This is a genomic window from Yersinia sp. 2541 StPb PI (genome assembly GCF_052217145.1).
GTDB classification, from domain to species: Bacteria; Pseudomonadota; Gammaproteobacteria; order Enterobacterales; family Enterobacteriaceae; genus Yersinia; species Yersinia enterocolitica_E.
Genome location: NZ_JAZGQB010000001.1, coordinates 1,729,029 through 1,786,699 on the forward strand (window position 1 = coordinate 1,729,029; position 57,671 = coordinate 1,786,699).

Genomic DNA, 57,671 nt, shown 5'->3' on the forward strand with positions numbered 1-57,671 from the left:
GGCGCGGGCAACGGCAACACGTTGCGCCTGCCCAACGGAGAGACGTGCAGAATGGTCGCCGACTTCAGTATTCAGCCCTTGTGGCAAATCAGCCAGGAATTCATTGATATAGGCACGCTCCACCGCCTGTTGTAATTGGCTGTGTGACGCATCTGGCTGGCCCAGCAAAATGTTGGCCGCCAGCGTCTGTTCCGGCAAATGTGGGTTTTGGCCAACCCAGCTTAATTGTCTACGCCACGCTGGTGCTTCCAGTTCGCGTAATTCAACCCCGTTCACTTTCAGTGAGCCGCGATAGGGTAAAAAGCCCAGCAGCAGGTTGAGTAATGAACTTTTACCTGCGCCACTCAGACCAACAATGGCAACGCGTTTGCCTGCGGGTAATAAGAACGTTAACGGTCCGGCCAACCGGGTGCCATCAGGGGCCAGAATTTCCAGTTGGTCGGCTTCCAGGGTGATAGCTTGGTTACCTGTCAGCACTTGGTCACCTTGGCCAATCGCTTCGCCTTCACTACTCAAAAATGTGACCAGCGATTCTGCTGCGCCAACTGCCTGAGCTTTTGCGTGGTAAAACGTGCCTAAATCTCTCAGCGGTTGGAAGAATTCAGGGGCCAGGATCAATACCAGAAAACCCGCAAACAGGGTGACGCCAAAACCATAACTACCAAAATTCAGTTCACCCAAATAGGAAAAACCAAAGTAGACGGCAACCACGGCAATAGAGATGGCGGCGAAAAACTCTAATACGGCTGAAGATAAGAATGCCATACGCAGCACTTCCATGGTGCGGCGGCGGAAATCTTCTGAGGCATCACGAATTTGGTCGGTTTCTGCTTTAGCGCGGTTAAATAACCGTAACGTGTCTAATCCGCGTAAGCGATCAAGGAAGTTGCCACTCAACCGTGCCAGTGCGACAAAGTTACGCCGATTGGCGTCGGCGGCACCCATCCCGACCAGTGCCATAAACAGCGGGATCAATGGCGCGGTGACAAACAAGATCAAACCTGCCGCCCAGTTGATAGGGAAGACGGCAATCAGGATAAGCAATGGAATGAATACGGCCAGATACATCTGTGGTAGATAGCGGGAGTAGTAGTCCTGCATATCTTCAATTTGTTCCAGAATGATGGTTGCCCAACTGCCCGCGGGCTTACCTTTCACCCACGCAGGGCCGAGCTGTTCTAATCGGTCTAAAACGACATTACGGATCTGCTGGCGAACTTTCATTCCGCAGATAAATCCCACCCGTTCACGCAACCAACTGATCACGGCGCGCAATGCAAAGGTTCCGGCCAGTAGCCAAAAATCAGCAGTCAATGCCGATCGGGGGAGTTGGTCGATAATCAGAGATTGCAGCAGGGTGGCCAGTAACCATGCCTGAGCGATGATCAATAACCCGCTGAGGAGGCCAAGTAACATGGACAGGCGGAGCCAACGTTGCGCGGGGGCGCTTTGTTTTTTCAGCCAACGAATCAACTCATACTGTCTTGTTTTATTCATCAGGCAATTTATCTGCGCAGGGAGCTAGAAAATATCAAAAAGTGTCTGTCACCGTTGACGGTGGCAAACTCGCGAAAGGCAATATTACCTTGTCATGACGAGAGGTGAAACCATTAGGTTGTGATAGTCGCCGCATTCCACAACAGGAGTAATTTACTGTTTTTAATTGGGATGCGGGCGAGTGAAAATAAAAAACGGGTGGTTCACTTATCGTAAACCACCCGCCACATAGCGCTTGGATCCCCATGCGGAATCGTTACTTATCGTTTACTAGCCCATCCAGATAGCGTTCTGCATCCAGTGCCGCCATACAGCCGGTACCGGCGGAGGTAATTGCCTGGCGATAAATATGGTCCATAACATCGCCCGCAGCGAACACACCCGGAATGGAGGTTTGTGTGGCATTGCCTTGCAGACCTGACTGAACTTTGATGTAGCCGTTTTCCAGTGCCAACTGACCATCAAAGATGGCGGTATTTGGGCTGTGACCAATCGCAATGAAGACGCCAGCAACAGCAATCTCTTCTGTCTCACTGTTTTTGGTGGATTTAAGGCGGACACCGGTGACACCCATATCATCACCCAAAACTTCGTCCAAGGTGCGATCAGTGTGCAATACGATGTTGCCGTTTTTTACTTTTTCCATCAGGCGATCAATCAGGATTTTCTCTGAGCGGAAGCTATCACGACGATGAATTAAATGAACTTCAGCTGCGATATTCGCCAGATACAGCGCCTCTTCAACCGCAGTATTACCGCCACCGACTACCGCCACTTTCTGATTCCGATAGAAGAAACCATCACAAGTCGCGCAGGCAGAGACCCCTTTGCCTTTGAAGGCTTCTTCTGACGCCATTCCCAGATAGCGGGCAGAAGCCCCTGTAGCAATAATCAGCGCGTCACAGGTGTACTCAGCACCATCACCAAACAGGCGGAATGGGCGGTTTTGCAAATCAACGCAGTTGATATGATCGAATAGAATCTCTGTTTGGAATTTTTCTGCATGCTCATGCATCCGCTCCATCAGAGCAGGACCAGTCAAGCCTTCAGGATCACCAGGCCAGTTCTCCACGTCAGTAGTGGTGGTTAACTGACCGCCTTTCTCCATTCCGGTAATCAATACAGGTTTCAGGTTGGCGCGTGCAGCATAAACCGCCGCAGTGTAACCCGCAGGGCCAGAACCCAGAATAATCAATTTGCTATGTTTAGCCGTGCTCATGAATACCTCTTTCCCACAATGGCGGACAATGTTAGCGATTGTAGGGAAAATTGGGCATTAAAAAAAGCAGACAAAAATGTTGTTAGCGATTTGTTTGATAGGTGATGCCTATTTAATGAACTAAATGTATTAAGAATCGGCAGTTAGCGGTGAAGCGACGTCAGGCTGCGGGCAAATTGGACCCAAATTAATTTTTACGTTACGCGCCAATTCGCGCTGAAAAGCTTTGACCCTATAAAAAATGTGGCTTGCAAGCCGATTGAGCAAAAAATAGCCATGACACAAAACCACCTTTTTGCACCATTTTATAGCAAATTTAGGACGAAAAAATAGCTAAGGGAAACACTCTGGGATTTTAATTCTGGCACGTTCTACTGATTTAACTTCTTTTACTTTGACAATCGGCTGTGCATTTGCGAAAACATCATAGGAAGAAGAAATTATCTGCGCGCCATAAATTTCAGATTTGGTATCAGTGATGCCAAGCGAAAACCCTGGAACGTTTTCGATTAATGCTGGATGGCGTGTGAAGTAAGTTCTCGAACAACTGTAGGGGGGAGTTTCTACGGCGGTTCGTGATGTGCTATCTCTTCCTCAACGCTAATAATCATCGAGTACCTCGCATACAGTTGGACAGACAGGGTGTGAGATAACAACGTGTTGATATATTTGCATAAAACAGGCTGCGGGTCGTTGTCTGTAGCAGGCTCGAAGTATAAGCACGATGAGAGCATGTCACAGACTCAAGGAAATTAAGAGAGACTATAAGATGATAGATAATAAAAAACGCCCGGGGAAAGAGCTTGATCGTATAGATCGTAACATCCTGAATGAATTACAAAAGGATGGGCGTATCTCTAACGTTGAGCTTTCAAAACGAGTAGGATTATCACCAACACCATGTTTGGAACGAGTTCGCCGCTTAGAGCGTCAGGGTTTCATCCAAGGTTATACCGCACTGCTTAATCCACAGTATTTGGATGCATCGCTGCTGGTTATCGTTGAGATTACTCTGAATCGTGGCGCTCCGGATGTGTTTGAGCAATTTAATGCCGCTGTTAAAAATCTTGAGGAAATTCAAGAGTGTCACCTGGTTTCCGGCGATTTCGACTATTTGTTGAAAACCCGCGTACCTGATATGTCTGCTTACCGTACATTACTCGGTGAGACCTTGCTTCGCCTGCCGGGCGTCAATGACACTCGTACCTATGTGGTCATGGAAGAAGTGAAGCAGAGTAACCGCCTAGTCATTAAAACGCGGTAAACAGGCAGGTGCAAAACCTGAGTAATTTGGTTACACTCCTGTTTATTCATACAGTTTCAACGCCGGGAGGGTTCTCGGCGTTGTCACTCATACCAGTTAACAGGAACCTGGAGAGCCTTTCTTGAGCCAGGAATATACAGAAGATAAAGAAGTTACCCTGAAAAAACTCAGCAGCGGGCGTCGTTTACTTGAGGCGGTTTTGATTGTGGTAACAATTTTGGCAGCCTACCTGATGGCGGCGCTGCTCAGTTTTAATCCTTCGGACCCAAGCTGGTCCCAAACTGCATGGCATGAGCCTATCCACAATCTTGGTGGGGGTATTGGTGCCTGGATGGCCGATACACTGTTCTTCACCTTTGGTGTTTTGGCTTACGCAATCCCTGTGATTATGGTGATGTTGTGCTGGGCGGCTTTCCGTCAGCGCGATGCCAATGAACACGTTGATTACTTTGCTCTTTCTTTACGTCTGATTGGCACATTAGCCCTGATTTTAACGTCATGTGGCCTGGCTGCATTGAATGTTGACGATCTTTATTACTTTGCCTCTGGTGGGGTAATTGGCAGTTTGTTCAGTAATGCCATGTTGCCGTGGTTCAATGGTGTCGGTGCAACACTGACATTGCTCTGTATCTGGGCTGTTGGCCTGACGCTGTTTACCGGCTGGTCATGGTTGGTCATTGCTGAGAAAATTGGCGGAGTGGTCTTAGGCTCACTGACATTTATGACTAATCGCTCACGTCGTGAAGAACGCTATGACGATGAAGATGACGATTATCAGGTTGAAGATTCCGACGTTGCTGAACAAGAGCAGCGGGCGGCTTCAAATAAAGCGCTAGCAGTAGGCGCGGCTAGCGCCGCACTTGCGGCATCTGCGGCTCATGCTGATGACGACGTGCTATTCTCCGCGCCATCAGCAACCGACGCCATCGCCAATGCGCCTGAGCCGGCCTTATCCCCAGCGCCGGGGTCCAATGGCGACTATGATCCTCTATTAAGCAGCCTGCGGGCAACAGATGATGACTATCAACCTGCTCCTGAGGTGATAGCCGAGTCTGTTAGCAGCCATAGCACGGCACCGATGACGGCTAACTCGACAGCGACACCGCCGTTATATTCGTTTGAAATTCCGCAAGAGACGCCATCACCGGTTCAGACTCGCGTTGCCACGCCTGTTGAGCGACCAGAGCCACAAATGGGGGCATGGGATGTACCACCTGCACCTGTCAGCCATTCGCCGTTCGATTTCTCAACAGCACAGCGCCATAGTGATCAGGTCGATAGTGTTCCTAATGCGAACACTGGTTTTGGCCGTGCCCTTGATGGTTTGGCCGCAGTAAGTTCGGCCAGTGATCCACTGATTAGTGACCCATTGATCAATAGCAGCTTGTCAAATAACCCATTGTCTCATCACGGTTTGTCGGGAACAGCCATCGCCGCTGCGAGTGCAGCAGCGACGTTTATGCCAGCATTTACTGCTACTAGTGACACCGGTTCTCAGGTAAAACAGGGTATCGGTCCTGAGTTACCACGGCCTAACCCTGTGCGTATTCCAACGCGGCGTGAGTTGGCCTCTTACGGTATCAAGTTGCCTTCACAACGTATGGCGGAACAGGAACAACGCGAACAAGAAGCGCAAAATCCTCAGGTTACTGCAGCGTCGTTCGACAGCGAGCCTCTATCAGCAGATGATGATGCGTTGCAGCAGGCTATCTTGCGTAAAGCGTTTGCCGACCAGCAATCCGAGCGTTACGAGCAATCATCAGACGCAGGGGGTAATACGTTCACCGCCCCTGAGCCAGAAGATGAGCAAGCTTTAGAAGAAGCCGCATTACGGCAGGCATTCGCAGCACAACAACAGCATCGTTATGGGGCGGTTCAGCACCAAGACGTTGTTCATCACGAAGACTCTACTCATCACAAAAACAGTGTCGCAGAAGGAATGCAGCCTGTTGATATCCGCCGCGCCTATACATTCTCGCCGGTCGCAGATCTTGTTGATGATAGCCCTCGTGAGCCCTTGTTCACGCTTTCTCCCTATGTTGATGAAGGGGAACCCGCCGCTTCTCCAGACGCTATTTCGCCTGAGCAACCAGCGCAATATCAGCAGCCATCAGTGCATCAAACGCATTCAGGGCAAGTCACATCGGTGCCAGCACCCTATACGCAGTCTGCGGCAACGCCTACTTATGCACCGACAACAGCACATGCTCCGGCAATAGCCCCGTCTGCTGTTGAGCCAACAATACCGGTACCACCTGTCGCCCCCGTGCAACCAACGCCAGCAATGGACAGCTTGATTCACCCGTTCCTGATGCGTAATGATCAGCCGTTGATTAAACCGACCACACCACTGCCTACGCTTGATTTACTTTCTTCTCCGCCAGCGGAGGAAGAACCAGTTGATATGTTTGCTTTAGAGCAAACGGCTCGTCTGGTTGAAGCACGTTTAGGTGATTATCGGGTAAAAGCGGAAGTAGTGGGTATTTCTCCAGGGCCAGTCATTACTCGCTTTGAGTTGGATTTGGCTCCAGGTGTTAAAGCGTCGCGCATTTCCAATCTTTCCCGCGATTTGGCCCGTTCTCTATCAGCTATCGCTGTGCGTGTAGTAGAAGTTATTCCGGGCAAACCTTATGTCGGGCTTGAATTGCCGAATAAGCATCGTCAAACGGTCTACCTGAGGGAAGTGCTCGACTGTGCCAAATTCCGTGATAACCCTTCTCCGCTTGCTATTGTGCTTGGTAAAGATATTGCCGGGCAGCCGGTGGTGGCAGACTTAGCCAAAATGCCACACTTGCTGGTGGCCGGTACTACCGGTTCTGGTAAGTCGGTTGGGGTGAACGCGATGATCCTCAGTATCTTGTATAAAGCCACACCAGATGAGGTGCGCTTTATCATGATTGACCCGAAAATGCTGGAGTTATCGGTGTATGAAGGCATTCCTCATCTGCTAACCGAAGTGGTTACTGATATGAAGGATGCCGCAAATGCATTGCGCTGGTGTGTCGGCGAGATGGAACGGCGCTATAAATTGATGTCGGCGCTGGGCGTGCGTAATCTCGCAGGCTATAACGAGCGCGTAGCTCAGGCTGAAGCTATGGGGCGGCCAATCCCTGATCCATTCTGGAAGCCATCCGATAGCATGGACATCTCACCGCCGATGCTGGTGAAACTGCCTTATATCGTGGTGCTGGTGGATGAGTTTGCCGATTTAATGATGACAGTGGGCAAAAAAGTTGAAGAGTTGATAGCACGTCTGGCACAGAAAGCCCGTGCTGCCGGTATCCATCTGGTGCTGGCTACCCAGCGTCCATCGGTAGATGTCATCACCGGTTTGATAAAAGCTAACATTCCAACCCGTATCGCATTTACGGTTTCCAGTAAAATCGACTCACGGACTATCCTCGATCAGGGCGGCGCGGAATCACTGCTGGGGATGGGGGACATGCTGTATATGGCACCAAACTCTTCGATTCCGGTACGTGTGCACGGTGCCTTTGTCCGTGACCAAGAAGTGCATGCCGTGGTTAATGATTGGAAAGCCCGAGGTCGTCCTCAATACATTGAGAGCATTCTTAGTGGTAGTGAAGAAGGGGAAGGCGGTAGTCTTGGATTGGACAGTGATGAAGAGCTGGACCCACTGTTTGATCAGGCCGTGAGCTTTGTGTTAGAGAAACGCCGGGCGTCAATTTCTGGCGTGCAGCGCCAATTCCGTATTGGGTATAACCGTGCTGCACGTATTATCGAACAGATGGAAGCCCAGCAGATTGTGAGTACGCCGGGCCATAATGGTAATCGTGAAGTGTTGGCCCCGCCGCCACATGAGTAGTCATATTTTGCTCTGAGGAAGTTAACATATACCCAATAGATTTCGAGTTGCAGGTAGGCGGCAACGAAATGACCCCAAGGAGTTGAGATAACTCAATGAGTTGGGTGAGTGATGGCAGCTAACACCCCTGCATCTTGAAAGATGACGGGTATAGACAGGGCCGCTTTGCGGCCCTTATGCAAAGAAGCATAACCCCGTATTTATCAGAGAATTTTATAAGGTATTTAGAATAATGAAAAAACTGCTTGTTGCTTGCTGTCTGTTATCGGGTTTAATTTCAGCTTCAGTTCTGGCGGATGTAAGTACCGATTTGCAAGGTCGTCTGAGTAAGGTGAACAGTTTCCATGCTAATTTCTCGCAAAAAGTGACCAGCGCTGATGGCGCGACGGTGCAGGAAGGTGAAGGGGAGCTATGGGTGAAACGGCCAAATCTGTTTAACTGGCATATGACCTCACCGGATGAAAGCGTACTTATCTCAGACGGGGAAACCTTGTGGTTCTACAACCCCTTTGTTGAGCAGGCCACGGCAACCTGGTTGAAGAATGCAACCGGTAACACTCCGTTTATGCTGATTACCCGCAACAACCCGGATGACTGGAAACAGTACAATGTTAAGCAGAAAGGCGATGATTTTGAACTGACACCTAAAAGTGCCAGCGGTAATCTGAAGCAATTTGCCATTACGGTTACGCCGACGGGGACTATCAAGAGTTTTACTGCGGTTGAGCAAGATGGGCAGCGCAGTGCTTACACCCTGAAAGGCCAACAAAATAGCTCGGCTGACGCCAGCAAATTTAAATTTACCCTACCAAAAGGGGTGACGCTGGACGACCAGCGGCAGTGAGGTTTGCGTGAGTAATATGTCCCTCGACTTTTCCCAAAATGAGTTTCAACCACTGGCCGCGCGGATGCGGCCTTTGACGTTGGATCAATATATTGGTCAGCAACATTTGCTGGCACCGGGTAAACCGCTACCACGGGCAATCGTTGCGGGGCAGTTACACTCCATGATCCTCTGGGGGCCACCTGGGACGGGCAAAACCACATTGGCCGAAATTATTGGTCGTTACGGCCAAGCTGATGTGGAACGCATTTCTGCCGTGACCTCCGGTATTAAAGAGATTCGTGAGGCCATCGAACGCGCACGGCAAAACCGTGATGCTGGTCGGCGCACTATCTTGTTTGTTGACGAAGTCCATCGTTTCAATAAAAGCCAGCAGGATGCTTTTTTGCCGCATATTGAGGATGGCACTATTACCTTTATCGGTGCTACGACTGAAAACCCCTCGTTTGAACTGAATTCGGCATTGCTCTCCAGAGCGCGGGTTTATTTGCTTAAGGCATTAACCGCCGCAGATATCGAGAAAGTGATTGATCAAGCGATGTCAGACGGCAGCCGTGGTTACGGTGGGCAGAATATCAAACTGCCGGACGAGACCCGCCGCATGATGTCGGAGCTGGTTGGTGGTGATGCTCGTCGCGCGTTAAACAGCCTTGAGATGATGGCAGATATGGCAGAAATAGATGCCAACGGGGTGCGAGTATTAACCCCTGATTTGCTGAAAGAAGTGTCTGGCGAGCGGAGCGCCCGTTTTGATAACAAAGGTGATCGTTATTATGATCTGATCTCGGCGGTGCATAAATCCATTCGCGGCTCGGCCCCGGATGCGGCGCTATATTGGTATGCGCGTATTATCACTGCAGGGGGGGATCCCCTTTATGTCGCCCGCCGTTTATTGGCTATTGCCTCGGAAGATGTCGGTAATGCCGATCCTCGTGCCATGCAAGTGGCTATATCAGCGTGGGACTGTTTTACTCGAGTCGGTCCGGCAGAAGGTGAAAGGGCGATTGCTCAGGCCATTGTTTATCTAGCTTGTGCACCAAAAAGTAATGCGGTTTATTCCGCGTTTAAAGCAGCGATGCAGGACGCGCGTGATAAGCCTGACTTTGATGTGCCAGAACACCTACGTAATGCACCGACCAAACTGATGAAAGAGATGGGGCTTGGGGCGGAGTACCGATATGCCCATGATGAACAGCATGCTTATGCTGCAGGTGAGAACTATTTCCCGCCAGAAATGGCCGCGACTCGCTACTATTCACCCTCATCCCGTGGTCTGGAAGGTAAAATCGGTGAAAAGCTGGCATGGTTGGCTGAGCAGGATCAAAATAGCCCGATAAAACGCTACCGCTAGTCTTGCTGTTGCGGTAAGGTTAGCGCTATATGGTAAGTGGCTGTTTATACCGCTTATGTCATGAAATTCTCCTTTAATAACCATTATGCCCAAAATAGTTGAAGTGGCAGGTAGGCAGCAAGTAAGCGAGTCTCGATGAGTTTACTGAGGTAAGTGATTCGGGTGAGAGAACGCTGCTAATACCGCTGCAACTTCAAAGATGAAAGGCATTCTATAACTACAAGCACAGGACTAGCATGCTCGATCCCAATATGCTGCGCAATGAGCTAGACGCAGTCGCCGAAAAACTTGCTCGCAGAGGTTTTAAACTTGATGTTGAGATGTTGCGCCAACAAGAAGAGCGCCGCAAAGTTTTACAGGTTGAAACAGAAAGTCTGCAAGCAGAACGTAACTCCCGATCGAAATTGATTGGTGCGGCCAAGGCGCGTGGCGAAGATATCGAACCATTACGTCTGGAAGTGAATGCGCTGGGTGAGAAGCTGGATGCGGCTAAGGCTGAGCTGGACAAACTGCAAAACGAAATCCGCTTACTGGCGTTGTCTATTCCTAACCTGCCGGATGATTCTGTCCCTGTGGGGAGAGATGAGAAAGACAATCTTGAAGTCAGCCGTTGGGGTGAGCCGCGTAAGTATGATTTTGAAGTGAGAGATCACGTCTCGCTGGGCGAAATGGCCGGTGGTCTTGATTTTGCTGCTGCAGTGAAGCTGACTGGTGCGCGTTTTGTGGTGATGAAAGGGCAAATAGCCCGTATGCACCGTGCGTTATCCCAGTTTATGCTGGACCTGCATACCGAAAAACACGGTTATCAAGAAGCTTATGTTCCTTATCTGGTTAACCATGCCACTTTGTATGGTACTGGCCAGTTACCTAAGTTTGGTGAAGATTTATTCCACACCAAACCGCTGGAAGAAGAGTCAGATAGCAGTAACTATGCACTGATTCCGACCGCTGAAGTGCCGCTGACCAATCTGGTACGCGATGAGATTCTGGAAGAAGACACTCTGCCATTGAAAATGACGGCCCATACCCCATGCTTCCGTTCTGAAGCGGGTTCCTATGGTCGTGATACCCGTGGCTTGATTCGTATGCATCAGTTCGACAAAGTTGAGATGGTGCAGATTACTCGCCCGGAAGATTCGATGGCGGCACTGGAAGAGTTGACCGGTCATGCAGAGAAAGTTCTGCAATTACTGGGCCTGCCATACCGCAAAGTGCTGCTGTGTACTGGTGATATGGGCTTTGGTTCCAGCAAGACTTACGATTTGGAAGTATGGCTGCCAGCGCAGGATACTTACCGTGAAATCTCTTCCTGTTCTAACATGTGGGATTTCCAGGCGCGCCGTATGCAAGCTCGTTGCCGCAATAAAACCGATAGAAAAACCCGTTTAGTTCATACCCTGAATGGTTCTGGTTTGGCGGTTGGCCGCACCCTGGTTGCAGTGATTGAAAACTACCAGCAGGCAGATGGCCGAATTGAGGTTCCAGAAGTATTACGCCCATATATGGGTGGCCTGGACTTTATCGGTTAATAACATACGGATTAATCACTAATCCAATATGCAGAAAGCGCCCCAGGGCGCTTTTTCTTTTTGGCGTATAGCCAGAGTAAAGGCTGAAGGTTGCTCGTAGGTGCTTCCAACATATCGTGCTATCCCCTCCCGCGCAGTAATTGACTTTTATATCGCCGGTGGCATGATGCGCTCACTTTTATCGTCCCGACGGCTCCTGTCTTATTATGTCCGCATATTCTCGCCCGGTTCTGCTTCTGCTCTGTGGGCTTTTGCTGTTTACGATTTCTATCGCAGTGCTAAATACATTGGTTCCCTTATGGTTATCCCATCAACAATTGCCGACTTGGCAGGTGGGGATGGTTAGCTCGTCTTATTTTAGTGGGAATCTGGTTGGGACACTGATTGCGGGGCGCTTGATCCAGCAACTTGGATTTAATCGCAGCTACCATTACGCCTGTTTTTTATTTGCGTTGGCGACTTGCGGATTAATGCTATCAGTGGATTTCTGGAGTTGGCTGGGATGGCGCTTTTTGGCTGGCGTAGCCTGCGCTCTGATTTGGGTCATTGTTGAGAGTGCGTTACTGCGCAGTGGCACGTTAACCAACCGTGGGCAACTGCTGGCGGCTTATATGATGGTCTATTATCTGGGAACCGTCACCGGGCAATTATTATTAGGTGTCGTGTCAACGCAATTACTCAATGTTATCCCTTGGGTCAGTACATTGGTTATTACAGCTATGCTGCCGCTGCTGTTTGCCCACTTCTCGCATCAGGGTAGCAGTGAGTCCTCACACATTGCCATTTGGCCGATGCTTAAGCGCCGTAGCGCTCGCCTGGGTATTAATGGCTGCATTATCTCAGGGGTACTGTTAGGTTCGCTCTATGGCCTGTTGCCGCTCTATTTATCGCATCAGGGCATGAGTGATGCCAGCGTTGGATGGTGGATGGCTTTGCTGGTTAGCTCAGGCATTATCGGTCAATGGCCGATAGGCAAAATGGCGGACCGTTATGGTCGTTTACTGGTGCTGCGCATTCAAGTGTTTGTCGTCATCCTCGGCAGTGTAGCCATTTTAGGTAATTATGCCTTGGCCCCGGCATTATTTATTCTGGGGTGTGCCGGTTTTACCCTTTATCCGGTCGCCATGGCCTGGGCGTGTGAAAAGGCCAGCGCTGATGAATTAGTGGCAATGAATCAGGCATTACTGATGAGTTATACCCTCGGTAGTCTGACCGGCCCGACAATGACCTCGCTGCTGATGCAGCGCTATTCCGATAATTTACTGTTTATCATGATAGCCGCTGTCGCCTTAGTGTATTTGATGATGTTGCTGCGTAAGCCAGGTAAACAACAGACCCCTTACGCTGCCATATAACAACCAAAAAAATACCGCCAGTGGCATAACCCAATTTGGCGGTATCTATGGGGATGCGTTAATTAACTGACTACGCCCCCCTTCTTGTTTGAAGTTGCCGCACCATTAGCTGCTTGCAACGGTAATGACTTAATATATTACTTTGTGACCATAGCTTTCGAGAATGCCTTTCACCCGATCCATGATCTCTGTGGTAGGGGGCTTCACCCCATCCAGTTTGTATTCTTCGCCCATGGCGACCCATTTGTGCTTACCCAACTCATGGTAAGGCAGTAATTCGATTTTCTCGATATTGGTCATGTTCTGGGTAAACTCACCTAACATGTGCGCCGATTTATCATCATCTGACCAACCCGGCACCACCACATAGCGGATCCAGGTTTTCTGGTTACGTTTTGCCAAGTAACGGGCAAACTCCAGTGTTCGATGATTCGATACCCCCACCAGATTCTGATGCACACTGTCATCCATCTGTTTTAAATCCAGCATCACTAAATCTGTGGCATCAAGTAACTCATCGATGACCGGATCATAACGGCGTACAAAACCGTTGGTATCCAGACAGGTATGGATGCCTACTTCATGACACGCACGAAACCAATCGCGCACAAACTCGGCCTGCAAAATAGCTTCGCCACCTGATGCAGTCACACCGCCGCCAGAGGCATTCATAAAGTGGCGATAGGTGATGGCTTCTTTGACTAATTCTTCAACGGTAACTTCTTTACCGCCGTGGGTATCCCAAGTATCACGGTTATGGCAATACAGGCAACGCATCAAGCAGCCCTGGAAGAATACGATAAATCGGATACCCGGGCCGTCAACAGTGCCACAGGATTCGAATGAGTGAATACGACCAAGTACTGACATAGCAGGATTTCTCCAACGCTGGATGAATAAAGGCCCCACTAAAGTGGAGCCTTTAAGTTTATGCCATTTTACTGCGGCAGGGAATTATATCGACTGTGTAAAGGTACGAGTAATTACATCCTGCTGTTGTTCTTTGGTCAGCGAGTTGAAACGTACTGCGTAACCCGATACACGGATAGTCAACTGCGGATATTTTTCCGGGTTTTCCATCGCGTCTAACAGCATTTCACGGTTCATTACGTTCACGTTCAGGTGTTGACCACCTTCGATGGACGCTTCGTGATGGAAGTAACCATCCATCAGACCGGCTAGGTTAGCTTTACGTACTTCGTCGTCTTTGCCTAATGCGTTTGGCACGATAGAGAAGGTGTAAGAGATACCATCTTTCGCGTAAGCAAACGGCAGTTTAGCAACCGAAGTCAGAGAGGCAACAGCACCTTTCTGGTCACGGCCATGCATTGGGTTAGCACCTGGACCGAATGGCGCACCAGCACGGCGACCATCTGGGGTGTTACCGGTTTTCTTACCATAAACCACGTTAGAGGTGATGGTCAGCACGGACTGAGTTGCCACTGCACCACGGTAAGTACGCAGCTTCTGAATTTTCTTCATGAAGCGCTCAACCAGGTCACAAGCGATATCATCAACGCGTGAATCGTTGTTACCAAACTGTGGATATTCGCCTTCGATGTTGAAGTCGATAGCCAGGCCGTCAGCATCACGGATGGTGCTTACTTTGGCATACTTGATAGCAGACAGGGAGTCAGCCGCAACAGACAGACCTGCAATACCACATGCCATAGTACGGTAAACATCACGGTCATGCAGTGCCATTAGCGCAGCTTCATAGCTGTACTTGTCATGCATGTAATGGATGATGTTCAGCGCGGTAACGTATTGTTTAGCCAGCCAATCCATAAAGTGGTCCATGCGTTCCATGACTTTGTCATAGTCCAGCACGTCATCCATCATTGGCGCTTCTTTCGGGCCAACCTGGATCTTCATTTTTTCATCAACGCCGCCGTTGATTGCGTACAACATGGTTTTTGCCAGGTTGGCACGGGCACCAAAGAACTGCATTTGTTTACCGACAATCATCGGGCTAACACAACAAGCGATAGCATAGTCATCGTTGTTGAAGTCAGGGCGCATCAGATCATCATTTTCATATTGCACAGATGAAGTATCGATGGAGACTTTAGCAGCATACTTTTTAAAATTCAGTGGCAGCTTTTCAGACCACAGAATGGTCATGTTCGGCTCTGGAGACGGCCCCATAGTGTACAGGGTGTTCAGGAAGCGGAAGCTGGTTTTGGTCACTAGAGTACGGCCATCAACGCCCATACCGGCCAGAGACTCAGTTGCCCAGATTGGGTCACCAGAGAACAGTTCATCATACTCAGGGGTACGCAGGAAGCGAACCATACGCAGTTTCATAACCAAATGGTCAATCAATTCCTGCGCTTCAATTTCAGTCAGCTTACCTTCTTTCATGTCACGTTCGATGTACACGTCAAGGAAGGTAGATACACGACCGAAGGACATTGCCGCACCGTTTTGGGATTTAACCGCAGCTAAATAGCCGAAGTAGGTCCACTGTACTGCTTCACGGGCGTTAGTTGCCGGACCTGAGATATCACAGCCATATTTGGCCGCCATTTCTTTGATTTGAGCCAGAGCACGATGCTGTTCAGCAATTTCTTCGCGCAACTGGATAGTCATTTCCAGGTCTTTACCGTTTTCCAAATCATCTTGCAATGAATTGAACTGGGCCAGTTTGTCTTTCATCAGGAAGTCGATACCGTAAACGGCTACACGACGATAGTCACCGATGATACGGCCACGGCCATAGGCATCTGGCAAACCAGTCAGTACACCAGATTTACGGCAGTTCAGGATGTCTTTGGTATAAACGTCGAACACACCTTGGTTGTGTGTTTTACGGTAATCGGTGAAGACTTTTTTCAGTTGTGGGTCAAGTTCACGACCATAAACTTTGCAAGAGCCTTCTACCATTTTAATGCCACCGAATGGGATCAGTGCACGTTTCAATGGTTTTTCAGTCTGCAAGCCAACGATGGTTTCCAGATCTTTATTAATATAGCCAGCATCATGAGATGTGATGGTTGCAGCTACGTCGGTATCGAAATCAACTGGCGCATGGGTGCGGTTTTCCAGTTTGATGCCTTCCATAACCTGCGCCCACAGTTTGTCGGTCGCATCGGTAGGGCCGGCAAGGAAGGACTCATCGCCTTCATAAGGGGTATAGTTCTTCTGGATGAAGTCACGAACGTTTACACCGTTCTGCCAGTCACCCTTGGTAAAACCTTGCCATGCTTTGGCCAATTTTTCATTAAGTTCGGTCATAATGCATCTACCTTTTAATGTTAATTTCTTCGAAAACCAGACGTAGCGGCCACATATTAATGTTGCTGGTCACCGCGCAGATAAATTACCCAATAAGTCAACCCAACCAATAATCCGCCACCAATGATGTTACCGATAGTGACTGGGATCAGGTTATCAATAATAAAGTTACTTACGGTTAAGTGAGCAAATTGCTCAGGTGTTGATCCTATGGATTGCCAAAATTCAGGTGAAGCAAAATTTTTAATCACAATACCCATAGGAATCATAAACATATTTGCGATGCTATGCTCAAAGCCGCTGGCAACAAACATCCCCACCGGTAAGATCATCGCGAACATTTTATCCATTATGGTACGGCCGGAGTAACTCATCCATACCGCCAGACAGACCATCAGGTTAGCTAAAATACCCAAACACACCGCTTCAATAAAAGTATGGTGCAATTTATGGTCGGCTGTTTGCAAAACATTCAGACCCCATTGACCATTTGCCACAGTATGTTGGCCTGCGAACCAAATAAGACACACAAAGAATAGTGCACCGAACAGATTCCCAATATAGACATTAACCCAGTTACATGCCAGTTGACGCCATGTGATACGGCCGCTGGCTTTAGCGACAGTTGTGAGTACGGTCGATGTGAAAAGATCACCCCCACACACCACCACTAACATTAGCCCCAGGGAGAAACAAATACCACCAACCAACTTGGCAAAGCCGAAAGGCACGCCAGCAGTACCGGTAGTCGCTGTAATATAAAAAACAAACGCAATTGAAATAAACACACCAGCAGTAATCGCTAAATAAAAGGTTTTTAGCGGATGCTTGGTGGCTTTATAGACACCGGCATCTTCGGCTACTTTAGCCATTGCCGCAGGTAATAATGCATCGAAGGGGTTGTCAGCTTTCACACTAACTCTCTCTTAAGGGTTAATAAAGCACAACGAGATACTAGCAAAGCAGTATAGCGTGAAAATTGATATGGATCATATTGCGCGGGTTTAGTTAGCTGTGAAACACCATAAAACATAGGGGTAATGCGATTAACTTATTGATTATTAATTGAAAAAAATATTTTAAGATTTGCAAATAATTTTGATTGGACTGTTTTAAAGCCGTTGAGAAGGTTAACTAAAAGGGGTATTTGTAGTTATTTTTATTATTATCAGTCATTAAAAATTAACTATTCATTCACCTATTTATCTATTTTATCTGGTCGCTAAATAATGTTTGTCTAAAGGTGCTATTACGGCGTCAGAAAATAACGTTTTTTTATGACAAAAACAATTGTTGAGCGCGGCGATTTGTATTTATTTTCGTCAGGATTAATTGCAGTACTAAATTAAACGGCGCTGCCAAAAGACAACGCCGTGGGTCGTTTTCTGCTGATTAGCATTTAGCTATTTGCTGGCAGAAAATGTTTACTCGCTTTTAGCCCAATAGCGGCGTTTGGCAGTTTGCAACTTCTCATAAGCACCTAGTAGTGCCTGATGAGCTGGTAAGGCTTTTAGATCCTCATCAACACTGAACAGGCCATTGAAGCGCGCCTCACCCACCAAGGCTGCTGAGGCTGCATCTACCGCCTCCTGACCATACATTTTCACAAAGGCAGTGTAATATTGTGCCGCTTCACGATCCGGCTCCTGAGTCAGTAACAATAGGGTTTGCAGGCAACGGTAATAGTTCGCTTGTTTTGCCGTAAAGACTGAAGAGTTAAAATCTTGCGTCCATTCAACCCAAATCAGTGCTTGCTCCAAATCACCGCCAGCCAATGCCAACATGGATTTCAGCTCACCGACACGCAGGGTATACCAGCCGTTATCTTTACCCGAGGCGATACCCAGCAATTCACGTACGCGGGCGAAATCATCCAACCCTTCATCATCCAACTGCTGAATGAGCGCCAGATATTCCCCAGGTTGCCAGTCACTGCCGGGCAGGGCCAGCAAGCTGTCTCGCAGATGCACACCCATGGTGTTGTTCGCCATCAGCAAATCTTCGGCAGGATAGATATCAGACCAGCCTGGTACCAAAATCCGGCAGGCATAGACACTTAAATGCTCATAATCAGCGATATACACTTCGGCGTTTTCTTGCTTGAAGATAGCCATCAGGGTAGCGAATTCTTCTTCTGTGCTGCCTTTAAAGCTCCAGTCCACAAATGGATAGTCGGCCTTGTCTTTGAACATATCCCAACTGATCAAGCCACTTGAATCGATAAAGTGGGTTTCCAGATTGGTGTGCTCTGCCACCTCTTCGTCATCGAAGGTCGGCGCGGTAAAGACGTCCAGGTCTTTCAGGCTACGGCCCTGCAATAGCTCAGTCACGGTGCGTTCCAGCGCGACACCAAAGTCAGGATGTGCACCGAATGAGGCAAAACAGGTGCCATTTGACGGGTTAAACAGTACTACGCAAATAACCGGATAAGCGCCACCTAGAGAGGCATCGTAAGAGAGAATTGGGAAACCTTCTTCTTCCAGCTTGGCAATGGCTTCTACCACACCTGGATAGCGGTTTAACACCGCAGCAGGGATCTCCGGCAAGCTGATAGATTCTGCGATAATACGGTTTTTAACTTTACGTTCAAAGACTTCGGACAGGGCTTGTACCCGAGCTTCATTGGCAGTATTGCCCGCAGACATGCCGTTTGAGACATACAGATTGCCGATAATATTCATTGGAATATAGACGGTTTCTAAATCTGACTGGCGGGTAAAGGGCAATGAACAGATCCCGCGTTTGGCGTTACCTGATTGCAAATCCACCAGGTCACTGGCGACCAATTCCTGCTCTGGATCGTAAAACGCCAGCAGGCGCTCATCGAGAATGCCTTCTGGCAGCAAGTTATCTGCTGGGATCGGGAACCACTTCTCGTTGGGATAATGAACGAAATCACCTTCGGCAATGGCTTTGCCCAGATAGAAGTCAGCGAAGAAATAGTTGGTGGATAAGCGTTCGAAATATTCACCTAAAGCCGAAGCTAGTGCCGCTTTCTTGCTGGCACCTTTGCCGTTGGTAAAGCACAACGGGCAATCACGGTCGCGGATATGTACCGACCAAACGTGAGGAACCGGGTTAAGCCAAGAGGCTTCTTCAATATTAAAACCGAGGTCACTCAGCTTTTGCTGAAAGCGAGAGATTGAGTCTTCCAGCGCGGCGTCTTTGCCGAGAATAAAGGTTTGGGTCATTGTCGTCACTTTTTGGCGGTACTAAAAACGCGCAATCATACGGGGTTTTAGTTAATAGCTCCATGTATTCCTAAAGCGCAGCAAATGTCACAGTTTCAGTATGGATATTCCGCATAATTCACTAGCTTATAAATAACGGAGTCATAATGTGAAATCTATAAAGCTAACTGTTTTAGCCGGAATCTTAGCAGGGATCAGCGGTTCGGCCTTTGCTCTACCCAATATCACCCTATTGGCAACCGGGGGAACTATCGCCGGTGGCGGAGATTCAGCCACTAAATCTAACTATAAAGCCGGTAAATTGGGGGTTGATGCCCTGGTAAACGCGGTGCCGGAAATGAAAAAAATCGCCAATATTCAGGGCGAGCAAGTGGTTAATATCGGTTCTCAAGATATGAATGACGAGGTCTGGCTGAAGTTGGCGAAAAAAATTAATGCCGATTGCGCCAAAACAGACGGATTCGTGATTACGCATGGCACTGACACTCTGGAAGAAACTGCCTATTTTCTTGATTTAACGGTGAATTGCGATAAACCCGTGGTGATGGTTGGGGCGATGCGCCCGGCAACTGCCCTGGGTGCAGATGGTCCGCTGAATCTCTATAATGCAGTGGTCGTCGCCAGTGACGCCAATTCAGCTAAACGTGGTGTGCTGGTAGCGATGAATGACCAAGTGCTAAGTGGCCGTGATGTGATGAAAACCAATACCACCTCGGTGCAGACATTCCAGTCACCGAATACCGGATCCTTGGGGTCTATTTATGACGGTAAAGTGAATTATCTGCACCAACCCGCGCCAAGACAACCCGCTTTCGATATCAGCAAACTGAGTGAATTACCAAAAGTTGGCATTATTTATAACTATGCCAATGCCTCTGATTTACCGGCTAAAGCGCTGATTGCTGATGGCTATAAAGGGATTGTCAGTGCCGGTGTTGGTAACGGTAACCTCTATCATTCTGTTTTTGACACGCTGGCAACGGCAGCACACAGTGGGGTTGTTGTTGTGCGTTCATCCCGTGTGCCTACTGGTTCTACCACGGAAGATGCAGAAGTTGATGACACCAAATATGGATTTGTTGCATCCGGCTCACTCAATCCACAAAAAGCACGTGTGTTGCTGCAATTGGCATTAACCCAAACGCAAAAACCGCAAGAGATCCAAAAGCTATTCCACGCATATTGATTCAATAAGTCTTTGACGGGGGCTTCGGCCTCCGTATCTGCTTTATTACCACTAATCTGAAATAAACCCACCCATGCCGTCCGGCGACTATCTTTAATGAATCAAAAAGTTATTGGGCAACTATAAATGCAAACATTTGATCTCAAACGAATGGCACTGGATAAATTCCCCATCGAATTCTTGGCCGAAGTGGGCATGCGCTGTTTATTCACCTTTGTCTTGGTTTTTTTATTCCTCAAACTGAGTGGTCGCCGTGGCGTGCGGCAGATGTCGCTATTTGAAGTCGTGATCATTTTGACATTGGGATCCGCTGCGGGTGATGTCACTTTTTATGAAGATGTGCCGATGTTGCCAGTCGTAATGGTATTTATCTGCATTATGATTTTGTACCGCCTCTCTACTTTCTTGATGTCACGCAGCGAAAAAATACAGCAGTGGATGGAAGGGAAGCCGTTGATCATCATCAGTGATGGGATATTTGTTTGGGAAACCATGCAGCAGGAAAATATTACCCATGATGAGTTTTTTATGGAGTTGCGCCAACAAGGCGTCGAGCATCTTGGTCAGGTACGGCTGGCCATCCTGGAAGTCAATGGTGCAATCAGTGTGTTTTTCTTCGCGCAAGAACATGTCAAACCCGGTTTGCCGGTATTACCTAAATGCTGTGTTAACCCCTTGGTCACCATTGAAAAACCTGCGGAGTATGCCTGTAGCCAGTGCAGCCTGATAGTGGCGTTATCCAGCGGTGCAGAGAAAACCTGCCAACGTTGTGGTCACCACCACTGGGTTGAAGCTTTGGACCATCAACGAGCAAAATGAGTCATCTATCGTGCGCTAACACCTTGGTTCGGTAGCTTTTGGTGAATAATTCCAAATTAATGACAGGATAACGCACAGCCTGCTATCGCAGGGGGTGAGAGTTTCTCCCTTGCCAGTGAATAACCGTTGCAGCAGGCGGACTCGAATGATAAAACCGAGTAATGATAACGATGGCAATCTCAGTTGAGTGTGGTGAGGGGAAATGACACAAGTTTATAATTTTAGCGCAGGGCCTGCGATGTTACCGGTTGAAGTTTTACGTCGTGCGGAACAGGAATTACGTAACTGGCATGGCTTGGGGACATCGGTGATGGAGATCAGTCACCGGAGTAAGGAATTTATTCAGGTTGCTGAAGACGCAGAAGAAGATCTGCGTGATCTGTTACGAATTCCGGCCAATTATAAAGTGTTATTTTGCCATGGTGGCGCGCGCGCGCAGTTTGCCGCAGTGCCATTGAATTTACTCGGCGACAACAACAGTGCTGATTATATTGACGGCGGCTATTGGGCACACAGTGCAGTCAAAGAAGCACAAAAATACTGTGTCCCTAACGTTATCGACGTGACAACCCACGAAAATAGTCTAACGGGTATTTTGCCGATGAAGCAATGGCAGTTGAGTGATAATGCTGCTTATGTACATTATTGCCCAAATGAAACCATTGATGGGCTGGCTATCAAAGAAGAGCCGGATTTTGGCGATAAAATTGTCGTTGCCGATTACTCATCATCTATCCTTTCTCGCCCGATTGATGTCAGTCGCTATGGTGTCATTTATGCTGGCGCCCAGAAAAACATCGGTCCCGCTGGCCTGACAGTGGTTATCGTGCGCGACGACTTATTAGGTAAAGCTCGCACTGAATTGCCATCGATCCTTGATTATAAGGTGCTGGCCGATAACGATTCCATGTTCAATACGCCGCCAACTTTTGCCTGGTATCTCTCTGGTCTGGTGTTTAAATGGCTGAAGGAGCAGGGCGGTTTGGTTGAAATGGAAAAACGTAATCAGGCGAAAGCTGATCTATTGTATGGTGCGATCGATAAGACCGGTTTCTATCGCAATCAGGTGGTTCACGCCAACCGCTCTTTGATGAATGTGCCATTCCAAATGAAGGATGCCTCCTTGGATAAAGTGTTCCTTAGCGAGGCACAAGAGCAGGGTTTGCAAGCCTTAAAAGGCCATCGTGTTGCTGGTGGGATGCGGGCATCGATTTATAATGCGATGCCAATTGAAGGCGTTAAAGTCTTAACAGATTTTATGGCTGACTTTGAACGCCGCCATGGCTGATTCCTCCGGGCGGATGTTTGTCTGCTCAGATTGAGTTATCACCCTTATTTAAAATATATTTATTTGCACACAGAAGACTGGAGAGTGCTTTTCCCATGTTGGAATCCCTGACTTTACAACCCATTGCTCTGATCAATGGCACCGTTAACTTACCCGGTTCTAAAAGTGTTTCTAACCGTGCACTTCTTCTGGCAGCGCTGGCCGAAGGGACGACCCAGCTGAATAACTTGTTAGACAGTGACGACATTCGCCATATGCTCGATGCCTTGCAGGCATTGGGGGTGAATTTCCGCCTTTCGGCTGATCGCACTCAATGTGAAGTGGATGGTGTAGGTGGCAAATTGGTCGCAGACCAACCCTTGGAACTGTTCTTAGGCAATGCGGGCACGGCAATGCGCCCATTGGCTGCGGCACTTTGCTTGGGTAACAGCGACATCGTACTAACCGGTGAACCGCGGATGAAAGAGCGGCCAATTGGCCACTTGGTTGATGCCTTGCGTCAGGGCGGGGCGCAGATTGATTATCTGGAGCAAGAGAGCTACCCGCCGTTGCGCTTACGTGGTGGTTTCCGTGGTGGAAAACTGACCGTTGATGGTAGTGTCTCCAGCCAATTTCTGACAGCATTGCTGATGACTGCCCCCTTGGCTGAGCAAGATACCGACATTCAGATTCAAGGCACTCTGGTCTCTAAGCCATACATCGATATTACCCTGCATCTGATGAAAGCCTTCGGTGTTGATGTGGTGCATGAGAACTATCAACTGTTTCATATAAAAAGCGGCCAGACATATCGCACTCCGGGTACTTATTTGGTTGAGGGCGATGCGTCTTCTGCGTCCTATTTCTTAGCCGCCGCGGCAATTAAAGGTGGCACCGTGCGTGTTACGGGTATCGGTAAAAAAAGCGTGCAGGGTGATACCAAATTTGCTGATGTGCTGGAAAAAATGGGCGCAAAAATTAGCTGGGGTGATGACTATATAGAATGTAGCCGTGGCGAATTACAGGGTATCGATATGGATATGAATCACATTCCTGATGCGGCCATGACCATTGCTACCACCGCACTGTTTGCCAATGGCCCGACGGTTATTCGTAATATCTATAACTGGCGGGTAAAAGAGACTGACCGCTTATCTGCGATGGCCACTGAGCTGAGAAAAGTGGGTGCGGAAGTTGAAGAAGGTGAAGACTATATTCGTGTGGTGCCACCCGTGCAATTAATTGCCGCTGAAATAGGGACTTACAATGACCACCGTATGGCGATGTGCTTCTCACTGGTGGCGTTATCTGATACTCCGGTGACGATTCTTGACCCTCAATGCACCGCTAAAACCTTCCCTGACTACTTTGAACAATTGGCCAATCTGAGCCAGACAGCCTGACCTTTTTGCGCCGAATTTATTGACCTCTAATGGGTACCAGTCGGTACCCATTCCCTATTTTATAGACGGATAGCACTTTTCTTTATTGGCAAATAAGAATAAATGTTTTTTCTGGCTATCTTTCACATCTCTTCTACACTCCAGCCACGGCTTATGGTTTTATTTTCAGCAACTGAACCACGCGAGGGTAACAGTTCACATCGATGCGGCGTATAATGCTGCTCCTGTGTTTGCCCTGCTGGGTAGACAAGAGGTTTTGCCTACCGAAAGGAGAGAGAAATGACGGCGATAGCCCCGGTGATAACCGTTGATGGACCAAGTGGTGCAGGTAAAGGTACGCTTTGCAAAGCTTTGGCTGAATCGTTGAACTGGCGCTTGCTGGATTCGGGTGCGATTTACCGGGTTTTGGCGTTAGCAGCCCTGCATCATCAGGTTGATATCAGCACCGAAGAGGCATTGGTTCCACTTGCCGCACATCTCGATGTTCGTTTTGTCTCACAGAATGGGCAGTTAAAAGTGATTTTAGAAGGTGAGGATGTCAGCAATGAAATCCGCACCGAAACTGTAGGGAATACTGCATCTCAGGCGGCGGCTTTCCCGCGAGTCCGTGAGGCATTACTACGCCGCCAGCGAGCATTTCGTGAAGCACCGGGCCTGATTGCCGATGGTCGCGATATGGGGACGGTGGTCTTCCCTGATGCGCCGGTGAAAATATTTCTTGATGCAAGTTCGCAAGAACGCGCGCACCGACGTATGCTACAGTTGCAGGAAAAGGGGTTTAATGTTAACTTTGAACGTCTTTTGGCCGAGATACAGGAGCGAGACTCTCGTGATCGTAACCGGTCTATTGCACCTTTAGTCCCTGCGGCGGATGCGTTGGTACTGGATTCAACCAGTATGTCCATCGAGCAGGTGATCGAACAGGCGCTGGCTTATGCCCAACGAATTTTAGCGTTGCCGTTGAAAAAATAACGACAATGCGGTCAGTTCTGAGCTCTCAACGATTTATTTTTTAATTAAAATTATTTTTGATGAGCACTTTAACCTTGCTGCAAGGATCTGTGGCGAGGCATGTGAAACAACCCCATCCGGCGGGATGCTAGATGGACGTTAAACTTAAGAATCCTGAAGATTATTAACATGACAGAATCTTTTGCTCAACTCTTTGAAGAATCCCTGAAAACAATTGAAACACGTCCGGGCTCTATCGTCCGTGGTGTTGTTGTTTCTATCGATAAAGATATCGTACTGGTTGACGCCGGTCTGAAATCTGAGTCAGCAATTCCAGCAGAACAGTTCAAGAACGCGCAAGGCGAACTGGAAATTCAAGTTGGTGACGAAGTTGACGTTGCTCTGGACGCTGTTGAAGACGGCTTCGGTGAAACTCTGCTGTCCCGTGAAAAAGCTAAGCGTCACGAAGCATGGCTGATGCTGGAAAAAGCTTACGAAGAAGCTGCAACCGTTACTGGTGTGATCAACGGCAAAGTGAAGGGCGGCTTTACAGTCGAACTGAACGGTATCCGTGCGTTCCTGCCTGGTTCACTGGTTGATGTGCGCCCAGTTCGCGATACTCTGCATCTGGAAGGCAAAGAGCTTGAGTTCAAAGTCATCAAGCTTGATCAGAAACGCAACAACGTCGTTGTTTCTCGTCGTGCAGTTATCGAATCTGAGAACAGCGCTGAGCGTGATCAATTGCTGGAAAACCTGCAAGAAGGCATGGAAGTTAAGGGTATCGTTAAGAACCTGACTGACTACGGTGCATTCGTTGATCTGGGTGGCGTTGATGGCTTGCTGCACATTACTGACATGGCTTGGAAACGTGTTAAACACCCAAGCGAAATTGTCAATGTGGGCGACGAAATCACTGTTAAAGTTCTGAAATTCGACCGCGAACGTACTCGTGTATCCCTGGGCTTGAAACAGCTTGGCGAAGATCCATGGGTTGCTATCGCTAAACGTTACCCAGAAAGCACCAAGCTGACTGGTCGTGTAACTAACCTGACTGATTACGGCTGCTTCGTAGAAATCGAAGAAGGCGTTGAAGGTTTGGTACACGTTTCAGAAATGGATTGGACCAACAAAAACATTCACCCGTCTAAAGTTGTTAACGTTGGCGACGTAGTGGAAGTTATGGTTCTGGACATCGATGAAGAACGTCGTCGTATTTCTCTGGGCCTGAAACAGTGCAAATCTAACCCATGGCAGCTGTTTGCAGAAACTCACAACAAAAACGACCGCGTTGAAGGTAAAATCAAGTCTATCACTGACTTCGGTATCTTCATCGGCTTGGACGGCGGCATCGACGGCCTGGTTCACCTGTCTGACATCTCCTGGAACGTTGCAGGCGAAGAAGCAGTTCGTGAATATAAGAAAGGCGACGAAATCGCAGCTGTGGTTCTGCAAGTTGACGCAGAACGTGAGCGCATCTCCCTGGGCGTGAAACAACTGGCAGAAGACCCGTTCAATAACTACCTGTCTGTTAACAAGAAAGGTGCTATTGTTACTGGTAAAGTAACTGCAGTTGACGCTAAAGGTGCTACAGTTGAATTGGCAGGCGGCGTAGAAGGTTATCTGCGTGCTTCCGAAGCAACTCGCGACCGCGTTGAAGATGCGACGCTGGTTCTGAACGTCGGTGATGAAGTTGAAGCCAAATATACTGGCGTTGACCGTAAAAACCGCGTAATCAGCCTGTCTGTTCGTGCTAAAGACGAAGCTGATGAGAAAGATGCTATTGCTACAGTTAACAACAAGCCAGAAGAAGGTAACTTCTCTAGCGCAATGGCAGAAGCGTTCAAAGCTGCAAAAGGCGAGTAATAACGGGGGGCGGTTTTTCCGCCCCTATACGGTAGTTTAGCTGCAAAGCTTGGAGGTAATATGACCAAGTCTGAACTTATTGAAAGACTTGCTGGCCAGCAATCTCATGTACCGGCTAAAGCCGTTGAGGATGCAGTGAAAGAAATGCTTGAACATATGGCTGGAACACTAGCTGAAGGTGAGCGCATTGAGATCCGAGGATTTGGCAGTTTTTCTCTTCACTACCGTGCTCCGCGTGTTGGCCGTAATCCAAAGACTGGCGCTAAAGTTGAATTGGAAGGTAAGTACGTTCCACACTTTAAGCCAGGTAAAGAATTGCGTGATCGCGCTAATATCTACGGTTAAGTTGGTTACAACTTACCGCGTTATTATCTATACCTAAATCATTGGTGTCATAGCTAATACTGCTATGACGCTGATTATAAAAGGTATAAACGCTGATAAGAAACGGTGCCTAATGGCACCGTTTTTCTTTTTTTCTTTCTAATGTCACGCGCTAAAATTAGCTGAATATATATTAAAACCTTGTAACGAATAGATTAAATATTGTTTATTCACTTATTCAAATACCCTCATCTATCTCTATCTCTATCTCTATCTCTATCTCTATCTCTATCTCTATCTCTATCTCTATCTCTATCTCTATCTCTATCTCTATCTCTATCTCTATCTCTATCTCCCTTTTACCTGTAATAAGCTCAGCTTTATTTTCGATACATTCCGCATAGGCGTTGTTAGCTATGTAACAAGATTAAACTATCCGCGAAGCCGCTCTGAACTTCCACTTTTTGTACTGGCTGCATCATCCATCAACAGAGAAAATCAACATATTCACGATGAGGCAAGCGGATGGCAATGAGGCTATCTGGCAGTAATACAAGGGATGGCTTCTTATCACTTTATCAATCGATCATGCTGCGGCCGCTATTGCCATTGGCTTCTTACCTCTTATTTTTCTACCTCAGTTGCCAGGAACTCTCATCATTGTGGGGCTGCTAGTGTTGGGGGGACTGGTATGGTTAAGTGGGCGTATCTACTGGCAATGCGTGGCATTAGTCATCATCAGTTTTGCGTGGGGAAGTTGGCACGGAAATAGGGTATTAATGCAAATTGAGGCGTTAACTCAAGGTGAGCAGCAAGTTATCGCCACTATAAAGAATGCCTATCTGACATGGGGAGAAGGGAATAAGGTCCTGTTGGGCATTCAGCAAGTTAATGGGCAAAGAGTATTTCCGCCGATTGCAGTATCAGTAAAGTGGCCGGAGAAGCTTGAGCGCTATTGTGCTGGGCAGCAATGGGTGTTGAGGCTACGAATGCGGGCGGTGCATAGCTTACTCAATGAAGGGGGGTTTGATAGCCAACGCTGGGCTATAGCCAACCAGCGTCCATTGCAAGGGCGAGTGATGAAGGCTGAATTGCGTGATGCTCATTGTAATCTCCGCCAGCGGGCCATCAGTGTTATTGAACAGCAGCTACAGCAGTATGACCAGCGGCAGATACTGCTAGCTTTAGCTTTTGGTGAAAGAGAACAGTTGAACACACGCCAGTGGGCACTTTTTCGTAATACCGGAACGGCGCACCTGATGGCGATATCGGGTTTGCACATCGGGCTAGCGGCGCTGTTTGGCGGGATACTGGCTCGTGGGATCCAGTTCTTTCTACCCGTTAGTTGGGTAGGGCCCGTGTTCCCGCTGCTGATTGGCTGGTTTGTGGCAATGGTTTATGTTTGGTTGGCGGGCGCGAATCCACCCGCGATGAGGGCGGCTATAGCATTAACCCTATGGTTACTGCTGAGGTTGTTCGGTATTTTATGCAGCGCCTGGCAAGTGTGGCTCTGGGTGTTGGCGTTAATATTACTTAGTGAACCACTGGCGGTACTATCAGACAGTTTTTGGCTCTCCTGTCTGGCGGTATTCAGTCTGATATGTTGGTTCTATTGGGTGCCAATTACTCAGCGTTTTAGGGGCGGATGGCTTGGGCTGATTATCCGCTGGTTCCATTTACAATTTGGTATGATGCTACTATTGATGCCACTGCAGATAGGCCTATTTCATGGCGTCAGCTTGTTTTCTATCCCTGCAAATTTGTGGGCAGTGCCTATCATATCCCTGCTTACTGTGCCTTGCGTATTGTTGGCCTTGGCCTGCATACCATTGCCTACCGTAGCTGGCCTGTTTTGGTTCTTGGCCGATATATCGCTTTGCGCGGTACTCTGGCCACTCAATCATCTAAAAACCGGTTGGTTGCATACTGGGTTAGCATCCGTTGCCGTGGCTTATGCGGGGTGGCTGGTAATACTTATTTGGCGTTTTCAGTGGTGGCGCAGCTATCCAATTGGGGTGGTAGTCCTGTGTGTCAATTTGGTGTTATTCACTCAGCGGCGTGATGATTATCGCTGGCGTGTTGATATGTTGGATATTGGGCACGGTCTGGCAATAGTGATAGAACGCGCAGGGAAAGCAATTATCTTTGATACGGGCAATCGTTGGCACACCAGTAGCATGGCAGCTGCGGTTATTCTCCCTTATTTACGTTGGCGGGGCATTGTGGTTGAGCAAATTATCCTTAGCCATGATCATCTTGATCACACCGGAGGGCTAGCTGAGTTAAAGGCGGCATTCCCGCAGGCGAAAATCCGTGCACCTTTCTCCTTAACTGGCCCGATAGCGGGTTTGCCCTGTCAGCAAGGCGTGAAATGGCAATGGCAAAATTTAAATTTTGAGGTTTTATGGCCAAGAACTCATGTGATTAACGCCCAAAATGATGACTCATGTGTTATTCGCATTGATGATGGCAAACACAGTCTGTTATTGACGGGCGACCTTGAAACACGGGGAGAGCGGCAGTTAGTTAAAAATTATCGTGCTAAGCTAGCCTCAACATTGCTGCAAGTTCCCCACCATGGCAGCAATACCTCTTCAACCGGCCCATTTTTGCGGGCAGTGAAGCCAGAATTGGCTTTTGCTTCCGCTGCACGCTATAACCAATGGCACCTGCCAGCTAAAAAAGTGATTAAACGCTATCAAAAAAATAGCATTATTTGGCGTGATACCTCGGTATCCGGGCAGCTAACTGTGTATTTTTACAGCGATAGTTGGCAAATTAGGGGCTATCGGGAACAAATAATGCCACGTTGGTATCACCAGCGGTTTGGCGTTGGAGGCCATAATGAGTAGAATGGGCCGCTATTTCTTCTGGTGCTGGTATTTGCATGATGAATGATAAAGATCTATCCACATGGCAGACGTTCCGTCGCCTCTGGCCAATGATCTCTCCTTATAAGACCGGTCTTGTTGTCGCGGCGATAGCATTAATCCTTAATGCCGCCAGTGACACGTTTATGCTGTCGTTACTGAAACCTTTGCTCGATGATGGTTTTGGTAAAGCGAATAGCTCAATTTTAAAATGGATGCCGTTGGCTGTTATCGGTTTGATGGTGGTTCGTGGAATAACCGGCTTTATTTCTAGCTATTGTATCTCATGGGTCTCTGGTCAAGTCGTGATGTTCATCCGTCGCCGCTTATTTAGCCATATGATGGGGATGCCGGTATCCTTCTTTGACCAGCAATCGACTGGCACGTTGTTGTCCCGTATTACCTATGATTCTGAGCAGGTAGCGGCATCGTCTTCTGGCGCATTGGTTACAGTGGTGCGTGAAGGGGCCTCTATTATCGGTTTGTTTATCATGATGTTTTATTACAGCTGGCAGTTGTCGCTGATTTTAATCGTCATTGCACCGATTGTTTCTGTTTCTATCCGGTTAGTCTCTAAGCGTTTTCGTAATATCAGTAAAAATATGCAAAGCACCATGGGAGAAGTGACCACCAGTGCAGAGCAAATGCTGAAAGGGCACAAAGAAGTGTTGATCTTTGGTGGCCAGAAAGTTGAAACCGAGCGTTTTGATACCGTCAGTAATCGCATGCGTCAGCAGGGGATGAAGCTGGTTTCTGCTTCTTCCATTTCTGATCCCATCATTCAGTTGATTGCTTCATTTGCGTTGGCGTTTGTGCTGTATGCGGCAAGTTTCCCTAGTGTGATGGAAACTCTGACAGCGGGTACCATCACTGTGGTGTTCTCGGCAATGATTGCTCTGATGCGCCCGTTGAAGTCCCTTACCAATGTGAATGCACAGTTCCAGCGCGGGATGGCAGCTTGTCAGACGCTATTTGCTATTCTGGATATGGAACAGGAAAAAGACGAGGGGAAACTGGAAGTTGAGCGGGCTAAAGGCGAAATAGAATTCCGCCATGTCACTTTCTACTACCCAGGCAAAGACACCCCAGCACTGAATGATATCAATATGCACATTGACGCGGGTAAGACCGTGGCATTGGTAGGGCGTTCAGGCTCAGGTAAGTCAACTATCGCCAATTTACTGACCCGGTTCTATGATGTCAGCGAAGGCAGTATCTTGATGGACGGGCACGATTTGCGTGATTATCGGCTTGGTGCCTTGCGAAACCAAGTCGCCTTGGTGTCGCAAAATGTTCATCTGTTCAATGATACGGTTGCCAATAATATCGCTTATGCCCGTGACGAGCACTATAGCCGCGCTGAAATCGAAGAAGCCGCCCGAATGGCATATGCCATGGATTTTATCAATAAAATGGAATTTGGCCTTGATACTGTTATTGGCGAGAACGGTGTGATGCTCTCAGGTGGGCAACGTCAGCGTATCGCTATCGCTCGTGCGTTATTGCGAGATTGCCCGATATTGATTCTGGATGAAGCTACCTCAGCGCTGGATACTGAATCTGAACGGGCGATTCAGTCCGCATTGGATGAGTTGCAGAAAAACCGTACTTCATTGGTTATTGCCCATCGCTTATCTACGATTGAAAAAGCCGATGAAATTTTGGTCATTGAAGAGGGGCGCATTGTCGAGCGTGGTGTACATGCAGAGTTGTTGGCGCAACATGGTGCCTATGCCCAACTTAATCGTATGCAGTTTGGCCAATGATTGAGCGTATCTGGTCTGGGCGGTCTCGGCTGTATCTGCTACTGCTGCCACTATCTTGGTTATACGGTGCGGTCACAGCACTTATCCGGGCCAGTTACTCTCTTGGCTGGCGTTCTGCTTGGCGCTCACCGGTCCCGGTGGTTATTGTCGGCAACCTTACTGCTGGCGGAAATGGTAAGACACCGGTCGTAATCTGGTTAGTGGAACAGCTAAAACTACGGGGTTACCGTGTTGGGGTGGTGTCTCGTGGCTACGGGGGCAAATCTACGGTGTATCCGCTACTGCTATCCAATGAGACATCCACGGTGCAGGCAGGTGATGAGCCGGTTCTGATATATCAACGTACTCAGGCACCGGTCGCTGTCTCACCAAAGCGCTCAGATGCCATCAAAGCGTTACTAAAAGCTCACACTTTGGACTTCATCATCACCGACGATGGATTGCAACATTATGCGCTACAGCGTGATTTTGAGCTGGTGGTGATCGATGGTGTGCGTCGTTTCGGTAATGGTTGGTGGTTACCGGCAGGCCCGATGCGTGAACGGGCGGGGCGTTTGCACTCAGTGGATGCGGTAATTACCAATGGTGGTATTGCCGCCAGCGGAGAAATACCGATGCAGTTGGTGGCGCGGCAGGCCGTCAATCTGGTTAGCGGTGAGCGGTTACCCGCACAGCAACTCCAGCATGTCGTTGCAATGGCGGGTATTGGTCATCCTCCTCGGTTCTTTACTACCCTGAATTTACTGGGTATTGAGCCTAAGAGTAAGCATGCTTTTGCTGACCATCAGGATTATTCATTAGCACAACTTAGTCCGCTAACGAGTGGCCCGCAAATATTATTGATGACTGAAAAAGATGCAGTCAAGTGCCGGGCTTTTGCTCAGCCTAATTGGTGGTACCTGCCGGTAGATGCACAGTTACCGCCGGATCAGGCTGAACAATTGCTGTTGAACATTCAGGCATTATCACGCCACACCAAGTAGCCCACTTTATAGACTCAGCAGTGTTAGCTTGAGGGATGCCGCGCATGCCACAATTGAGCGCTGCTGGGTTTCTTCATATAGCTGTAGTTCATCAATTACCGTGGCTCCCAGCGCCCGCTGGAAATCCTGCTTGCTGGAGTGCCCCGCAAACTGGCTGTGACCACTGTCCCCTAAATTTGATTGAAAAATACCTGCTGCGCTGACGGGGAGAAAATCCTCATAAACTAACGGCTCATATTGGATAAATTCCCCGTCAATCAATTGGTCTAATGTCAGGTTTTGCATTGATTCAGTAAGGGTACTTAGCCCTCTCTCGGTAGGGAAATAGCGAAAGAAAGCGAGCTGTTCAGCGCGCATTGTCGGGTAGTCATCTGGGAACTGGCTAAATTTCTCCTTGAGAATCGCCATGTATTGCAGGGCATTTTTTTCATTTACGGGAACCTGTAGTTGATCTTGTGCCGCCTGTAGCAGGCAGTCATAGAGATTACGCCCCTTCGCTGTCAGCGCTGCCCCCCGTTGTTCTATTTCACCAAAACGGGCGGTGTGATGCCCTCGAGTGAGTCGACCATCTGTTGCGACAAACGAAACCTGTTCCTCAAGGGCTTTAAAACTGGTTTGCCGTAATAATATTGGACAGCGGCGCGGAGGTGGCCCCTCGATCACCGCTTTGGGGGTAATCTGATGTTCTGGCATCGCAATTTGTACGGCATCGATATGCAACGTTCGTGGCGTTAGGTGGTTAATATGGGGTCCTTTGAAAGCCACCACATCGGCAATTAAACGATGCTGATCGTGCAGTTGTTGGTAAACATCAGCACTTACTGTCGCTTGATTATGCCAGCGAAATGTCTCTAATGACTGAGCAATAAAGTCATCGGCTTCATTGCTGGTCAGCCCGCCGGAAATTTCATGCTGAGTAATTAATTCGATAGCCCGTGGAGTAAATATCACTCTTTTTGCCAGAATATCGGCAGCTTGTTGCCGCAGCTCTGGTTGTTCAATTAATTCAAGGCGCAATAATGAGGTGAAAATTCTAAATGGGCAGGTTTGCAGCGAAGCTTCATGGACAGCGCGGAATGCCGTCGAGTGAACCGGAACCCCAGCCGGGGCCAGGTCATAATAACCAACAGGCAGCATACCCATCACCGCAAACAGGCGGCGCAGGGTCGCAAGTTCAGCGGCGGTTCCCACTCGGATAGCACCGTGTCGTTCCATGTTCAGGCGCTCAATCTCTCCGGTCCGGCGTAAATGGCGGGTAAGTTCCGGTTGCTGACCCATAGTTTGGTTGTTGATATCAGCAACCAGTTGTAACAAGGCTCCGTATAGCGGCACTTCATCCTGATACATATCCGACATGGCACTGGAGAATCTGGCGCGAATCTCATCGGGGTGGACAAACGGTGGGTGAGTCATAATCGGATAGCTCCTTCATGCTTATTCAGTTTTTAGTCTAGATTGATATCGATAATTAATGGGGTAAGCAGTGGAGAATATTGGTTTTTTATGCGTGGCATCCCATTGATGCTACTTACTGAACTACCTTCCCAGATAAAATAGTTGCGCGGCATGGTATTTTATGAGTTAATAGCCGCTGGCCTGTGCTACAGACCTATTTATGTGTAAGAGTGTTCGAGACTAAAGTAAAGCAGTTCCTCCCAGACGTTATCTTGTTGATGCCGATCCAAAGACGAACCTTCCAGTATCTCTGATAGTAACTCCCATAAGTAATGTTCTGATGCAGGCCCGCTATTACTCATAGCGCGAGTGCCTTATGGCAGATTTAATGTTATTTGAAAGAAGAAGTTGAAGGTGAAGTTTATGTCTAAGAAGACAGGTCAGGTTAAGTGGTTCAACGAAAGCAAAGGTTTTGGTTTTATTGAACAGCATGATGGCGGTAAAGATGTGTTTGTTCACTTCTCCGCGATCGCAACTGATGGTTTCAAAACCTTGGCTGAAGGCCAGCGTGTTGAGTATACCATCCAAGACAGCCCGCGCGGGCCGGCTGCTGCAAACGTTGTTGCTCTGTAATTTAAGAGAAATAATGTTTAGATTATCTTAGAAAGTGATGATGCCGATGTGCTAATCATCGATCTGGATAGCAAAATTCTAAAGCCCGCACTTATGCGGGTTTTTTCATAAAATCAAGCTCATAGAGGTTTAATCAGAAAACTTTAGGATGGGCAACTGCATCTAAACAATAAATAAAAATGAGTTGTTAGGATGCCCAGTAAAAGGAAATTTATTATGACGTTAAAAATGGGTCGCGTGAAATGGTTCAACCAATCAGAAGGTTACGGTTTCATCTCGCCACACGATGGTAGTTTGGATGTGTATGTCAGCAAAACGGCTATCGCCAACACCAAAAATAAATCACTCAGTGAAGGGCAGGACGTTGAATTCTCTACTTATCGTAGTATTCACGGGCCGTCAGCAGCAGATGTGATCGCTTTCTAAGTAAACGACGACGATCAACTCGTTTTCTAAGCAAACGGCTACCTTTTGGTAGCCGTTTGTATTTATACCCTTGGGTATTTTTGGCCTCTATTCGACAGGTTGCTTTGTCGCCGGGCAGCTTTTGCAGGTGCTTCTATTTGTCTTTATGCGGCTTAGTTGCTGAAGTTAGCAAACAGCGCAATAATTTTATGGAATACTTTCATCTCTTACTCGATATGCCTATTTATGTGATGTGAATCACAAAATTCTACTCCTCGCTATTCAACATATCAATAACAAAACCAGCATTTATCCCACGAGATAGCTATCTATATTTACTTATGTAGTTGCTAATTAACATAACTCCTTGTTATTAATCGCTGATAGCGCAGGCAGCATCGGTACAGTTAACCTGCCTCAGCAGATATGGTATCCTCGAGCACTTTCCTGCTGGCTAAACTCCATTCTGGAGGATGTATGGACCACCGTTTACTCGAGATCGTTGCCTGTCCGGTTTGCAACGGCAAGTTGTATTTCAATAAAGAAAACCTTGAATTGGTATGTAAAGCTGACAATCTGGCTTACCCGGTGCGCGATGGTATTCCGGTATTGTTGGAGAATGAAGCCCGCCCACTGTCAATTGATGAGAAGCACGCATGAGTTTCATCGCTATAATTCCCGCTCGATATGCTTCAACCCGGTTACCCGGCAAGCCATTGGCCGATATTGCGGGCAAACCGATGGTAGTTCATGTGATGGAACGAGCAAAGGCGTCGGGCGCGTCACGGGTGATTGTGGCAACAGATCATCCTGAGGTGGTGAGAGCCGTTGAGGCTGCCGGTGGTGAGGCCTGTATGACCCGTGCCGATCATCAATCTGGCACCGAGCGCTTAGCCGAAGTTATTGAACTATATGGTTTTTCAGATGATGATATTATCGTAAATGTCCAAGGGGATGAACCTCTGATACCCCCGGTAATTATCCGTCAGGTGGCTGATAATCTGGCCGCTTGTCGTGCTGGCATGGCAACATTAGCGGTGCCGATTGAAAGTAGCGAAGAAGCATTTAACCCTAATGCGGTTAAAGTGGTGATGGATGAGCAAGGCTACGCGCTCTATTTCTCCCGCGCGGCGATCCCATGGGAAAGAGAGCGTTTTGCTCAGTCAAAAGAGACTATCGGTGATTGTTTCTTACGCCATATTGGTATCTATGCTTATCGTGCAGGTTTTATCCGCCGTTATGTTAATTGGGCGCCGAGCAAACTCGAACAAATCGAGCTATTAGAGCAACTTCGAGTACTGTGGTATGGCGAAAAGATCCACGTCGCGGTAGCAAAAGCGATACCCACGGTTGGGGTTGATACTCAGGCTGATCTGGATCGGGTGCGCGCTATCATGTTTCATCAGTAACCATTACGGGCACCGAACTGTTTGCGCCAGGTCCAATTGGGCCTGGCGTTTTTACTTTGTATCCGATAGTTTGATTTTTATTATCAATAATAGTTGATCTGCATTCTGGAAATCTCCCGCCCGTCATCCCATTATGAACCATCAATTTCGCCAGATAATTGGACTGAGCATAATGGAACAACTGAAAGCTGAATTAAGTGTGGTGCTCGGGGAATCTATCACCCGCCTCGAACGTATCAGCGAGCAGCCCTATGCCCACCTGTACGCGATGTATAACCAGCAGGGGCAGGCAATCCCATTACTGGCGAAGAGCTATGTTTGTCAGGGGATTGCACAGCAAGAGGCGTATAAACTTTCCATGCTGGCTCGGGAAGGTGATATCCGGCTACCCACAGTGTACGGACTGGTGATGACCCACCAATCCCCGTATAAAGAAATTCTGTTGATGGAGCGTTTACGTGGTGTTTCGGTGGAGGCACCGACTCGGACGGGGGAGCGCTGGGATGCTTTGATGGATCAGATAGTTGAAGGTGTGCTGGCATGGCACCGCATTGATAGCCACGGTTGTGTGGGTAATGTTGATAGCACCCAGGAAAATGATTGGTTCAGTTGGTATCAGCAACGAGTTGAAGTGTTGTGGGCGACCTTGTCTAATATGAATTCACCGGTTATGACATTGGAAGACCGTGCAATACTTTACCGTGCGAAGGCGTCATTAACGGCACTTTTTGCCGGTTTTGATGACAGCTCAGTGCTGGTGCACGGCAACCTGACTCTCCGCAGCATGTTAAAAGATGCGCGCAGCGATCAGTTGCTAGCGATGCTTAATCCTGGTCCGATGTTGTGGGCTCCACGAGAGTATGACTTGTTCCGCCTCAGCGAAGAGGGCATGCCTAGTCAGCTATTCTATCGTTATCTCAATAAAGCACCGGTCTCTGAATCCTTTGTTGCCCGCCGATGGCTCTATACCCTTTGGGAACTGGTGGCCCGCTTCATCCATACCGGGAATCTGGATCGTGCTGTATTTGATAATGCCGCCAGGCAACTTCTCCCTTGGCTAGATTAATATCCTTCATCTTTCAAGTTGCTGGTGTGTTGGCTGCGCTCAATAACCCGAATCACTTACTGCTCTTGACCTTAAAAAATAAGTAAGCTCATCGGGATTTTTTCCCTTGCCGCCTTCCTGCATTTCGAAATCTATTGGATATTGACGGGTGACAATGAGTTATTAATAGCAAAATTATTCATCCTTGCTATCCCCGCTTAATTTTTGCCACAACAGCCCCAATGTTTCATACCAGGCACGCTCGGTGTGGCCTAAATAAGCCGCTGCTGGAATAGCACGCTCCCAGCTATGCAGTGGCGTGGTGATGGCTAACTGATTTGCAGGCGCGGGGATTGGATGTAACCCAATGGCGGTAAAGAATTTAATCGCTCGGGGCAGATGATTTGCCGAGGTGACCAGCAAAAATGGTTTATTACCCACCAGAGTGGCGACCGCCGCGGCTTCTTCAACGGTATCTTTCGGTTGCTCTAACGCAATAATATTCGCCACCGGAACACCTAAGCTTTCTGCCACCTGAGCTGCTGTTGTTGCACTGCTTTGGTTGTTCGGACCCGCACTGCCAGTAAAAACCATTTTTGCGTTAGGATGTGCACGATACAGCCTGACACCCTCAGTGACTCTTGGCAGGCTATTTGCGAATAAATTGGCGCTTGGTGCCCAATTCGGATTAAACGTGTAGCCGCCACCGAGCACAACAATGTAATCTACCGGGTCGTTTCCCTGATAAGTCGGGTATGACTTTTCCAGTGGCAATAGCAGGCGGTCAGCGACAGGTTGCAGGCTAATAAGCAATAATACCAGCCAACTCAACGCAAAAAGTGTTTTGCCACTTTTCTGCCAGCGGGTAAACCACAATAAAATTAGTGCCAGCCCCATGATGATGAGTAACAAGGGCAGGGGCATTAATAAGCCGCCAACAAACTTTTTTAAGGTGAAAAGCATAAAAATAGGGCCCTTTTGGCTGAAAAACCGGCATTTGGCGCTGATTACAGGCCAAGAGGATTTATTCTAAGTCAGGCTGTGCCAAAATAGCAGGTTGGTAGGCATTCTTTTTACTGTGGCTATTGATTTACCATTATCTATCAAAGCCGTTAAATCAATAGTTATAGCGGAGCAGTTGTTCATGCAGGATCGCAATTTCGATGACATTGCTGAGAAGTTTTCCCGCAATATCTATGGTACGACGAAGGGAATGATTCGCCAGGCGGTGGTTTGGCAAGATATCAGCGGGCTGTTAGCGCAGTTGCCACCACGCCCGTTGCGGATTTTAGATGCAGGTGGTGGCGAAGGGCATATGGCTTGCCAACTGGCGGCATTAGGCCATCAGGTCCTATTATGTGACCTGTCAGCGGAGATGATCCAGCGCGCGAAAGCCGCTGCCTTGGAAAAAGGTGTGAGCCACAACATGCAATTTGTACAAAGTGCGGCTCAGGACATCACCCAACATTTAGAACAGCCGGTTGATCTGATATTGTTCCATGCGGTTTTAGAATGGATTGCAGAGCCTCAACACGTTCTGCAAATACTCTTTAATGCGTTGACTCCCGGCGGCGCGCTCTCATTGATGTTTTTCAATGCCAATGGATTGGTGATGCGTAATGCGGTATTGGGTAACTTTCAGTTGGCGTTACCGGGTGTAAAAAGGCGTAGGCAGCGTTCGCTATCGCCGCAATACCCTTTAGATCCACCAACGGTATATGGTTGGCTTGAGCAAATGGGTTTATCCATTAGCGGTAAGACGGGAGTACGGGTGTTTCACGATTACATGAAAAATAAACAGCAACAAGTTGATGAGTTTGCTGAATTATTGGCGTTGGAACAGCGCTATTGCCGGCAGGAGCCCTTTATCAGCCTGGGGCGCTACGTGCATGTCATGGCGTTTAAGCCAAATCTGAAGGACCCATTATGAGTGACTTTTCCCAGACAGTACCCGAACTGGTCGCCTGGGCGCGGAAAAATGACTTTTCGATTACTCTGCCCACCGATCGTTTGGCCTTTCTTTTAGCTATTGCCACGTTAAACGGTGAGCGGCTGGATGGCGAAATGAGTGAAGGGGAGTTAGTTGATGCATTTCGCCACGTCTGCAAAGGTTTTGAGCAGACCCATGAAACCGTGGCCGTGCGCGCGAATAATGCTATCAATGACATGGTGCGCCAGCGGTTACTCAACCGCTTTACCAGTGAAATTGCCGATGGTAATGCGATTTACCGCCTGACGCCGTTAGGCATTGGTATCACTGACTACTATATCCGGCAGCGCGAATTCTCCACCCTGCGCCTGTCAATGCAGTTATCGATTGTCGCACAAGAGCTACAACGGGCGGCAGAAGCAGCCGAAGAGGGGGGGGATGAATTCCACTGGCATCGTAATGTTTTTGCCCCGCTAAAATATTCAGTTGCTGAAATTTTCGACAGCATTGATATGACGCAACGCTTGATGGACGAGCAGCAACATAGTGTGAAGGAAGATATCGCCGCGTTGCTGAATCAGGATTGGCGGGCGGCTATTGCCAGTTGTGAAATGCTGTTGTCAGAAACATCCGGCACACTGCGTGAATTACAAGATACGCTGGAAGCGGCAGGTGATAAACTTCAGGCTAACCTGTTACGTATTCAAGAAGCCACTATCGGCAATGCGGGTCTGGATCTGGTGGATAAGTTGGTCTTTGATTTACAAAGTAAACTTGACCGCATTATCAGTTGGGGTCAGCAGGCGATTGACCTGTGGATCGGCTATGACCGCCACGTGCATAAGTTTATCCGTACTGCGATTGATATGGATAAAAACCGTGTCTTCGCCCAACGCTTGCGCCAGTCAGTTCAGAATTATTTTGATAGCCCATGGACTCTCACCTATGCCAACGCTGATCGCTTGCTGGATATGCGCGATGAAGAACTGGCGTTGCGCAGTGAGGAAGTTACCGGGGAGCTGCCACCGGATCTGGAATTTGAAGAATTTAATGAGATCCGTGAGCAATTAGCCGCCCTGATTGAGCAGGCGTTGTTGGTATACCAGCAACAAAAGATGCCACTTAATCTGGGGGAAGTGATGCGCGACTACCTCGCGCAATATCCGCGTGCTCGTCATTTCGACGTGGCTCGTATCCTGGTCGACCAGGCAGTTCGCCTTGGTGTGGCCGAAGCCGATTTCTCAGGGTTACCAGCAGAATGGTTGGCAATCAATGATTACGGAGCCAAGGTGCAGGCACATGTCATCAACAAATATTGAAGTAGTAATGCCCGTTAAACTGGCTCAGGCATTGGCCAACTCACTGTTTCCAGCACTTGACAGCCAGTTACGTGCCGGTCGTCATATCGGGATTGATGAACTGGATAATCATGCTTTCCTGATGGATTTTCAGGAGCAACTGGAAGAGTTTTATACCCGTTATAACGTGGAGTTAATCCGTGCACCGGAAGGTTTCTTCTATCTGCGTCCCCGTTCTACCACGCTGATTCCACGCTCGGTGCTATCTGAGCTGGATATGATGGTTGGCAAGATCCTTTGTTATCTGTATCTCAGCCCTGAACGTTTGGCCCATGAAGGCATTTTCGCGCAGCACGAATTATACGAAGAGCTGCTAAGTCTGGCCGATGAGAGCAAATTGCTGAAGTTTGTTAACCAGCGCTCAACCGGGTCGGATTTGGATAAACAGAAGTTGCAGGAAAAAGTACGAACCTCACTTAACCGGCTGCGTCGGTTGGGGATGATCTACTTTATGGGCAATGACAGCAGCAAGTTTCGTATCACTGAAGCGGTATTCCGCTTTGGTGCTGATGTGCGTAGCGGCGATGACCCACGGGAAGCCCAGTTACGCATGATCCGTGATGGCGAGGCCATGGCGGTGGAAAACAGTCTGTCACTCCATGATGAAAGCGATGAAACTGACATCACCATGGGTAATGCAGCGGACAGTGCAGAGGATGAACAGGAATGATTGAACGCGGTAAATTTCGCTCGCTGACCTTGGTTAACTGGAATGGTTTTTTTGCCCGGACATTCGATCTTGATGAGCTGGTAACCACTTTATCTGGCGGCAATGGTGCGGGTAAATCCACCACTATGGCCGCTTTCGTTACAGCACTGATTCCTGACCTGACACTGCTGCACTTTCGTAACACCACCGAAGCCGGTGCCACCAGTGGTTCTCGTGATAAAGGTCTGCACGGCAAATTGCGGGCCGGGGTCTGTTATTCAACGCTGGATGTCGTCAACTCCCGCCACCAACGTGTGGTTGTCGGGGTGCGGTTGCAACAAGTGGCAGGGCGTGACCGCAAGGTTGATATTAAGCCTTTCACCATTCAGGGGCTGCCGACGGCTATCCAACCTACCCAGATTCTTACAGAGGTGGTGGGTGAGCGTCAGGCGCGCGTCCTGTCATTACAAGAGCTGAAAGAGCGCGTCGAAGCGATGGAAGGGGTGCAGTTCAAGCAATTTAACTCCATCACTGACTACCACTCGCTGATGTTTGATTTGGGTGTGATTCCAAAGCGTTTACGCTCTTCTGCCGATCGCAGCAAATTTTACCGTTTGATAGAAGCATCGTTGTACGGTGGTATTTCCAGCGCGATTACCCGCTCACTGCGTGATTACTTATTGCCAGAAAACAGCGGCGTGCGGAAAGCCTTCCAGGATATGGAAGCGGCATTGCGTGAAAACCGTATGACCCTTGAGGCTATTCGTGTCACTCAATCTGATCGTGATCTGTTTAAGCATCTGATTTCAGAGGCAACGTCCTACGTTGCTGCTGACTATATGCGTCATGCCAATGAGCGGCGGATCCATCTTGATGGCGCATTGGTATTGCGCCGTGACTTGCTGACCAGCCGCAAGCAATTGGTGACTGAGCAGTATCGTCATGTGGAAATGTCGCGAGAGTTAGCCGAGCAAAGCAGTGCGGAATCGGATCTGGAAACAGATTATCAGGCGGCCAGTGACCACCTGAGTCTGGTGCAGACCGCCATGCGCCAGCAGGAAAAGATCGAGCGCTACCAGAGTGATTTGGAAGAGTTGACTTACCGGCTGGAAGAGCAAAATGAAGTTGTCGCCGAGGCCAGCGAGCAGCAGGCCGATAACGAAGCCCGTGCTGAAGCTGCTGAGTTGGAGGTGGACGAACTGAAAAGTCAGTTGGCCGATTACCAGCAAGCGCTGGACGTTCAACAGACCCGTGCTATCCAATATCAGCAAGCCTTACAGGCTTTGGAACGCGCGCGCGCACTGTGTCAGTTGCCAGAATTAACTGCCGATAATGCCGAAGAGTGGCTAGAAACCTTCCATGCCAAAGAGCAGGAAGCGACTGAATCTTTATTACAACTTGAGCAAAAACTGAGTGTTGCTGATGCTGCGCACAGCCAATTTGAGCAAGCTTATCAGTTAGTGGTGGCTATCGCCGGCGAAGTCAGTCGCAGTGAAGCCTGGCAAACTGCGCGGGAATTGTTGCGTGACTGGCCGTCTCAACAACATTTGGCTGAACGTGTGCAACCATTGCGGATGCGTTTGTCAGAGCTGGAACAGCGTTTACGTGCTCAGCAAGACGCAGAGCGCTTGCTGCAAGAGTTCTGTAAACGTCAGGGGCAAGTATACCAGCCGGAGGAGTTGGAAGAGTTGCAGCGTGAGCTGGAGTCACAGGTTGAAGAGCTCTCTCTCAACGTCAGTGATGCTGGTGAGCGGCGCATGGAAATGCGTCAGGAACTCGAGCAAATTAAGCTCAAAATTCAAGAGCTGACGGCGCGTGCGCCAGTCTGGTTGGCGGCACAAGATGCGCTGAGTCAACTCAGCGAACAGAGCGGTGAGGCGCTGGAGGATAGCCGTCAGGTTACCGAACACATGCAGCAACTGCTGGAGCGTGAACGCGAAACCACGGTGGAGCGCGATGAAGTTGCCGCAAGCAAACGTGCTGTTGATACGCAAATTGAGCGGTTAAGTCAGCCAAGTGGTGCTGAAGATGCGCGGATGATTGCTTTGGCCGAACGCTTCGGTGGTGTGTTGCTCTCCGAGATTTATGACGATGTTACCATCGATGATGCGCCATACTTCTCCGCGCTGTATGGCCCATCGCGCCACGGTATCGTGGTACCGGACTTGTCACTAGTGCGGGATCAACTACAGGGTTTAGAAGACTGCCCGGAAGACCTCTATCTTATCGAGGGTGACCCACAATCATTTGATGACAGTGTATTTGCCGTTGAAGAGCATGAAAAAGCAGTAGTGGTTAAAATTGCGGATCGCCAGTGGCGTTACTCCCGTTATCCAGAACTGCCGCTGTTTGGCCGCGCTGCCCGTGAGAACCGGCTGGAAGCACTGTATCAAGAGCGTGACAGCCTGGCTGAACGTTATGCCACGCTGTCATTTGATGTGCAAAAAACGCAACGCTTGCATCAAGCATTCAGCCGTTTTATCGGTTCTCATCTGGCCGTGGCATTTGATGCAGATCCTGAAGCTGAAATTCGTTTACTCAATACCCGTCGTGGTGAAATAGAGCGAGCTCTGAGTGCACACGAAGAAAGCAACCAGCAGCAGCGCCAGCAATTTGAACAGGCTAAAGAGGGGATTTCAGCCCTTAACCGCTTGATCCCACTGATTTCATTGCTACTTGATGATACGTTGACTGACCGTGTCGAAGAGATAACTGAAGAATCGGCGCAAGCGCAAGAGGCGGCTCGCCATATTCAGAAGCATGGCGCTTCCCTGACTAAACTTGAACCGCTGTTAGCGGTATTACAAAGTGACCCGCAACAACACGAACAGTTGCAGGAAAACTATGTATTGGCGCAAAACAGCCAGCGTCAGGCTAAACAGCAAGCTTTTGCACTGACTGAAGTTGTTCAGCGTCGTGCGCACTTTAGCTATACCGATTCTGCGGGCATGTTGACGGAGAACTCTGATCTCAACGACAAACTGCGCCAGCGTTTGGAGCAGGCGGAAGCAGAACGCACTCGCGCTCGTGAGCAGTTACGTCAGTATCAAGCGCAATTTACCCAGTATAATCAGGTGCTAGCGTCGTTAAAAAGTTCTTATGACGCCAAGCGTGACATGCTGAAAGAGTTAAGTCAGGAACTGGTGGATATCGGTGTTCAGGCTGATGCTAATGCAGAAGCCCGTGCTCGTACCCGCCGTGACGAGTTGCATGCGGCATTAAGTACTAACCGTTCACGCCGTAATCAGTTGGAAAAACAGCTAACCTTCTGTGAAGCTGAGATGGATAGCCTCCAGAAGAAACTGCGCAAGCTGGAACGAGATTATCATCAGATCCGTGAACAAGTCGTCAATGCCAAAGCAGGTTGGTGTGCGGTGATGCGGATGGTGAAAGATAATGGCGTTGAGCGTCGTTTGCATCGCCGCGAACTGGCCTATATGGACGGTGACGAGCTGCGTTCTATGTCGGATAAAGCCTTGGGTGCTCTGCGTCTGGCGGTGGCTGATAATGAACATCTGCGCGATGTGCTGCGTTTGTCTGAAGATCCGAAACGGCCTGAGCGTAAGATTCAGTTCTATATCGCGGTCTACCAACATCTGCGTGAACGTATTCGTCAGGATATTATTCGCACTGATGATCCGGTTGAAGCCATTGAACAGATGGAGATTGAACTGGGCCGTTTGACCGAAGAATTAACCGCTCGCGAACAGAAGCTGGCAATCAGTTCCAAAAGTGTATCGAATATTATCCGTAAAACTATTCAGCGCGAACAGAACCGCATCCGTATGCTGAATCAGGGTTTGCAAGCGGTGTCATTTGGTCAGGTCAAGAGCGTGCGGCTGAATGTGAATGTACGTGAAGCTCACGCGACCTTGCTCGATGTGCTATCCGAGCAGCAAGAGCAGCATCAGGATCTGTTTAATAGCAATCGTCTGACCTTCTCCGAAGCATTGGCAAAACTGTACCAGCGGTTGAACCCACAAATGGATATGGGGCAGCGCTTGCCGCAGACCATCGGTGAAGAACTGCTTGATTACCGTAACTATCTGGAACTGGAAGTCGAAGTTTATCGCGGTTCAGATGGCTGGCTGCGGGCAGAAAGCGGCGCATTGTCAACCGGTGAGGCTATTGGTACCGGTATGTCAATACTGGTCATGGTGGTACAGAGTTGGGAAGAAGAGTCACGTCGTCTGCGCGGCAAAGATATTTCCCCTTGCCGTTTGCTGTTCCTCGATGAAGCGGCGCGTTTGGATGCCAAATCTATCGCGACATTATTTGAACTGTGCGAGCGGCTGGAAATGCAATTAATAATTGCAGCACCAGAAAATATCAGCCCGGAAAAAGGGACAACCTATAAGTTGGTACGAAAAGTCTTCCAAAATCATGAGCATGTACATGTGGTTGGCTTACGAGGTTTTGCCAATGAAATACCAACATTGCCGCCGATACCTGCCGAGATACAACCCGGCGGTTAATTATTGTTCAGAAAGAAGGCGGCAATAATTAATCCGATTAAATGGTCGCTAACTAGCGGCCATTTTTATTTCTTCCACACCTTAGGGTTATATTTTATAACCACTGGAAATCTGTTAGCGTAACGTAAATGGTTAAATTTATATCGTTGACCACGCAAGGGGCAGTTCTGTTTGTATAATAATGATGAAAACCCGAAACTATTGAAGTGGTAGCCAACGAACAAATCTCGTTGAACTGATCGACGCTCAGGGATTCGGGTGCCAGAGCAGCAACAATGCTGCGGCTTCAGGGAAGAAGGGTAACGACAGACTATGACGTACTTAGATAAGCATACCGGGGGCATAGAATGTCGATAAGGAAACGAAATCCGCAACGCGCATTAGCATTATACTGCGCTTTAATTTATAGCCTGATGCCGATATTTACAGCATCAGCCACGGCACCTGTCATGCCGTTAGACTCATCCTCAGCGCTGCCTATGAGTGGTACGACAATGTCGGTCGCACAAAGCCGCTCACAGTTATTATCAGTGCTGCCTAAAACGGTGACACCTTTCTATGCTTCTGAGTTGGCATTGCTTTATGCCGCCAACCGTATGCAACCGATGTGGCAGGATAGAACTGCGGTGCAGCATTTTCAGCAGCAATTAGCTGAAGTGGCACTCTCCGGTCTCCAGCCGCAATTTATGCAGTGGGTAAAATGGCTGAGTGACCCTGACATTACCGGTCAAGCTCGCGATGTTATTTTGTCAGATGCCATGCTGGGATACTTGCACTTTATTTCAGGTGTTGGCGCTAACGGTAGTGTCTGGTTATACAGCAATGTGCCATACAAAATGGCGATGCCGCCGGTTACTATTTTAAATCGTTGGCAGCAAGCGGTGCATGAAGGGACCACCGCACCCTATCTGGCATCGCTGGCCCCCCAACATCCTCAATACGACAAAATGCATCAGGCATTGAAACTGATGCTGGCAGACCGCCAGCCATGGCCACAGATGTCTAATGGCCCCAGCCTGCGCCCAGGTCAGTTAAGTGACGATATTCCAGCGCTACGGGAAATCCTAGACAGAACGGGCATGCTACACCCCATTGCATCTGAACCGGCCAAAGCCCCAGAGGTTATCCCGGTGGATAATCCAGCAGTAGCCGTGGTCAATGATGATCTCTCGGTTGATGAAGAAAAGAGCCGTGCTCAGGCTCACAGTTTAGTGGTTAGCCCTTCAGCGGCACCCGTGGCCGACGTTCCTGTTACCGGTGGGGTTGTAGCGTCGCCATCAGCGCCGCTCACCACAACTATAACCGACAATGTTTATACGCCTGAGTTGGTGGAAGCCGTTAAACGTTTTCAACAGTGGCATGGGCTAAGTGATGATGGTGTTATTGGTGTCCGAACTCGTGAATGGTTGAATGTCTCACCACAAACGCGGGCAACATTATTGGCATTGAATATTCAGCGGTTGCGTATTTTACCGGGACACGTCGATAACGGCATTATGGTTAATATCCCAAACTATTCGCTTAATTATTATAAGAATGGTGCTGAGGTTCTCTCATCGCGGGTGATTGTTGGCCGTCCAAGCCGCAAGACACCGTTGATGAGCAGTGCGTTAAATAATGTGGTGGTCAATCCGCCGTGGAATGTACCAACGTCTCTAGTGCGCCAGGATATCGTACCCAAAGCACGCTATGACGCCGGCTATTTCCAGCGTCATGGTTATACCGTTCTGTCTGGTTGGAGTAATGAGGCTGAAGTTGTTGATCCATCGATGATCGATTGGAGCATGATTTCGCCTAATAACTTCCCGTACCGTCTGCGTCAGGCACCAGGTGCCAGCAATTCATTAGGGCGCTTCAAATTCAATATGCCAAGCTCTGATGCTATCTACTTACATGACACGCCGAACCATGGTCTGTTCCAGAAAGATATCCGTGCATTAAGTTCCGGCTGTGTCCGCGTCAATAAAGCCTCGGATCTGGCAAATATGTTATTGCAAGATGCTGGTTGGAATGATGCGCGGGTTTCCTCAACGTTAAAACAAGGCGATACCACCTACGTGAATATTCGCCAACGTGTCCCGGTGCAATTGTATTACCTGACAGCATGGGTGGCGGATGACGGTAGGCCACAATTTAGAACAGATATTTACAATTATGATAAGACGGTGAGATCCGGTGCACAAATCTCACCTCAGGCTGAACTTTTAATGCAATAAATGCAGTAAAACTCAATAACTAATGGTCTTAATATCGGGTTGTCGTAGGGGGCCCCAAATTGGGGTTCTCTATAACCGAACTTAAACGCACAGCGAGTGCGGGCCGAATGCGGGTTGACTGGTTTTCCGTAGGCGGTTATGGTTCGGGACGGCACATTTGGTTAGTGCTTTCTTTTGACATTCTTGCCGGGTATTAACAGAGATCATGGATAAAATTGATAATTATCGCCGTAAATGGCTAACGTTAGGCGGGGCAGCGCTGGGTATATCGCTGCTTCCAGGGCAGGCATTTGCCACCCTTTCTACTCCTCGCCCACGGATCTTGACCCTGAATAACCTCAATACAGGCGAGTCCATAAAAGCCGAATTTTTTGATGGTCGGGGCTATAACAAAGATGAACTTTCCCGCTTAAACCATCTCTTTCGCGATTATCGGGCCAATAAGGTAAAAACTATCGACCCACGCCTGTTTGATCAACTATACCGCCTACAAGGGCTTCTTGGCACAACTAAACCGGTGCAGCTTATTTCCGGGTACCGCTCACTTGATACCAATAATGAACTGCGCGAACGCAGCCGTGGTGTGGCCAAACACAGTTTCCACACGCAAGGGCGGGCAATGGATTTTCATATTGAAGGTATTCAATTGAGTAATATCCGCAAAGCAGCATTAAAAATGCGTGCAGGTGGTGTAGGATATTACCCTCGCAGTAACTTTGTACATATTGATACTGGGCCGACAAGAACCTGGTAGCAGACATTTTTATGCCAATGCATTGAATCATACCTAACAGATTTCAAATTGTAGGGCGGTGGCAAGCAAGTGCCAAATCGGTCAGAGTGGGTTTGAATAGCACTTATGCCAGCCACAGGGCGAGCCTCAAAGTCCTGGCTCGCTAATCTCGATAAACTGATGCTATCAGTGATTCGGGTAAACGACCGCAGCCCATACAGATGTATGGTTGAAAGATGATAGGTATATTGCCAGTTGCATTTGGGGTGGAGTTTTATGAAATATCAAATTATTCCGGTGACGGCCTTTAGCCAGAACTGCACCTTAATCTGGTGTGAAGCCACAAAGCAGGCCGCATTGGTAGACCCTGGTGGTGATGCAGCCAAGATCATTGCTGAAGTTGCACGTCAGGGGGTAAAGGTCAGCCAGATTTTGTTGACTCACGGCCATCTGGATCATGTGGGTGCTGCTGCTGAGTTAGCCGCTCATTTTGATATCCCGATTTATGGCCCTGAAAAAGAAGATACGTTCTGGTTGGAAGGGCTACCGGCGCAGAGCAGAATGTTTGGTTTGAGCGAATGTGAAGCTTTTACCCCAACCCGTTGGTTGACCGAGGGTGACAAAATCACTGTTGGTGAAGTGGAGTTATCGGTATTGCATTGCCCTGGGCATACGCCAGGTCACATTGTCTTCATTGACCAACAGGGGCGTCTGGCACTGGTCGGTGATGTTATCTTTAACGGTGGTGTTGGGCGTAGTGATTTCCCACGCGGTGATCACCAACAACTGATTAACTCCATTCGGACTAAATTGTTGCCTTTAGGTGATGACATAACGTTTATTCCCGGTCATGGTCCAATGTCTACGTTAGGCCATGAACGGCAGACTAACCCGTTTATACGTGAAGAACCGGCTATTTGGTGATGTCGACATCATAAACAGCTAGAATTTCAAAGAAGGCACCGTCTGGTGCCTTTTTACGTTATATTGAATAAGTGATTTACATATTTTTTGAAGCAATAGTTATTTATCTATTGGTGCTGTGATCATAATGATGATAGCGGTCGGTGCTTATATTATCTTTGCGAGATGGATAAAGCCTGACCAACAAACAGTCGTCACGTTTATTGACCCGGCACTGTTTCTGCTGCCGTTTTGAGTTCGTAATATTACGAGCGCCTTTCAATGGAAGCCACTATGCCGTTTCGTCGTTTCAGACTGAATAAATTCCTGTCCCGGCTAAGTTTTTCTTTCATGGTATTATTCTTATTTCTGTTGCTAGGGGCGGCAGTGATTTATGCGCAAACCAAAGCCAATATGCATCAGGATGCTGAAGCTAAGTTATTACAAGGTAGGGCTCGATTCGAGCAGATATTTAATAATTTGCAGCATGCGGCGCTTCAGGTAGAAACCGGATTAGGCAAACCTTGCATGCAAGTTGTTCAAAATCTGCGGGATCAAGTTGTCATTATACCGGATGTGCGTTCAGTCTCTTTAGCTAAGGGGACGACCATCTATTGTTCCTCGATATATGGCCCACTTTCCACGCCGTTTGATCTAGATGTGTTCGTTGATGGTCAACTGGAGCTAATGCAGGGGAATGATGTCACTCCAGATCGTGCTTTGATGGTGTATCGGCTGGCGCGAGGTGATTACAGCATACTGGTTGCGGTCGATGGCTATTATCTGCGCAGCATCCTTAACTTATTAAGTGGTGATATACAGTTGTATCTGAGAGTGGGTGATAAATGGATGGATGCGGTGGGTATGGTACATCCAGGCCACCCCCCCGAGGGAAGCGAACCGTTATATCTGGCCTCAGACAAGTTTGCTTATTCATTAAATACGACGCTCTCTAACCAGCAATATTTGGCCTATGCCTGGCAATATAATCAAGGTAGCCTGATATTTTTCATCTTAATGAGCATCGGTTCAGCCGCGCTGGTTTTCTGGTTATCGGGTAGGGCGGCATCACCCACACAGGTATTAAAACAGGCGTTAGAAAACAACGAGTTTGTTGCTTATATGCAGCCGATAGTATCAGGCAAAGAGCAATGCTGGGTGGGTTGTGAAGTTCTAATGCGTTGGCAGCATCCTGTTAATGGTTTAATTCAGCCGAATAAATTTATTCCGATGGCCGAGGACAGTGAACTTATTGTTCCGATGACTCGCGCTATCATGCAGCAAGTTAGTACCACTTTTGCACCTTACGTAAATCAGTTACCGGAAGGTTTTCACTTTGGTTTTAATATCAGTGCTAACCATTGCCGTGATCTGAGTCTGGTAGATGATTGCCGCCGTTTTATTCAGGCCTTTGGTGGTAATAAAATCAATATCACATTGGAATTAACCGAACGGAAATTAATCGTTGCCGATGAGATTACTGACCGATTATTTGCCGAGTTGCATGCTTTGGGGGTATTTATTGCTATCGACGATTTTGGTACCGGGCATTCAAGTCTGACTTATTTGCAGAACTTTAAAGTGGATTTTCTGAAAATTGACCAAAGTTTTGTTGGCATGATTGGTTCCGATGCATTGTCGAGCCACATTGTCGGGAATGTTATCGATCTCGCGACCCGACTGGGGTTGCAGACCATTGCAGAGGGAGTCGAAAACGACACTCAAATGCGCTATTTACAGGCCCATAACGTCGACTATCTGCAAGGCTATATGTATGGGCGGCCCATGCCGATGAGCGAATTTGCCAAATATATGTTCCATTAAGACTCATATTCTGACATTTGAAACAAAATAAAAAGGGTGCATATGCACCCTTTTTACGGTAGGTCATTGATGCCTAATCACAGCACAGCAACGATAGCTTCACACAGCGGAGCCATGTTATCAGGTGTCATACCTGCAACGTTTACTCGGCCAGAGTTGACAGCATAAACAGCAAACTCATTGCGTAGGCGCAGAACCTGCTCTTTAGTCAGGCCACTGAATGAAAACATCCCATTCTGGTTAATGATAAAGCTGAAGTCCTGCTTCGCACCTTTTTCCTGCAATGTATTCACAAACAACTGACGCATACGATGAATGCGCTGGCGCATATCGGTCAGTTCTTGTTCCCAAATGGCGCGCAATGTCGCGTTGCTCAGGATGGTGGCAACCACTGACGCCCCATGGGCTGGTGGGTTGGAATAGTTAGCACGGATAACGGCTTTAACCTGGCTGAAGGCGATATCGGCCACGTCGCTGCTAGCGGCAACAATGGTGCAAGCCCCGACACGCTCATTATACAAACCAAAGTTTTTCGAATAAGAGCTACAAACGATCAGTTCCTGATGTTTAGCAGCGAAAATACGCAGCCCCTGAGCATCTTCCTCCAAACCTTTGGCAAAACCTTGGTAGGCGAAGTCAAACAGTGGCAGCCAACCTTTGGCAACTGACAGCTCAGCTAATTGGCTCCATTGGGCTTCGGTTGGGTCGATACCGGTAGGGTTATGGCAGCAGCCATGGAATAGCACTACGTCGCCAGCCTGAGCTTCTGAGAGGCTTTTTAATAGCCCATCGAAGTCCAGTGAATGGTTCGCAGCGTCATAATAGGCATACTCAACCACTTCAAGCCCGGCAGCGGCGAAGATATTTTTATGGTTCGGCCAGCTAGGATTACTGACCCAGACACGTTTAGCGCTGGTCTGATGGGCGATAAAATCAGCAGCAATACGTAACCCACCGGTACCACCTGGGGTTTGAGCGGTACGCGCACGCTTATCGGCAATAATAGCGCTGTCGGCACCGAACAACAGTTTTTGCGTGCAACTGGCGAAAACCGGCAGGCCATCAATACCCAGATAGTTTTTAGTAACTTCGTTTTCCAGCAAATACTGCTCAGCTTTCTTCACGCTGGTCAGCACCGGCGTTTTACCGGTTTCGTCTTTGTAGACACCAATCCCCAGATTGATTTTATGAGGGCGGTCATCCGCGCGGAAAATATCGGTCAGGCCCAAAATCGGGTCAGCAGGTGCAGCAGTGATTTTTTCAAACATGTCAGAGGCTTCCATGGCTTAGCGTTAAGCAAACAGAACTATCAGGGTAGCGCCAGTTGCAGCCTTTGCCAACCGTTTGCTATAAAAAGAAATGAATGTTGTGAGGCGGGGGAATTCAGGGTGAAAAATCGGCAAAATAGTGCATTCGACAGCGTAATATCCCTCTATTGACTAAGGATAAAAACAAAAAGACAGAGCCGAAGCCCTGTCTTTTTTCAACTTATGTCAGCAGATAAACTGCGTGATTAAGTTTAACTTAGAACTGGTATACCAAGCCAACACCAACAACGTCATCAGTGTTCAGCTTGTTATCACGGGTGAAGTTGTCTTCATCCAGCAAGTTGATTTTGTAATCTACATAGGTAGTCATGTTTTTGTTGAATGCGTAGTAAGTACCAACAGAAACATATTTAACCAGGTCGTGGTTGTTGTAGTTTACGTAATCCAGGTCTTTACCTTTAGACTGTACGTAGCCTAAAGAAGGACGCAGACCGAAATCAAACTGATACTGTGCAGTGATTTCAATATCACGAGTTTTGTTAGCAATAGTATTGCTAAAATCACCGTATGGAGTCAGGTTCTGAGTTTCAGCATACATTACAGCCAAGTATACGTTGTTAGCGTCGTATTTAGCGCCAACGTTCCATGCCTGAGCTTTTTCACCGTTAGCTGTGCTGAATGCTTTTTGCTCGTTAGTGCGGTTTGCAGAAGAGAAACCAGCACCAAAGTTCACACCGTAACCGATATCATAAGTTGAAGAGATACCGAAACCGTCGCCATTCTGGTCTTTCAGGTTAGCACCAGTGTAAACACCGGTAACTGGGTCAATAGAACCAGCACGGTCATTCTGGTTTTTGCCTTGATATTGCAGAGCAAAGTTCAGGCCATCAACCAGACCGAAGAAGTTGGTGTTACGATAAGTAGCCAGACCAGTAGAACGACCAGTCATGTAGTTATCAGAGTTAGAGATAGAGTCGCCACCGAACACTGGCAGCATGTCAGTCCATGCGTTGACGTCATAGATTACGCCGTAGTTACGGCCGTAGTCCAATGAACCGAACTCAGCAAATTTCAGACCAGCAAAGCCCAGACGGGTTTTGTTGCCTTTGTCGCCTTGAGATTCAGCGTGGTTAGCCTGAACGTTGTATTCCCACTGGCCGTAACCGGTCAGTTGGTCAGTAATTTGGGTTTCACCTTTGAAGCCGAAACGAACATAAGTTTCGTCGCCGTCTTGGCCAGCGTTGTCAGAGAACTGGTGACGCGCATCAACTTTACCGTACAGATCAAGTTTGTTGCCGTCTTTGTTGTAGATTTCTGCTGCATTAGCTGCGCCAGCTACTAACAATGCTGGGATTACTACTGCAAGAATATTGCGCTTCATCATTATTATTACCCTCATTGGTGTTATTCGGACACCTGCCACTGCCGCCAATAATTTTTTTGGAACTATTGTTGAGAGTTTGGTGTCGTCTGTGTCTGAACGCAGTGTTCCATTCACAGACCTGATAATCCACACCGAAAATGCTACCAATTACCTGAATGTGTTTCATTGAGATACTATGTGTTACTAAATGTAAATACTGGGGAACTTTGTGACTTAGATCGAACTTTAAAAAATGACAAAAGCCAGCTGAGCTGGCTTTTATTTATACAAATAAACATTTTTTTTCGAAATGACGAACTTAGAAGCTGGCATTTCTCGGCGTGCGTGGGAATGGGATGACATCCCGAACGTTTTGCACCCCTGTTACATAGGAGATCAATCGTTCAAATCCAAGGCCAAATCCTGAATGCGGTACCGTACCGTAGCGACGCAGATCACGATACCACCAATAATCTTCTTTATTGAGGCCCATCTCTTCCAGACGTGCGTCCAACACATCTAAGCGCTCTTCACGTTGTGAACCCCCGATGATTTCACCAATTCCCGGCGCTAATACATCCATCGCTGCAACGGTTTTGCCATCTTCGTTCATCCGCATATAGAAAGCTTTAATGTCTTTCGGGTAGTTTTTAACCACTACCGGTGCCTTAAAGTGTTTCTCAGCCAAATAACGCTCATGTTCAGAAGACAAATCTATGCCCCATGACACGTCATTTTCAAATTTCTGGCCCGATGCTAGCAAAATCTCGATAGCGTCGGTGTAATCAACCTGAGCAAAATCAGAGGTGACAAAACGTTGTAGGCGATCTACCGCGTCTTTATCTACCCGCTCAGCAAAGAACTTCATGTCATCAGCACGTTCATTGAGCACAGCCTGGAAAACATATTTCAGCATTTTCTCGGCCAATGCGGCGACGTCATCTAAAGAAGCAAATGCGACTTCAGGTTCAACCATCCAGAACTCCGCCAAATGACGGCTAGTGTTGGAGTTTTCTGCCCGGAAAGTGGGGCCGAAAGTGTAAACTTTGGACAATGCACTGGCGTAGGTTTCTCCATTCAACTGACCGGATACCGTCAGGAATGCTTCTTTACCGAAGAAATCCTCGCTGAAATCGACAGCTCCAGTATCCGTGCGTGGCAAGTTTTCCAGATCCAGCGTCGACACACGGAACATTTCACCAGCACCTTCGGTGTCTGATGCGGTGATCAGTGGGGTAGAAACCCAGAAGTAGCCGTTTTCATCGAAGAAACGGTGAATTGCCTGCGCTAAGGTATGGCGGACACGGGCAACAGCACCAATCAGGTTTGTACGTGGGCGTAAGTGAGCCACTTCGCGCAAGTATTCGATGCTGTGACGTTTTGCCGCCATCGGATAGGTATCGGGATCATCAACCCAGCCGACCACTTTGATAGCAGTTGCCTGAATTTCAAAGCTCTGGCCTTCACCTGGTGATGCCACCACTGTTCCAGTGACTTCTACTGAGCAGCCGGTAGTCAGATGCAGTACTTCATCCTGATAATTAGGCAAAGCATTATTCACGACGGCCTGTAACGGGTCAAAGCAGGAACCGTCATAAACGGCAACGAAGGAGATACCCGCTTTAGAATCTCTCCGGGTACGCACCCAACCGCGTACGGTGACTTCACTGTCAACCGCAGCACGGCCTTGCAGTACGTCGACTACAGGCACTACGCTCATAGATTTCTCTCTTTAATAGTTTTGATATAGAAATAGTTAACAACCCAACCAAATGGGGATGTTGCTATGTTACTTGCGGCAGTGCAGGACACAAGTAGAAATCACCAGATCAGTGCAACATTTCTGTCGTTATCCTTAATAAAGGCGGCACAAATCAGAGCTGGGTTTAATTGGGAAGTGGTTGTGAGGGGAAAACGGCTAAGTGAAGTGGCTCGCCGGGCTATATTAACGCCCCGACGAACCCTCATTATGCAGGCCGATACTAACTGGCCTTTTTGACTAACGGCAGGGCGAATGCTTCGCGTAACTCATCAACAAAAGCCGGGTCCTGACAGATAGTTTTACCCGGACTATCCGAGAGTTTTGCGACCGGCTTGTTGTTGCATTCAACCAGTTTAATGACAATGTTGAGCGGTTTAACGCCGGGAATATCACAAGTTAAACGGGTACCGATACCGAACACCAATTTAATTCGTTGATAGAAATGGCGATAGAGTGACAACGCTTTTTCCAGATCTAAATTATCTGAGAACACCAATGTTTTACTCATTGGGTCAATACCCAGCTTTTCATAATGGGCGATAGCTTTTTCACCCCATTCTACCGGGTCACCTGAGTCATGGCGCAATCCTTGATAGCGATTGGCGAATGTCTCATCAAAATCGCGCAAGAAGGCATCCATGGTAATACAGTCAGTCAGTGCGACACCAAGTTGATTTGGGTACTCATCTAACCAGACTTGAAGTGCCACGCGCTGACTATTGGCCAGTATCGGACTTATCTGCTGATGAGCCTGGAACCATTCATGGGCTTGAGTACCGACCGGAGCTAATGCCAGGTTGCGGGCTAAATCATAGTTGCTGGTACCTACAATATAGGGGAACTCATCTTTTAAGCTGCTGACAATAGCATGCTGTATATCGCGTGAAAAACGGCGACGGGTGCCAAAATCCATTAGCTTGAAATGACTAATATCGATATCCGCGCTGAGAATCTTAAACTGCTGAAGTTTGTTGCGCAGTTGCGTGACGGCCTCGGCTGTTGTGACACCGACTGACCGGCGCCGATGAACGATTTCACTGATCACCGCCAGCAAAGGGACTTCCCATAAAATCGTTTCGCACCATAAACCGGCAATCCGAATATCTAATTTACCGTCATTATTGGATACGGTGACCTGCTCAGGGTTAAAACGAAAATCCCGCAACCAATTGAGGTAATCATCTTGAAAGAAGGGTAACCCCGAGAGGTAGGTAAACTCATCATCGGTTAACGCTAATTGTTTCATTAGCGCTATCTGATGGCGGATTTCATCGGCATATTCGCCCAGCAACTCATCACCACGGCAGCGGAATTCAGCGGCAACGGTAATATGGCGATAGCGATGGAACACGGCTTGTTGCATATGGAGCTTATAAGCATCCGTATCAAGCAGTGAAGTCAAAATCGGTGAGGCGTCTTGGGTCATGGCGCTATACAGCATCCTCGTAGGAGCATTTTCCGCAGTCAGCATATCCCTTTGGTACTTGAAGTTGTCAGGGCTGCTTCGTTCACTCACCCGAATGACCTACTTATGTAAGCTCATCGTAATGCGTTCACT

At 48.3% G+C, this 57,671-nt stretch carries 41 protein-coding genes (1 of these 41 only partly in view); 29 read left to right on the forward strand and 12 right to left on the reverse strand.

Annotated features, from left to right (window positions below; genetic code table 11):
- Together cydD and trxB are read right to left on the reverse strand one after the other, a co-directional pair.
- Window positions 1-1,497, reverse strand: partial view of a heme ABC transporter permease/ATP-binding protein CydD gene (cydD, locus tag V1953_RS07620; protein WP_442850808.1) — the 5' portion only. It extends 270 nt beyond the left edge of the window; the window shows 1,497 of its 1,767 coding nt (coding positions 1-1,497); its start codon is at window positions 1,495-1,497; its stop codon lies off the left edge, out of view.
- Between the two features lie 256 nt (window positions 1,498-1,753).
- On the reverse strand, window positions 1,754-2,716 hold the full coding sequence (gene trxB / locus V1953_RS07625) for a thioredoxin-disulfide reductase (protein WP_083158427.1): 963 nt from the start codon (window positions 2,714-2,716) through the stop codon (window positions 1,754-1,756).
- 769 nt (window positions 2,717-3,485) lie between these two features.
- Here trxB and lrp point away from each other — a divergent pair.
- The 6 genes from lrp (at window position 3,486) to V1953_RS07655 (ending at window position 12,885) form a co-directional block, all read left to right on the forward strand.
- The gene (gene lrp / locus V1953_RS07630) at window positions 3,486-3,980 is read left to right on the forward strand and encodes a leucine-responsive transcriptional regulator Lrp (RefSeq protein ID WP_005184714.1); all 495 of its coding nucleotides are present in this window, start codon (window positions 3,486-3,488) and stop codon (window positions 3,978-3,980) included.
- 121 nt (window positions 3,981-4,101) lie between these two features.
- On the forward strand, window positions 4,102-7,806 hold the full coding sequence (locus tag V1953_RS07635) for a DNA translocase FtsK 4TM domain-containing protein (protein WP_442850809.1): 3,705 nt from the start codon (window positions 4,102-4,104) through the stop codon (window positions 7,804-7,806).
- 232 nt (window positions 7,807-8,038) lie between these two features.
- Window positions 8,039-8,650: an outer membrane lipoprotein chaperone LolA gene (lolA, locus tag V1953_RS07640; RefSeq protein ID WP_083158429.1), complete on the forward strand. Its 612-nt coding sequence runs from the start codon at window positions 8,039-8,041 to the stop codon at window positions 8,648-8,650.
- 7 nt (window positions 8,651-8,657) lie between these two features.
- On the forward strand, window positions 8,658-10,001 hold the full coding sequence (locus V1953_RS07645; protein WP_372569320.1) for a replication-associated recombination protein A: 1,344 nt from the start codon (window positions 8,658-8,660) through the stop codon (window positions 9,999-10,001).
- Between the two features lie 236 nt (window positions 10,002-10,237).
- Window positions 10,238-11,530: a serine--tRNA ligase gene (serS, locus tag V1953_RS07650; protein ID WP_083158430.1), complete on the forward strand. Its 1,293-nt coding sequence runs from the start codon at window positions 10,238-10,240 to the stop codon at window positions 11,528-11,530.
- 206 nt (window positions 11,531-11,736) lie between these two features.
- The gene (locus V1953_RS07655; protein ID WP_442850810.1) at window positions 11,737-12,885 is read left to right on the forward strand and encodes an MFS transporter; all 1,149 of its coding nucleotides are present in this window, start codon (window positions 11,737-11,739) and stop codon (window positions 12,883-12,885) included.
- A gap of 129 nt (window positions 12,886-13,014) precedes the next feature.
- Here the strand turns inward: V1953_RS07655 and pflA are convergent, their stop codons facing one another.
- The 4 genes from pflA to ycaO form a co-directional block, all read right to left on the reverse strand.
- A complete protein-coding gene (pflA, locus tag V1953_RS07660; protein ID WP_083158432.1) occupies window positions 13,015-13,755 on the reverse strand; it encodes a pyruvate formate lyase 1-activating protein in 741 nt (246 codons plus the stop codon).
- Window positions 13,756-13,839: 84 nt separating this feature from the next.
- Window positions 13,840-16,122: a formate C-acetyltransferase gene (gene pflB, locus V1953_RS07665; RefSeq protein WP_083158433.1), complete on the reverse strand. Its 2,283-nt coding sequence runs from the start codon at window positions 16,120-16,122 to the stop codon at window positions 13,840-13,842.
- Between the two features lie 56 nt (window positions 16,123-16,178).
- A complete protein-coding gene (gene focA, locus V1953_RS07670; RefSeq protein ID WP_050084953.1) occupies window positions 16,179-17,036 on the reverse strand; it encodes a formate transporter FocA in 858 nt (285 codons plus the stop codon).
- Window positions 17,037-17,546: 510 nt separating this feature from the next.
- Complete coding sequence (gene ycaO / locus V1953_RS07675) at window positions 17,547-19,313, reverse strand: 30S ribosomal protein S12 methylthiotransferase accessory factor YcaO (protein WP_442820776.1); 1,767 nt, start codon at window positions 19,311-19,313, stop codon at window positions 17,547-17,549.
- A 148-nt stretch (window positions 19,314-19,461) separates the two neighbouring features.
- Here ycaO and ansB point away from each other — a divergent pair, with 148 nt between their 5' ends.
- The 10 genes from ansB (at window position 19,462) to lpxK (ending at window position 32,745) form a co-directional block, all read left to right on the forward strand.
- A complete protein-coding gene (gene ansB / locus V1953_RS07680; RefSeq protein ID WP_442850811.1) occupies window positions 19,462-20,499 on the forward strand; it encodes an L-asparaginase 2 in 1,038 nt (345 codons plus the stop codon).
- A 126-nt stretch (window positions 20,500-20,625) separates the two neighbouring features.
- Window positions 20,626-21,318 (forward strand): DUF421 domain-containing protein, encoded by a 693-nt coding sequence (locus V1953_RS07685; RefSeq protein WP_083158436.1) that lies wholly within the window; start codon window positions 20,626-20,628, stop codon window positions 21,316-21,318.
- A 202-nt stretch (window positions 21,319-21,520) separates the two neighbouring features.
- Complete coding sequence (serC, locus tag V1953_RS07690) at window positions 21,521-22,606, forward strand: 3-phosphoserine/phosphohydroxythreonine transaminase (protein ID WP_442847717.1); 1,086 nt, start codon at window positions 21,521-21,523, stop codon at window positions 22,604-22,606.
- 95 nt (window positions 22,607-22,701) lie between these two features.
- Window positions 22,702-23,988: a 3-phosphoshikimate 1-carboxyvinyltransferase gene (gene aroA / locus V1953_RS07695; RefSeq protein ID WP_083158438.1), complete on the forward strand. Its 1,287-nt coding sequence runs from the start codon at window positions 22,702-22,704 to the stop codon at window positions 23,986-23,988.
- Between the two features lie 279 nt (window positions 23,989-24,267).
- Window positions 24,268-24,960: a (d)CMP kinase gene (cmk, locus tag V1953_RS07700; RefSeq protein ID WP_050084945.1), complete on the forward strand. Its 693-nt coding sequence runs from the start codon at window positions 24,268-24,270 to the stop codon at window positions 24,958-24,960.
- Between the two features lie 168 nt (window positions 24,961-25,128).
- Window positions 25,129-26,802: a 30S ribosomal protein S1 gene (gene rpsA / locus V1953_RS07705; RefSeq protein WP_004391091.1), complete on the forward strand. Its 1,674-nt coding sequence runs from the start codon at window positions 25,129-25,131 to the stop codon at window positions 26,800-26,802.
- A 60-nt stretch (window positions 26,803-26,862) separates the two neighbouring features.
- The gene (gene ihfB, locus V1953_RS07710; protein WP_005184672.1) at window positions 26,863-27,147 is read left to right on the forward strand and encodes an integration host factor subunit beta; all 285 of its coding nucleotides are present in this window, start codon (window positions 26,863-26,865) and stop codon (window positions 27,145-27,147) included.
- A gap of 548 nt (window positions 27,148-27,695) precedes the next feature.
- Window positions 27,696-29,978 (forward strand): ComEC family protein, encoded by a 2,283-nt coding sequence (locus V1953_RS07715; protein WP_442851307.1) that lies wholly within the window; start codon window positions 27,696-27,698, stop codon window positions 29,976-29,978.
- Window positions 29,979-30,013: 35 nt separating this feature from the next.
- Window positions 30,014-31,762: a lipid A ABC transporter ATP-binding protein/permease MsbA gene (gene msbA / locus V1953_RS07720; RefSeq protein ID WP_420072995.1), complete on the forward strand. Its 1,749-nt coding sequence runs from the start codon at window positions 30,014-30,016 to the stop codon at window positions 31,760-31,762.
- Window positions 31,759-32,745 carry a tetraacyldisaccharide 4'-kinase gene (gene lpxK, locus V1953_RS07725; RefSeq protein WP_372569318.1) on the forward strand — a complete coding sequence of 329 codons (987 nt, stop codon included), beginning with the start codon at window positions 31,759-31,761 and terminating at the stop codon, window positions 32,743-32,745. The genes msbA and lpxK overlap by 4 nt, the downstream gene beginning before the upstream one ends.
- A 6-nt stretch (window positions 32,746-32,751) precedes the next feature.
- Here the strand turns inward: lpxK and hglS are convergent, their stop codons facing one another.
- Entirely contained in the window at window positions 32,752-34,158 is a 1,407-nt protein-coding gene (hglS, locus tag V1953_RS07730; protein ID WP_420072994.1) for a 2-oxoadipate dioxygenase/decarboxylase HglS, read from the reverse strand.
- 405 nt (window positions 34,159-34,563) lie between these two features.
- Between hglS and cspE the strand changes: the two genes are divergently transcribed.
- The 5 genes from cspE to V1953_RS07755 all read left to right on the forward strand — a co-directional run bounded on the left by cspE (window position 34,564) and on the right by V1953_RS07755 (window position 37,653).
- Window positions 34,564-34,773, forward strand: a complete 210-nt coding sequence (gene cspE / locus V1953_RS07735) for a transcription antiterminator/RNA stability regulator CspE (RefSeq protein ID WP_032906172.1) — start codon at window positions 34,564-34,566, stop codon at window positions 34,771-34,773.
- Between the two features lie 216 nt (window positions 34,774-34,989).
- The gene (locus V1953_RS07740; protein WP_005159937.1) at window positions 34,990-35,199 is read left to right on the forward strand and encodes a cold-shock protein; all 210 of its coding nucleotides are present in this window, start codon (window positions 34,990-34,992) and stop codon (window positions 35,197-35,199) included.
- A 456-nt stretch (window positions 35,200-35,655) separates the two neighbouring features.
- Window positions 35,656-35,838 (forward strand): Trm112 family protein, encoded by a 183-nt coding sequence (locus V1953_RS07745; protein ID WP_004700032.1) that lies wholly within the window; start codon window positions 35,656-35,658, stop codon window positions 35,836-35,838.
- Complete coding sequence (kdsB, locus tag V1953_RS07750) at window positions 35,835-36,587, forward strand: 3-deoxy-manno-octulosonate cytidylyltransferase (RefSeq protein ID WP_442850812.1); 753 nt, start codon at window positions 35,835-35,837, stop codon at window positions 36,585-36,587. Before V1953_RS07745 ends, kdsB begins: the two co-directional genes overlap by 4 nt.
- Before the next feature lie 172 nt (window positions 36,588-36,759).
- A complete protein-coding gene (locus V1953_RS07755; RefSeq protein WP_083158444.1) occupies window positions 36,760-37,653 on the forward strand; it encodes a YcbJ family phosphotransferase in 894 nt (297 codons plus the stop codon).
- A gap of 174 nt (window positions 37,654-37,827) precedes the next feature.
- On the opposite strand, the gene elyC is transcribed toward V1953_RS07755, so the two are convergent.
- On the reverse strand, window positions 37,828-38,595 hold the full coding sequence (gene elyC, locus V1953_RS07760; RefSeq protein ID WP_083158445.1) for an envelope biogenesis factor ElyC: 768 nt from the start codon (window positions 38,593-38,595) through the stop codon (window positions 37,828-37,830).
- A 181-nt stretch (window positions 38,596-38,776) separates the two neighbouring features.
- Here elyC and cmoM point away from each other — a divergent pair, with 181 nt between their 5' ends.
- The 8 genes from cmoM to V1953_RS07800 all read left to right on the forward strand — a co-directional run bounded on the left by cmoM (window position 38,777) and on the right by V1953_RS07800 (window position 51,720).
- Window positions 38,777-39,562, forward strand: coding sequence for a tRNA uridine 5-oxyacetic acid(34) methyltransferase CmoM (gene cmoM, locus V1953_RS07765; RefSeq protein ID WP_420072993.1), 786 nt, complete (start codon window positions 38,777-38,779; stop codon window positions 39,560-39,562).
- Entirely contained in the window at window positions 39,559-40,881 is a 1,323-nt protein-coding gene (mukF, locus tag V1953_RS07770) for a chromosome partition protein MukF (RefSeq protein WP_102970391.1), read from the forward strand. Before cmoM ends, mukF begins: the two co-directional genes overlap by 4 nt.
- On the forward strand, window positions 40,862-41,590 hold the full coding sequence (mukE, locus tag V1953_RS07775) for a chromosome partition protein MukE (RefSeq protein ID WP_042568220.1): 729 nt from the start codon (window positions 40,862-40,864) through the stop codon (window positions 41,588-41,590). Before mukF ends, mukE begins: the two co-directional genes overlap by 20 nt.
- Window positions 41,587-46,044: a chromosome partition protein MukB gene (mukB, locus tag V1953_RS07780; RefSeq protein ID WP_083158447.1), complete on the forward strand. Its 4,458-nt coding sequence runs from the start codon at window positions 41,587-41,589 to the stop codon at window positions 46,042-46,044. Before mukE ends, mukB begins: the two co-directional genes overlap by 4 nt.
- Before the next feature lie 347 nt (window positions 46,045-46,391).
- Entirely contained in the window at window positions 46,392-48,260 is a 1,869-nt protein-coding gene (gene ldtD, locus V1953_RS07785) for a L,D-transpeptidase (RefSeq protein WP_442850813.1), read from the forward strand.
- Window positions 48,261-48,465: 205 nt separating this feature from the next.
- On the forward strand, window positions 48,466-49,014 hold the full coding sequence (locus V1953_RS07790) for a YcbK family protein (protein ID WP_083158449.1): 549 nt from the start codon (window positions 48,466-48,468) through the stop codon (window positions 49,012-49,014).
- Between the two features lie 255 nt (window positions 49,015-49,269).
- Window positions 49,270-49,917, forward strand: a complete 648-nt coding sequence (locus tag V1953_RS07795) for an MBL fold metallo-hydrolase (protein ID WP_083158450.1) — start codon at window positions 49,270-49,272, stop codon at window positions 49,915-49,917.
- A 273-nt stretch (window positions 49,918-50,190) separates the two neighbouring features.
- The gene (locus V1953_RS07800) at window positions 50,191-51,720 is read left to right on the forward strand and encodes an EAL domain-containing protein (protein ID WP_083158451.1); all 1,530 of its coding nucleotides are present in this window, start codon (window positions 50,191-50,193) and stop codon (window positions 51,718-51,720) included.
- Window positions 51,721-51,797: 77 nt separating this feature from the next.
- On the opposite strand, the gene V1953_RS07805 is transcribed toward V1953_RS07800, so the two are convergent.
- The 4 genes from V1953_RS07805 to pncB all read right to left on the reverse strand — a co-directional run bounded on the left by V1953_RS07805 (window position 51,798) and on the right by pncB (window position 57,539).
- Window positions 51,798-52,988: an amino acid aminotransferase gene (locus V1953_RS07805; protein WP_083158452.1), complete on the reverse strand. Its 1,191-nt coding sequence runs from the start codon at window positions 52,986-52,988 to the stop codon at window positions 51,798-51,800.
- Window positions 52,989-53,244: 256 nt separating this feature from the next.
- Window positions 53,245-54,369: a porin OmpF gene (ompF, locus tag V1953_RS07810; protein WP_372569894.1), complete on the reverse strand. Its 1,125-nt coding sequence runs from the start codon at window positions 54,367-54,369 to the stop codon at window positions 53,245-53,247.
- A 301-nt stretch (window positions 54,370-54,670) separates the two neighbouring features.
- Window positions 54,671-56,071 carry an asparagine--tRNA ligase gene (gene asnS, locus V1953_RS07815; protein ID WP_083158454.1) on the reverse strand — a complete coding sequence of 467 codons (1,401 nt, stop codon included), beginning with the start codon at window positions 56,069-56,071 and terminating at the stop codon, window positions 54,671-54,673.
- Between the two features lie 262 nt (window positions 56,072-56,333).
- Entirely contained in the window at window positions 56,334-57,539 is a 1,206-nt protein-coding gene (pncB, locus tag V1953_RS07820) for a nicotinate phosphoribosyltransferase (RefSeq protein WP_083163557.1), read from the reverse strand.
- Window positions 57,540-57,671 lie beyond the last annotated feature (132 nt).

Excerpts from the sequence above, each read along its gene's own strand:
- trxB (WP_083158427.1), bottom strand. The coding sequence starts at position 2,716 with ATGAGCACGGCTAAACATAGCAAATTGATTATTCTGGGTTCTGGCCCT.
- lrp (WP_005184714.1), top strand. The coding sequence starts at position 3,486 with ATGATAGATAATAAAAAACGCCCGGGGAAAGAGCTTGATCGTATAGAT.
- lolA (WP_083158429.1), top strand. The coding sequence starts at position 8,039 with ATGAAAAAACTGCTTGTTGCTTGCTGTCTGTTATCGGGTTTAATTTCA.
- serS (WP_083158430.1), top strand. The coding sequence starts at position 10,238 with ATGCTCGATCCCAATATGCTGCGCAATGAGCTAGACGCAGTCGCCGAA.
- V1953_RS07655 (WP_442850810.1), top strand. The coding sequence starts at position 11,737 with ATGTCCGCATATTCTCGCCCGGTTCTGCTTCTGCTCTGTGGGCTTTTG.
- pflA (WP_083158432.1), bottom strand. The coding sequence starts at position 13,755 with ATGTCAGTACTTGGTCGTATTCACTCATTCGAATCCTGTGGCACTGTT.
- pflB (WP_083158433.1), bottom strand. The coding sequence starts at position 16,122 with ATGACCGAACTTAATGAAAAATTGGCCAAAGCATGGCAAGGTTTTACC.
- ycaO (WP_442820776.1), bottom strand. The coding sequence starts at position 19,313 with ATGACCCAAACCTTTATTCTCGGCAAAGACGCCGCGCTGGAAGACTCA.
- V1953_RS07685 (WP_083158436.1), top strand. The coding sequence starts at position 20,626 with ATGCAAACATTTGATCTCAAACGAATGGCACTGGATAAATTCCCCATC.
- serC (WP_442847717.1), top strand. The coding sequence starts at position 21,521 with ATGACACAAGTTTATAATTTTAGCGCAGGGCCTGCGATGTTACCGGTT.
- aroA (WP_083158438.1), top strand. The coding sequence starts at position 22,702 with ATGTTGGAATCCCTGACTTTACAACCCATTGCTCTGATCAATGGCACC.
- cmk (WP_050084945.1), top strand. The coding sequence starts at position 24,268 with ATGACGGCGATAGCCCCGGTGATAACCGTTGATGGACCAAGTGGTGCA.
- rpsA (WP_004391091.1), top strand. The coding sequence starts at position 25,129 with ATGACAGAATCTTTTGCTCAACTCTTTGAAGAATCCCTGAAAACAATT.
- ihfB (WP_005184672.1), top strand. The coding sequence starts at position 26,863 with ATGACCAAGTCTGAACTTATTGAAAGACTTGCTGGCCAGCAATCTCAT.
- msbA (WP_420072995.1), top strand. The coding sequence starts at position 30,014 with ATGATGAATGATAAAGATCTATCCACATGGCAGACGTTCCGTCGCCTC.
- lpxK (WP_372569318.1), top strand. The coding sequence starts at position 31,759 with ATGATTGAGCGTATCTGGTCTGGGCGGTCTCGGCTGTATCTGCTACTG.
- hglS (WP_420072994.1), bottom strand. The coding sequence starts at position 34,158 with ATGACTCACCCACCGTTTGTCCACCCCGATGAGATTCGCGCCAGATTC.
- cspE (WP_032906172.1), top strand. The coding sequence starts at position 34,564 with ATGTCTAAGAAGACAGGTCAGGTTAAGTGGTTCAACGAAAGCAAAGGT.
- V1953_RS07740 (WP_005159937.1), top strand. The coding sequence starts at position 34,990 with ATGACGTTAAAAATGGGTCGCGTGAAATGGTTCAACCAATCAGAAGGT.
- V1953_RS07745 (WP_004700032.1), top strand. The coding sequence starts at position 35,656 with ATGGACCACCGTTTACTCGAGATCGTTGCCTGTCCGGTTTGCAACGGC.
- kdsB (WP_442850812.1), top strand. The coding sequence starts at position 35,835 with ATGAGTTTCATCGCTATAATTCCCGCTCGATATGCTTCAACCCGGTTA.
- V1953_RS07755 (WP_083158444.1), top strand. The coding sequence starts at position 36,760 with ATGGAACAACTGAAAGCTGAATTAAGTGTGGTGCTCGGGGAATCTATC.
- elyC (WP_083158445.1), bottom strand. The coding sequence starts at position 38,595 with ATGCTTTTCACCTTAAAAAAGTTTGTTGGCGGCTTATTAATGCCCCTG.
- cmoM (WP_420072993.1), top strand. The coding sequence starts at position 38,777 with ATGCAGGATCGCAATTTCGATGACATTGCTGAGAAGTTTTCCCGCAAT.
- mukF (WP_102970391.1), top strand. The coding sequence starts at position 39,559 with ATGAGTGACTTTTCCCAGACAGTACCCGAACTGGTCGCCTGGGCGCGG.
- mukE (WP_042568220.1), top strand. The coding sequence starts at position 40,862 with ATGTCATCAACAAATATTGAAGTAGTAATGCCCGTTAAACTGGCTCAG.
- mukB (WP_083158447.1), top strand. The coding sequence starts at position 41,587 with ATGATTGAACGCGGTAAATTTCGCTCGCTGACCTTGGTTAACTGGAAT.
- ldtD (WP_442850813.1), top strand. The coding sequence starts at position 46,392 with ATGTCGATAAGGAAACGAAATCCGCAACGCGCATTAGCATTATACTGC.
- V1953_RS07790 (WP_083158449.1), top strand. The coding sequence starts at position 48,466 with ATGGATAAAATTGATAATTATCGCCGTAAATGGCTAACGTTAGGCGGG.
- V1953_RS07795 (WP_083158450.1), top strand. The coding sequence starts at position 49,270 with ATGAAATATCAAATTATTCCGGTGACGGCCTTTAGCCAGAACTGCACC.
- V1953_RS07800 (WP_083158451.1), top strand. The coding sequence starts at position 50,191 with ATGCCGTTTCGTCGTTTCAGACTGAATAAATTCCTGTCCCGGCTAAGT.
- V1953_RS07805 (WP_083158452.1), bottom strand. The coding sequence starts at position 52,988 with ATGTTTGAAAAAATCACTGCTGCACCTGCTGACCCGATTTTGGGCCTG.
- ompF (WP_372569894.1), bottom strand. The coding sequence starts at position 54,369 with ATGAAGCGCAATATTCTTGCAGTAGTAATCCCAGCATTGTTAGTAGCT.
- asnS (WP_083158454.1), bottom strand. The coding sequence starts at position 56,071 with ATGAGCGTAGTGCCTGTAGTCGACGTACTGCAAGGCCGTGCTGCGGTT.
- pncB (WP_083163557.1), bottom strand. The coding sequence starts at position 57,539 with ATGACCCAAGACGCCTCACCGATTTTGACTTCACTGCTTGATACGGAT.